This is a genomic window from Streptomyces beijiangensis, from assembly GCF_017315755.1.
Lineage (GTDB): Bacteria > Actinomycetota > Actinomycetes > Streptomycetales > Streptomycetaceae > Streptomyces > Streptomyces beijiangensis.
This window is the reverse complement of sequence record NZ_JAFLRJ010000140.1, coordinates 1-42,666: the sequence shown is the minus strand read 5'-3', so window position 1 is coordinate 42,666 and position 42,666 is coordinate 1. Positions and strand designations below refer to the sequence as shown.

The following is a 42,666-nucleotide window of genomic DNA, read 5'->3' as shown; positions in this document are numbered from 1 at the left end:
CGTCAAAGCGGATCAAGCCCAAACATCACCCCACCCGGGACGAAGCCGCCTCCCGCACCGAGCAACAAACGCCTCCCCTACTCACTGATGTAGCCAGTCGCGGCGTCACTCACGCCGCGACCTGGGGAGCTGCAAGGCGCCATCCGCTCAGCCCGACCTCGTGTGCCTCTGTCCATATTGGCCGATTCTCTCTCCGATGGTCTGTAGCCGCGCAAATTCGCTCGGGAGCACCGTGGTGGGCCCAATCCAGGCTGTCAGAAGTTGTTCTTCCTCCACGCCTGTGGCTCCGGTAAGTGTGGCGCCTGCCAGATCAGCGTCGTCGAATATGGCTTCGGTGCACACTGTGAGGGTCAGCCACGCGTCCTTGAGGATTGCGTGTTGCAGGCGCGCGCCTCCTAGGTTCGCACCCAGGAACCATGCGCCGGCGAGGTCTGCACCTCTGAAGTTGGCGCCGCTCCAGTCACCGCCAGTGAGGTTGAGCCCACGCAGATGGGCAAATTGCAGGTCGAGCTCCGGATCCCCCGGACGCACCTCTCGCCTTCCGAGGACGGTCAGTGCGGTCTGTACGGATTCCGGTCGAGGGGGCGGCGCGCCTTCATCTGCACGGCTCTCGTTACGAATGAAGGCACTGAGCACTTCAATGACCGTGCCGCGGTCTCGCACGCTGTCCTTCATGATGCGTTCAAGGCTGTAGATGCCGCCGAGGCGTTGAGTCAAGTCTCCTGAGCTGAGGAGCTTGATCGCTTCGACATAACGGCCAGTGACTTGCCCTTCGCGGGTCAGTTCTGCTTGCTCGCGGTCTTTCTGGCGTGCGTGGGCGAACTGCTCTTGGCTGTGCCCATAGAGCCGTTCGGTGTGCTGGTGGCTTTTGTGCGTGTACCAGAGGCCGAGGCCGGTGAAGGCGCCGGCCGCGATGGCGATGAGCGTGGTGCGGAACCCAGTGACGATGATTCCCGCGGACGAGACGAGGTCACCGTTCTTGTCTTTCAGGTGGTGGCCTTCGATCCACCACGGCCCCCAGATGAGGGCGACGATGAAGAGTGCCGTGCCCGCTGCACCGGCGCCCCATGCCCACCATGGCAGTTTGCGCTTGGGCCTGGGTGCGGTGCTGTCCTCCGTCGTCATGGCGGCATGATGTCCGTCTTCGGCGAGCAGCATGCGGTGAACGCCGCTGTCCAGAGCGAGAGTTGAGGTTTCGCATGCCGGGGTTGATCGCGGGCGCGGTGGTGGCGCATCAGGGGCGGATGTTGTTGGTCCGGCGTGCGATCCCGGCCGACGGGCTCGTGTGGACGTTCCCGTCGGGCAAGGTCGAGCCGGGCGAGATCCCCCGCCCAGGAAGTACATCTCCATCTCGGCGATGCCCCCGTCCGGCTGCCCGAGCCCGTCGCCGCACTGGCCCGCGTGGTCGCCGCGGACCGCAAGCGTCACGCGACCATCGGGGCCTTGGCTCCGTCTCCATGGCTCTTCCCCGGCGGCCAGCCCGGACGGCCGATCAGCACCACACAGTTGACCCAGCGGCTGAACCAGCTCGGGATCCGGCCCCATCAGGCCCGCAGCACCGCGCTCTTCCAACTCGCCACCGAGATCCCGACCGGGATCTTCGCTCGAACCCTCGGTATCCACACCGACGTCGCCGTCGCCTGGCAACATCTCTTCGCGGGCGACTGGGCCACCTACGCTGCCGAGGTCAGCGAGCGTCCGGTGAGGACAGATCAGTCCCCAGCATCGAATACATGATCATGTCCCGACGCTCCTCACCCACCTGCTGCCAACTGCGGAGCAGGCCCTCACACTGGAAGCCCGCACGCTCAGCCGTCTGCTGCGACGCGGAATTCCATGGCTCGACATACAGCTGAAGACGAGGAATCTGCAGGTCACTGAGGGCCCAGGCGGCGACCGCTCGAAGGGCTTCCGCAGCCACCCCTTGGCCACGAGCCGACCCGACCACCCAATAGCCCAGCGACGCGCGGCCCTCGTTGAGCTCTCTCAGCCACAGGCCGACCATCCCGAGTGGCCGGCCGTCCGCAACCCGCACGATGACAAACGGATACCCACTGCCAGTGGACGCCCGCTCCCACTGCCGCCGGACGAAGGCTTCGCCAGCTCTCTGTGAGTACACCGACGGAACGGTCGTGATCAACGGAATGTAATCGTCGCTCGACGCTTCCCGGACCAGAGGCAGATCGCCGAGCTCCCAGGAGCGGAGTTCGAAACCTTCACCTGCAGCCAAGCGCGGGACGTCCAAGGGGGCAACCATGATCGCATCCTGCCGGGATCCCCACCGGGACGCACTCCCATTTCACCGCTGTGACCAAGGCATTCAGACAGTTCCGATACCCGACGTCACCATTACGCATGATGCCGGAGACCGACGGCCGCGGGCGAGCGACGATACAGGCCTGGTTCGAAGATCAATCAGAAAAGATCTCCCCAGATTCTCCCCAGGCATAGGCGATGACCACCCAAGGGGCACCGAGTACGTACACGGTGCCCCTTTCTCCATTCCTCCCAAGCCGCGATTAGTGGCCGCCCACCTGCGATGATTCGCCATTCTGCCACTGGCGCCCACGGCCGATCCTGCTCGGTGCGCGGTCAGCTGGCGGGCTCGTCGGCACCCACCAGCCACATCGAGAAGAACTGCGCACCGCCCCCGTAGGCGTGGCCCAGCGCCTTTCGGGCGCCGTCCACCTGGTGTTCGCCCGCCTGGCCGCGGACCTGCAGGGCCGCTTCCGCGAAGCGGATCATGCCCGAGGCGCCGATGGGGTTGGTGGAGAGCACCCCTCCCGAGGCGTTCACCGGGAGGTCGCCGGTGAGTTCCGTGACGCCGGATTCCGTGAGTTTCCAGCCCTCGCCCTCCTCGGCGAAGCCGAGGTTCTCCAGCCACATGGGTTCGTACCAGGAGAACGGCACGTACATCTCGACGGTGTCGATCTCCCTGCGCGGGTCGGTGATGCCCGCCTGCCGGTAGACGTCGGCCGCGCAGTCCTTGCCCGCCTGCGGGGAGACGAAATCCTTCCCTGCGAACATGGTCGGCTCGCTGCGCATCGCGCCACCGTGCACCCAGGCGGGCGGGTGGGGCGAACGGGCCGCGCCCGCGCGGTCGGTGAGGATCATCGCGCAGGCCCCGTCGGAGGAGGGGCAGGTCTCGGAGTAGCGGACCGGGTCCCAGAGCATCGGGGACGCCTGGACTTTCTCCAGGGTGATGTCCTTCTCGTGGAGGTGCGCGTAGGGGTTCTTCAGGGCATTGCGCCGGTCCTTGTACGCGACGAGCGAGCCGACCGTGTCGGGGGCTCCCGTGCGGCGCATGTACGCCCGGATGTGCGGGGCGAAGAATCCGCCCGCGCCCGCGAGCAGCGGCTGCTGGAAGGGGACAGGGAGGGAGAGGCCCCACATGGCGTTGGACTCGGACTGTTTCTCGAATGCGAGGGTGAGGACGGTCGAGTGGACCCGGGACGAGATCAGGTTGGAGGCGACCAGAGCGGTGGAGCCTCCCACCGAGCCGGCCGTGTGGACGCGCAGCATGGGCTTGCCGACCGCGCCGAGCGCGTCGGCCAGGTACAGCTCCGGCATCATCAGGCCCTCGAAGAAGTCGGGGGCCTTGCCGATCACGACGGCGTCGATGTCCGCCCAGGTCAACTGGGCGTCGGCCAGTGCTCGTTGGGCGGCTTCGCGGACCAGGCCCGCGATCGAGACGTCGTGGCGGGCGGCGACGTGGTGCGTCTGGCCTATGCCGACGACGGCTACGGGTTCCTTGCTCACTGGGCCTCTCCTTCGAGTACGGCAACCAGGTTCTGTTGCAGGCACGGGCCCGATGTGGCGTGGGCGAGGGCACGGTCCGATGTGCCGTTGTGGATACGGGCCGCCGCCTCGCCGATGCGGATGAGGCCTGTCGCCATGACCGGGTTGGCGGCCAGCGCGCCGCCGGACGGGTTGACGCTGACGGAGTCGTCGAGCTTCAGTGCCTTGCGCAGCACGACCTCCTGGGAGGTGAACGGCGCGTGCAGTTCCGCCGTGTCGACGGGGCGGTCGAAGACTCCCGCGTGCTCGGCGGCGAGGCGGGTGGACGGGGAATCGGTGAGGTCGCGTACGCCCAGGCTGTGCGCGTCGATGCGGTGGTCCATGCCGCGGATCCAGGCGGGGCGTTCGCACAGTTCGCGCGCCCGGTCCCCGGCCGCGAGGATCACGGCGGCCGCGCCGTCCCCGATGGGCGGGCAGTCGCCGGTGCGCAGCGGTCGGACCAGGTACTCGCCCTGCGGGCGGGCACCGGCCAGTTGCGCGTGCGGGTTGTCCGAGGCAGAGGTACGGCTGCGGGCCGCGATCCCGGCGAGCGCGGGCTCGTCGGTGTCCCCCGCGTCGATCAGCGCCTGCGCCTGGAGGGCCGCGAGGGATACCGAGTCGGGCCAGAGCGGGGCGAGGTAGTAGGGGTCGAGCTGGCGGGTGAGGACGTCCCGTACCTGACCGGAGGAGGATTTTCCGTACGCGTAGACGAGTGCGGTGTCCGCCTCGCCGGTCAGGATCTTGACCCAGGCCTCGTAGAGCGCCCAGGCGCCGTCCATCTCGACATGGGACTCCGAGATCGGCGGCCAGGCGCCCACGCCGTCCAGGGCCATGGTGAAGGAGAAGGCCCGGCCCGCCAGGTAGTCGGTGGAGCCCGAGCAGGTGAAGCCGATGTCGCTGGTCTTGAGTCCCGTCTGAGAGAGGACCTGGTGGAGGATCGGCATCACCATCTCGACTTCGGAGAGTTCGTCGGTGTGCCGCAGATGGTCGGTCTGTGCGAAGGCGACGATCGCCACGTCCCGTGCGGGCGGCATCAGATCAGCTCCTTGTAGGCGTCGTAGTCGGCGTCGGGCTCGCCGGTGGGCCGGTAGTGGTCGGGGTAGCGGCCGCCCTCGGTCCAGACGGGCTCGACACGCAGGCCCATGCGCACCTGGTCGTAGGGGATGCCGCCGATCCGGCCGTGGAGGGCGAGGTCCGCGCCGTCGAGGGCGATGTGCCCGTAGACGTACGGCACTTCGATGTCGAGGTTCCTGGCCTTGATGTTGACGATGCAGTACGTGGTGACCGTGCCTGCGGGGCCGACCTCGACCTGGTCGGTCGTGGCGACTCCGCAGGTGGGGCAGGCGCCGCGTGGCGGGACGTACACCTTGTGGCAGGAGGGGCAGCGCTCGCCGACGGTCTTCCGTTCGGAGAGGGCGTTGATGTAGCGGGTCTGGGCGCGGCCGGGACTGTAGGTGTAGTCGAGGCGGGCGGGGGCGATGATGCCGGTGACCATGTCGGCGAAGCGGCCTTCGTGGGGGCCGGCCGCTTCGCCCGTCTTACCTTCGTACGGCTCGAAGCAGGCGATGTCGGTGATCGCTCCGGTGCGGTCCCCCGCCCAGCGGATACGGACCCGCAGGCCCGTGTGCACGGACTCGGGGCCCGGCGCGTCGAGGGCATGGAGGATCGCGGTGTCGGCGCCGTCGAGCTTCACCAGGACCCAGGCGAAGGGGGTTTTGAGGGGCTGGTCACGGCGCGGGGACGGGTTCCAGGCCCAGGTGGTGACGGTGCCGGTGGGGGCGACCTCGACCAGGTCGCGTATCTCCTCGGCGGTGACCGGGTCGTACTCGACGGGCGGGACGAGAACCTTGCCGTCGCCGGTCCTGACGCCGAGCACGGTGCGCTCGCGCAGACCGGTGAGGAAGGCGCTCTGGACGGGGCCCAGCGATCGGGTGAAGGGGAACTCGACGACCAGGGGTGCGCGAAGCACCTCCGGTGGGGACGCGGCTGTCATGAGCGGGCTCCAATTCTGCCTGGCGGTACGCGGTCTGGCGGTGTGCGCGGTCAGGCGCGGCGGTAGACGGCGGGGCGTTTCTCGGCGAAGGCGCGGGCGCCTTCCTTGGCGTCCGCGGTGTCGAACACCGGCCAGCCGCGGGCGAGTTCGGACTTGAGGCCCTCGGTCTCGGTGAGTTCGGCCGTCTCGTACACCGAGGCCTTGACGGCTTCCACGGCGAGCGGGCCGCAGGCATTGATCTGCCCGGCGATCTCCAGGGCCTTCTCCAGGGCCGTCCCGTCGGGGACGACATGGCCGATCAGCCCGATGCCCGCGGCCTCGGCCGCCGTGTACGGGCGTCCCGTGAGCAGCATCTCCAGTGCGTGGGTGCGCGGGATCTGCCGCTGGAGGCGGACCGTCGAGCCGCCGATCGGGAAGAGTCCGCGCTTGACCTCGAAGAGGCCGAAGGTGGCCGACGTGCCCGCGACGCGGATGTCGGTGCCCTGCAGGATCTCCGTACCGCCCGCGACGCAGTAGCCCTCGACGGCGGCGATCACCGGTTTACGGGGGCGGTGGTGGCGGAGCATCGCCTTCCAGTGCAGGTCCGGGTCGGCTTTCATGCGGTCCCGGTACTGATCGCCCTCCATCCCCTTGCCCGCCAGGGCCTTGAGGTCCATGCCCGCGCAGAACGCCCCGCCGGCGCCGGTGAGCACCACCGATCGGATCGTTTCGTCCTCGTCGGCTTCCAGCCAGCCGTCGTACAGCCCCACCAGCATCGGCAGCGAGAGCGCGTTCTTCGCCTCGGGCCTGTTCAGCGTGAGCACCAGCGTGGCGCCTTCGCGCTGCACGGTGAGGTGTTCTGTTCCACCCATTGCCGTTCTCCCGTCTCAAGACCTAGAACAGGTTGCAGTAGGTGGGGATCCAGTTCAATAGTTTTCTGACAGTCAGTCAGATTTCTTGGCGGAGGCCCTTCCCAGTTGCCGCAGGCGGCGCTGTAATGACCGCCGGGTCAGTGATTGTCTGGGTCAGGAGGAATGGTGGAGTACAACCTTGCCGACCTGTTCGAGTCGGTCGTCGACGTGGTCCCCGACCGCGAGGCACTTGTGTACATCGACCATCCCGGTACGGGCGCGGAGCGCCGGCTCACCTACGCGGAACTCGACGCGGCGGCCAACCGCATCGCCCATCACCTGATCGACAGCGGGATCGGGCCTGGCGAGCACCTGGGGCTGCATCTCTTCAACGGCATCGAGTACCTCCAGACCGTCCTCGCCTGCCTCAAGGCACGCGTGGTCCCGGTCAACGTCAACTACCGCTATGTCGAAGAGGAGTTGGTCTACCTCTACAACGACGCGGATCTGGTGGCCCTGGTGTTCGACGCCGAGTTCACCGAGCGGGTCGCGGCCGCGCTGCCGCAGACCCCGAAGCTCCGTCATCTGCTGCGGGTGGGGGGAGCGGCGCCCGAGGGTGTCACCGAGCCCGCGATCGCACCGGTCGCGTACGCCCGGGCCGAGGCCTCGGGGTCGGCTGCACGCGGCTTCGCACCGCGCTCCGCCGACGACCAGTTCATCATCTACACCGGCGGTACGACGGGGATGCCGAAGGGCGTGATGTGGCGCCAGGAGGACCTGTTCTTCGCGGGGCTCTTCGGCGGCGAGCCGTCCGGCGAGCCGGTCAAGCGCCCCGAGGAGCTGGCCGAGCGCGTCGCCAAGGGGGGCGCCGGGATCACCTTCTTCCCCGCTCCCCCGCTGATGCACGGCACCTCGACGCTGACCTCGTTCATCGCGTTCAACTACGGCCAGCGGGTCGTCATCCACCGCAAGTACGCGCCCGAGGAGCTGCTCCGCACCATCGAGGCGGAGAAGGTGTCGAGCGTCTCGCTGGTGGGCGACGCGATGCTCAGGCCCCTCATCGACGCACTGCACGGCCCGCTCAAGGGAACGGACCTGTCGTCGCTGTTCAGCGTCTCCTCGTCCGGCGCGATCATGTCCGAGACCGTACGCGCCCAGTTCCAGGCGCTCGCCCCCAATGTGCTTCTCCTGAACAACTTCGGGTCGTCGGAGTCCGGTTCCAACGGCCGGGCCACAGACGACTCGGGGCCGGAGAAGGGCTTCCGGCTCCAGGTCAACGAGCGCACCCAGGTGGTGGACGTGGTGACGCACGAACCCGTACCGGTCGGCGTCACCGGGCGCCTCGCGCAGCGCGGCCATGTGCCCCTCGGCTACTACAACGACCCCGGGAAGACCGCGGAGACCTTCTTCCAGAAGGGCGACGAGCGCTGGGTGCTGCTCGGCGACATGGCCACCGTCGACGAGGACGGCATCGTCACCGTGCTCGGCCGCGGGTCGCAGTGCATCAACACCGGCGGCGAGAAGGTGTACCCGGAAGAGGTCGAGCAGGCGCTGAAGTCCCATCCCGATGTGTACGACGCGCTCGTCGCCGGGGTCCCCGATGCCAAGTGGGGCAATCATGTGGCGGCCGTCGTGCAGATCCGCGCGGGTGCCGCTCAGTTGTCACTCGACGAGATCCAGACACACTGCCGTAACCGGCTCGCGGGTTACAAGATCCCGCGCCAGCTGGTGATCGCCCAGGAGATCCAGCGCTCGCCGAGCGGCAAGGCGGACTACCGCTGGGCGCGGGGCGTCGCGTCGGACGCCGCCCAGGGCTGAGAACCGCGCGCGGTCAGCGCAGCAGAAGGGTGCGCAGCACCCGTTCGAACACGGCGTCGGGGCCATCCGCGGCCCCGGCGCTCCGCCATGCCACGAATCCGTCGGGGCGTACGAGGAGTGCTCCCTGATCGCCGAGTCCATGGGGCCGGGCCAGGTCCGTATCGAGGTGGTACGTCTCCACCGGGGTGTTCAGAAGCTCTGCCGCCCGGGCCGCCGCCTCGGCCCAGAGGTCGCCGTCGGGGCCGACCAGGAGGACGAGTTCCTTCCCGTAGAGGTCGAGCGTGGAGAGCGGATCGGCATCCTGCGAGACGTAGATGTGGGGGGCGCGGCTGCCAGGGACGGCCGTCAGAGCGGTGACCGGCAGCAGCGGGGCGCCGTCGTCGGGCGCTCCCGGTACGGCTGCGGAGCGGTACTGGTAGCCGTAGGTGAGGGCGTAGAAGTCGAGCAGCGGTTCATCCGTCTCGTGCCCGGGGAACTGCCATCGGGTGCGGCCCCTCGCGAGGGCCTGGCGCATATTGCGCTCGGCGACGGGGCGCCGCTCGGTCTCGTAGGTGGCGAGCAGTTCCGGCCCGGCGCTGCCGCGCAGGACCAGGGCGAGCTTCCACGCCAGGTTGTGCACGTCCTCGACGGCGGTGAGCCCGCCCAGGCCGCCGGTCGGCGGCATCAGATGGGCGGTGTCGCCGGCGAGGAACACCCGGCCGACGGCGTACCGGTCGGCCACGCGCGCCCCGACGGGGAAGGTGAAGACCCGGCCGCCGCTGCCCGGTACCTGCTCAAGGAGCTCGACGTCCAGTCCGGGAAGCCCTGTTGCGGCGCGAACCCATGCGGCGGGGTCGGTCTCGGGATCGGTGCCGGGGCTGCCGGGCGGGCGTGACGTGGCGAAGAACCAGTGCTCTCCGGTGGCGTCGAGGGGTCCGAGCGTGGTGCCCGCGGCCGGTTCGGACAGATACGCCATGCCGACGCTGCGGCCGCGCAGCGCCTCGGAGAGGTCGGCCCGTATGTGCATGGTGGCCATGTGGAAGAACGTGCCGGGCCCGGTCGTACGCACACCGAGGCCGCGCCGTACTCCCCCGGCGGCACCGTCGGCCGCGATCAGGTATTGGGCGCGCACCGTCTCCGTCGTACCGTCAGGGCCGCGCAACTGCGCGGTCACCCCGTCAGGGTCCTGCTCCAGGCCGGTGAGTTCGGTGCCGTACTGGACGAGACCGCCCAGCTTCCGCGCCCGCTCGACGAGGAGGGCCTCCAGCTCGTCCTGGCCGATCGGTGCGAAGGCGCAGGGAGACGCGGTGGCCGCGGCCTCCTCGGCCCTTTCGTCCTCGTCGCCCGCCTCGGTGAGCGGCTCGTGCTCGTCGGCGAGGGTACGGGCACGCACGGAGAGAAGGTCTCCGGCACTCGCGGCTTCGGGGGCGACCGCCCGGATATCGGGCTCCAGGCCCGCCTGCCGGTACAGCTCCATCGCCCTGGGCACCAGGCCCTGCAGTTTGGGGTGCGCGAGGATGGAATCGCGCCGCTCCACCACCAGGCCCGGCACGGCATGCGTACCGAGGAAGACCGCGGCCGACAGACCGGTGAGGGATCCGCCGACGATCAGTACGGGTATCCGCCGCATGGTTCCCCCGGGGTCGAATGTGCCGGGTGCGCCGGCCCGGCGGCTGCCGGTCCGGCGGCTGCCGGTCCGGCGCACCCTGTGCGCTCACGCTCAGTGCTTCTGCATGTACCACGGGGGCCACAGGCGCTGGTCCCTGGACGGGGCGGTGGCCTTCGGCGGGGTGATGTTCTCCGCCCTGGCCAGCCTCTTCTTGAGCTGTTCAGACATAGGGTTCACCTCCTTCTGCACGGCAGGAGGAACCTTCGGCCGGATGGCCGGAGGAGAATGGGGGGTGGCGCGGCTCAGGCGGGCTCTGCGATGAGGATGCCGCGCTCCACGAGATCGGCCAGGCAGTCGCGCGCCTGCGCCAACGCCTCGTCGTGCGGGATCTGTCCGGCCACGGCCTCGGCGTAGTCGGCGGCGATCACCTCGCCGCTCGCGCCTTCGCTCAGCTCGAACAGATACCAGCCGGCCAGGTTGAGCCAGTGCACCTTGGGGCGCGCGGGAGTGAAGACGATCAGCGATCCGGCCGCTTCGACGGGACGGGTCCGCAGGTCGGGTGCCTGGCTGTAGAGGGTGTCAGGCACGGGCGGACTCCTTCACGGCGTGGAGTAGCCAGGTCACGAATTCCCGTCCGTGGTCGGTGAGTGCGGTGGCGCCGCGGTTCAGGATCTCCTCGCCCAGGAAGTGGGCGCGTTCGGCCCCGAAGCGGTGGAGGGACGGGACGTCGTCGGTCTCCGGCGCGCCGAATCGCTGCAGGAGTTCAGGAGTGAGGCGGGTCTTCAGCGCCTCGTGGAACAGCACGAGATGGGCGTACACGTGGTAGGCGCCGAGCGCGCGGTCCAGGGCCCATTCGTTGGGCGCGACCATGGAGGCCCACTTCAGCCACGGGACCTTGATCTTGGGGCCGTCCGGGAGCGTCTCGGGTTCGGTGAAGATGCTGGACGACCGCTGGATGTCGAACAGTTTGAGGTGCAGCCCCTCGTGGAGTGCGGTCTCCGCGAGCCGCCAGGGCCGTGAGATCCGGTTCCCGGAGAAGAACACCACACCGGGAATGCGCCCGACGTTGCCCGCCAGAAACGTTTCGCCCTCGGTGCGTACGTCCACGACACCGACGCCGATGTAGTGCGCGGCCACACTCGGCCCCAACTCGGGCAGCAGCGCGCTCAGCGCCGCGAAGCCCTCGTCGAGCTGGTGCTGCGTCTGTGCGGTGGGTTCGAGAAGCTGTCCCGGTACGCCGCGCAGGAAGTCCCGCTCGAAGGTGTTCAGGAACGTCTGCCCCAGCGGGGAGGCGGAGTTCCGGTCCTTCATCGCGTACAGCCAGGCCTCCCGGCCAGGTGTGATGCGTACGGTGCGGCCCTCGGAAACCTCGGCTCCGGTGGGCGGGACAGCGGTGCCGCGCCGCTCCAGCACGTCGGCCACAAGACGCAGCATCGTGACGACTTCGGTCCAGGCGCTCTCGTCGAGGAAGCCCTGCTCAAGCCGGGAGACCGCCTCGTCCAGGGTGACCCTGACGAGCGGGTCCTCGACCACGGCGGCCGGGATCTCGCCCTGGGGATCGCGGAGCGCTGCCGCGAGTTTCTCCACCGTGGCCGACCGTTCGCAGAGGAGGTCGACTGCGAACCGGTAGAACTCGGTGGCCTTGAGAGTGATCGGTACTGCGTCGCTGAACTCGGGGTGTGCAGCAAGCTCACGTTCTACGGAGACGAGGTCGTCGTCAGAAGTGGACACTGAACCTCCTCGTGGAAAGGCCCGGCCGACGACAGATGAAACCCGGTGTGAACACGAATCGTCAAGCGTGCTATTCAGCCACTTCACTCCCTCTGAACGTCGCACGGTAGGCGCTCGGAGAGACCCCCAGAGCCTCATGCAGGTGCATACGGAATGAAGCGGACGTACCGAATCCGGCGTCCGATGCGATTCTGTCGACGGCCAGATCTGTCTCCTCCAGCAACTGCCGCGCCCGGTCGATGCGTTGGCGGGTGAGCCACTGCACCGGCGTGAGTCCGGTCTCCTCGCAGAAGCGGCGGGAGAGGGTGCGGGTGCTCATCGCGGCCCGGTCGGCGAGATCGCCGAGACTGATACGACGCCCGAGGTGCTCCAGCGCCCAGACGCGAGCCGGCCCGGTGGCCGAGGCGGGATCCGCGGTGACGGGACGCCGGATGAACTGGGCCTGGCCGCCTTCGCGGTGGGGCGGGACGACGGTGGAGCGGGCCACTTCGGCGGCGACCGCCGCACCGTGGTCGCCGCGGATCATGTGCAGGCACAGATCGATGCCGGAGGCCACTCCCGCCGAGGTCAGGACATTGCCGTCCTCGGTGTAGAGCACGTCGGGATCGACATCGACGGAAGGGTGCAGGCGGGCCAGATCGTCGGCCGAGCGCCAGTGGGTGGTGGCCCGTCTGCCGTCGAGGAAACCGGCGGCGGCCAGCACAAAAGATCCGGTGCAGATCGACGCGAGACGGGTGCCGGGCCGCATCCGGCCGAAGGCCTCCGCGAGCACGGCCGGGAGATGAGGTGCGGCACGCGGCTCGTAGTCCTCGTCCGATGCGGGGACCACCACCGTGTCCGCCTCGGCGAGCAGTTCGGGCCCATGGCTGACGTTGACGGTCACATCGGTGTCGGTACGGAGCTCGCCGGGTTGGACGGTGCAGGTCAGGACCTCGTACAGCCGCTTCCCCTGGGCCGATACCGCCTGTCCGAACAGCCGGTGGACGATGCCGAGTTCCATCGGCAGCAGACCGTGGCGGACGAGGACGGCGACCCGGTGGCGCCCGTCGGAAGCGAAAACACTCATGGCGAGATCCTTGCACATCATGTCTTTCTCGCCACTGGTTCGGCGTCCGTCGAGGTCGCAGGGTCGATGACATGGTTCTGACCGATACCCCCGTCACTCCCGCACGCCGTCCGCACGCCGCCTGGACGGTCGCCGCGGTGGCGGCGCTCGCCATCGTCGCCGCCGGCGCCTTCACCACCCTGGCCGGGCTGTTCGTCGATCCGCTGCGCCGCGAGTTCGGCTGGTCGCGCGGCTCCATCGGCTTCGCCTCCGCGGTGAGCATGGTGCTGTACGGACTCGTCGCACCCTTCGCTGCCGCGCTGATGGACCGCTTCGGGATGCGCAGGATCGTGGGCGGGGCACTGGTCGCAGCTGCCACCGGGGCGCTGCTCAGCACCGTCATGACGGCTCCCTGGATGTACGTCCTGACCTGGGGCGTCCTCGTCGGGCTCGGCTCCGGGGCGATGGCGCTGACCTTCGCCGCCACGGTGACCGCCCGCTGGTTCGTCGCCCGGCGGGGGCTCGTCAGCGGCGCCCTCACCGCCGCCGGGGTGTTCGGCCAGTTCGTCTTCCTGCCGCTGCTGTCCCGCGTGGTCGACGGGCACGGGTGGCGTACGGGGGCCGTGGTGCCCGCGCTGATGGCGCTCGCGGTGCTCCCGCTGGTGCTCGTACTGCTGCGGGACCATCCGGCCGATGCGGGTGTACGGGCCTATGGCGCACGGGAGTTCACCGCCCGGCCGCCGGCGGTGGCGGGCGCGGCGACCCGTACCGCACGCGTCCTCGCCAACGCCGTGCGGACCGCGCCCTTCTGGCTGCTCGCCGGGACCTTCGCCATCTGCGGCGCCTCGACCAACGGCGTCATGTGGACCCACTTCACCCCGGCCGCGCACGACCACGGGATGCCCGCCACCGTCGCGTCCTCACTGCTCGCGCTGATCGGCGTCTTCAATGTGGCGGGCACGGTCTTCTCCGGCTGGCTCACCGACCGCATCGACCCGCGCCGCCTGCTGGCCGTCTACTACGCGCTGCGGGGCGTGACGCTGCTGAGCCTTCCGATGCTGATGACGGCAAGCGTCAGCCCGCCGTTGGTGGCGTTCGTGGTGCTGTTCGGCCTGCTGGACGTGGCAACCGTCCCGCCGACGCTCGCGCTGTGCCGGGAGTTCTACGGCGAGGACAGTCCGGTCGTCTTCGGCTGGGTGTCGGCCGCGCACCAACTGGGCGCGGGACTGGCCGCGTTCGCGGGTGGTGCGACGCGGGACGCGTTCGGTTCGTACGACCTGGTGTGGGTGGCGATCGGGGCGGCGTGCGGGGCGGGCGCGCTGCTGTCGCTGGTGATCACCCGCCCCTGACCTCGGGGTCGAGGAAGGCGGCGACCGTACGGACGAACGCGCCCGCGCCGTCCATCCAGGGGAAGTGCGCCGCGCCCCGCTGGACGGCCGCTTCGCCGTGCGGGAAGAGCGCGGCAAGCTCTCGCGCGCGAGCGGCGCCCGGCTCGGAGTCCAGCTCGCCGGCCAGCACCAGAACCGGAACGTCCACGGCCGCGAGGGCGGCCACAGTGGCCGGCGGATCGAACGCGCCCTCGGCCCAGTACTGCGCACGGGCCTCCGCCCCGGCCCGTTCGGTGGCCGATCGCGCGGCCAGCTCCTGCGCCGCCGCGTCCCACGTTCCGTACGCCAAGGGTCTGATCGCGGCCCAGAGCTCCGGCGCGTCGCCGCCGTCCAGGAGCTTGTCGAGTGCGGTCCGTGCCGCGTCGTACCAGGGTTCGCCGCTGCGCAGCTCTGCCGCCGCGCGCCGCTCATCGTCGGTGATCACGATTCCGGCCGCCTGTGCGACGGGGGTGACGAGCGTGAGCGAACTCAGCCGCCCCGGGTGGCGGGCCGCGTACAGCAGGGAGAGGTCACCGGCCGCCGAATGGGCCAGCAGGTCGATCCGATCGAGGCCGAGATGCTCGCGCAGCGCCTCGACGTCGTGGACGAGACGGTCGCAGCGGTACGCAGACGGGTCGGCCGGGGCCGCGGAGTCGCCCGAGCCGCGCAGATCCAGGAGCACCAGCTGCCGGTGCGCGGTGAGGCCGCCCAGGTCGCCGAAGTAGGCGGAGGCACGCAGCGGGCCGCCGGGCAGGCACACCAGCGGGGGCCCCTCGCCTTTGAGGTGGTAGGCGAGCTCGGTCCCGTCGTGCGCGCTGAACTTCGGCATGCACACGATCCTCACCGTTTGCCGCCGTTCCCGGCAATCCGTTCCGCGCCTGGTGAACACCGGTCCTGCCACATCTCTTGACCCGTCCGCGCTCCCCTGGATTACTGATCTAGAGCACAACGACCGAATGATCGGTCGTCCGATTGAGGCGGGAGTCACCCCAATGTCACCTTTGCTGGACGCGGTGGAACGGCTGAGCCGCGAGGAGCTCGAGTCGCTCCAGATCGAGCGCCTGCGCACCTCGTTGCAGCACGCGTACGACCATGTCGCCTTCTACCGGGACGCCTTCGACAAGGCGGGGGTGGGACCCGGCGACTGCCGGACGCTCGCGGATCTCGCGCGCTTCCCGTTCACCGTGAAGGCGGATCTGCGCGACAACTACCCCTTCGGGATGTTCGCCGTACCGCAGCAGGACGTACGCCGTATCCACGCCTCCAGCGGGACCACCGGCCGCCCGACCGTCGTCGGGTACACCGAGCGCGACATCGACACCTGGGCGGACGTCGTGGCCCGTTCCATCCGCGCGGCGGGCGGGCGGCCGGGCCACAAGGTCCATGTGGCGTACGGGTACGGGCTGTTCACCGGCGGGCTCGGGGCGCACTACGGCGCGGAGCGGCTCGGGTGCACGGTGATCCCCGCCTCCGGCGGCATGACAGTGCGCCAGGTGCAGCTGATCCAGGACTGCAAGCCCGACATCATCATGGTCACGCCGACGTACATGCTCACGCTCCTCGACGAGTTCGAGCGGCAGGGCATCGATCCCCGTACGACCTCGCTCAAGGTGGGAATCTTCGGCGCGGAGCCGTGGACCGAGGCGATGCGCACCGAGATCGAGGAGCGCTTCGCCATCGACGCCGTGGACATCTACGGGCTTTCGGAGGTCATGGGTCCGGGTGTCGCCCAGGAGTGCGTGGAGACGAAGGACGGGCTCCACATCTGGGAGGACCACTTCTACCCGGAGATCGTCGACCCGCTCACCGGCGAAGTGCTGCCGGACGGGGAGCGCGGCGAGCTGGTGTTCACCTCGCTCACCAAGGAGGCGATGCCCGTGATCCGTTACCGGACAAGGGACTTGACGCGGCTGCTGCCGGGTACGGCGCGGGCGTTCCGGCGGATGGAGAAGGTGACCGGGCGCAGTGACGACCTGGTGATCGTGCGCGGGGTGAACCTCTTCCCCACCCAGGTCGAGGAGATCGTGCTGCGTACGCCGGCGCTCTCCGCGCACTTCCAGCTGCACCTGACGCGCGAGGGCCGGATGGACGAGCTGACCGTACGGGCGGAGGCGCGCCCGGACGCCACCGCGGAGGACCGGGCTGCTGCGGCCCGCTCGGTCGCGGCGGCCGTCAAGGAGTCGATCGGGGTGACGGCCGCGGTCGAGGTGGTCGACCCCGAGTCGCTGGAGCGCTCGGTGGGCAAGTTCAGGCGGATCGTGGATCTGCGAAACGGTCCCGCAGCTCGCGCTTGAGGATCTTCCCGCTGGCGTTGCGCGGCAGCTCGTCCACGAACAGGATCCTCTTGGGGGCCTTGAAGTGGGCGAGCTTCTCGCGTGCGTGCTCCAGGAGTTGCTGCTCGGTGACCGCCTCGCCGGCAACCACGACCGCGGTGACGGCCTCGATCCACCGTGCGTCGGGCAGACCGATCACCGCGGCCTCGGCGACCGCGGGATGGGTGTAGAGCGCGTCCTCGACCTGGCGGGAGGCGACCAGGACGCCACCGGAGTTGATGACGTCCTTCACCCGGTCGACGACGGTGAAGTACCCCTCGGTGTCGCGTACCGCGAGGTCGCCCGAGTGGAACCAGCCGTCCCGGAACGCCTCCGCCGTCTCCTGCGGCTTGTCCCAGTAGCCCTCGCACAACTGCGGTGAGCGGTAGACCACTTCGCCCGCCGTCCCGTCCGGGGCGTCCTGGCCGTTCTCGTCGACGACCTTCGCCTCGACGAAGAGGACGGGCCGCCCGCAGGAGTCCATGCGCCCGGCGTGCTCGTCGGGCCCGAGCACGGTGGCGAGCGGCCCGATCTCGCTCTGCCCGAAACAGTTGTAGAAGGCGAGCGCGGGCAGGCGCTCGCGCAGCCGCTCCAGGACAGGTACGGGCATGATCGACGCCCCGTAGTACGCCTTGCGCAGCCCGGTCAGGTCACGGCTCGCGAAGTCGGGGCGGTTCGACAGGCCGATCCAGACGGTGGGCGGTGCGAAGAGGCTGTCGGCGCGGCCCGTCTCGACGAGGTCGAAGATCTGCGCGGCGTCGGGCGCGTCGAGGAGGGTGTTCTCCGCGCCGACCGCGAGGTAGGGCAGCAGGAAGACATGCATCTGGGCGGAGTGGTAGAGCGGCAGGGAGTGGACGGGCCGGTCGCTCTCGCGCAGGTCGAGGGCCGTGATGGCGCTGACGTACTCGTGGACGAGCGCCCGGTTGGTCATCATGGCGCCCTTCGGCAGCGCCGTGGTGCCCGAGGTGTAGAGCAGCTGGACCAGGTCCTCCGCCCCCGGCTCGACGGCCGCGGTGAAGTCCCGGGGCGTCGCCAGCTCCGTCAGCAGCGAGCCCTCGCCGTCGCGCAGCAGCCGTACGGCGAACTCCCCGGGGATGCGGTCCGCGAGGTCAGGGTCGGTCAGGACCAGGGTGCTGCCCGACTGGCCGAGGATGTACGCGAGGTCCTCGCCGGTGAGGTTCTGGTTCACGGGTACATGGACGAGTCCGGCCCGTGCGCAGGCGAGGAAGCCGATCAGATACGCGTCCGAGTTGTGGCCGTAGGAGGCGACGCGGTCACCGGGGCGCAGGGCGTGCTCCGAGGTGAGCACGGCCGCCGCGGTGGTGACGGCCTCGTCGAGGCCGGCGTACGTCCAGGAGCGGTCCGCGTACCGCAGGGCGGTGCGCCCGGGGGCGCGGCGCGCGCTGCGGCGCAGGACGGAGTCGACGGTACTGCTGCGTACACCGGTCATGGCGTGATCCTGCGGTCCGGCGGATGGCAGGTCAAGGGACGGATACCGGCCGGGATGTTGACAGGCCCGCGCCTCTGGTGGATGAGTGACGGACGGCATCCCGTGTGCCGAACGCAATCACCTTGTGCACCAGCCCAGTTGGGAGCAACGTTGCCCCTCCGTAGCCGTCTGAGACATCTCGCCGTCGCCGGAATCGCGCTGCTGACCGCCACCGCGTCGCTGCCGCCCGCAGCGGCCGCGCAGTCGCACGGTGACCACCGTCCGCACGACGGCAAACTGTCGGCCGTCATCCGCTACACCGAGTACGGCATCCCGCACATCGTCGCCAAGGACTACGCGAACCTCGGCTTCGGCAACGGCTGGGCGCAGGCCGCCGACCAGGTCTGCACGCTCGCGAGCGGGTATGCGACCGTACGCGGCGAGCGCTCGCGCTGGTTCGGCGCCGACGGGGTGCCGGACGGCTCGCTGTCGTCCGCCACCAAGAACATCACCAGCGATCTGTACTTCCGCGGAGTACGCGACAGCGGCACGGTGGAAAGACTCCTCAAGACGCCCGCACCGGCGGGACCGAGCCGCGACGTCAAGGAGACGATGCGCGGTTTCGCGGCCGGGTACAACGCCTGGCTGAAGCAGAACCGCATCACCGACCCCGCCTGCGCGGGAGCGCCCTGGGTGCGCCCGGTGACCGAACTGGACGTCGCTTCACAGGGGTTCGCGCTCTCGGTGCTCGGCGGCCAGGGGCGCGGCGTGGACGGCATCACGGCCGCACAGCCCCCGACGGCGGCCTCCCCCGGGGCGAAGACCGCCACCGATCCGGCGGAGGCGGCCCGCGAGCTGTTCCGTACGGACAACGGGGCCATGGGCTCCAACGCGGTCGCCTTCAGCGGGGCCACCACCGCGAACGGGCGCGGGCTGCTCCTCGGCAACCCGCACTACCCGTGGCAGGGCGGGCGCCGCTTCTGGCAGTCGCAGCAGACCATCCCGGGTGAACTGAACGTCATGGGCGGCTCGCTGCTGGGCTCGACGACCGTCTCCATCGGACACACCTCCTCCGTGGCGTGGAGCCATACGGTCGCCACCGGCACCACGCTCAATCTGCACCAGCTGACCGTCGACCCGGCCGATCCGACCGCGTACCTCGTGGACGGGAAGGCGGAGAAGATGACGCGGCGCACGGTCACCGTCCCCGTGAAGGACGGGCAGCCCGTGACGCGGACGCAGTGGTGGACCCGGTACGGTCCGATCGTCACCTCGCTCGGCGCGGGGCTGCCGCTGCCCTGGACGAAGACGACGGCGTACGCGCTGAACGACCCGAACGCGGTCAACCTCCGTGCCTCGGACACCGCGCTCGGCTTCAGCAAGGCGCGCTCGACCGCCGAGATGACGGCCGTACTGCGCCGTACACAGGGTCTGCCATGGATCAACACGATCGCCGCGGACTCCTCGGGGCACTCGCTCTACACGCAGTCGCAGGTGCTGCCGCGCATCACCGACGACCTCGCCCAGCGCTGCTCGACGCCGCTCGGCAGGGCGACCTACCCGTCTTCGGGGCTCGCCGTGCTGGACGGTTCGCGGAGCGACTGCGCTCTCGGCTCGGACCCGGACGCGGTGCAGCCGGGGATCTTCGGACCGTCCAGGATGCCGGCGCTGAAGGACGCTCCGTACGCGGAGAACTCCAACGACAGCGCCTGGCTCACCAATGCGGACCGCCCGCTGACCGGTTACGAGCGGGTCTTCGGCACCATCGGGACTCCGCGCTCGATGCGTACGCGCGGTGCGATCCAGGACGTGTCGGCGATGGCTGCGCAGGGCGGTCTGAAGGTGGCCGATCTGCAGAAGCAGCAGTTCGCCGACCGGGTGCCCGCCGCGGATCTGGCGGCCGCCGATACGGCGAAGGCCTGTGCCGCTCTGCCCGTGGGCGGCGCGGCCGACCTGTCCGAGGCCTGCGGGGTGCTGGCGCGCTGGGACCGGAAGGTGAACACCGACAGTCGTGGGGCGCTGCTCTTCGACCGCTTCTGGCGCAAGCTCCTGGCGAGCGCCACGCCGGCCGATCTGTGGAAGGTGCCGTTCGATCCGGCGGATCCGGTGCGTACCCCGAACACGCTCAACACGGCCGCGCCCGCGTTCGCCAAGGCGCTCACCGATGCGGTGTCCGAGCTGAGGGCGGCCGGGATCGCGCTGGACTCGCCGCTGGGCGAGCACCAGTTCGTCGTACGGAACGGACAGCGCATCCCCGTCCCCGGCGGCACCGAATCGCTGGGCATCTGGAACAAGGTCGAGGGCGTGTGGGACGCGGCCGCCGGCGGCTATGCCGAAGTCTCGACCGGTTCGAGCTACATCCAGGCGGTCGGCTGGGACGGCAGCCGCTGCCCGGTGGCGCGCACCCTCCTCACGTACAGCCAGTCGTCGAACCCGAACTCGTCCCACTTCAGCGACCAGACCGAGCTCTTCTCTGGCAGCCGCTGGGTGACCGAGCGGTTCTGCGAGAAGGACATCCTCACCTCGCCGAAGCTGCGGGTGGTGTTCGTCAGGGGCTGACGGCGAAGAACACGAAGGCGGCGAAGATCGCCAGGTGCACGCCGCCCTGCACGAGAGTGGCCCGGCCGGGCACGACGGTCAGGACGCCGACCATCACGGTGAGCGCGAGCAGCACCATGTGGGTGGCGTCCAGACCCATCGTGAGGGGCCCGGAGAGCCAGATGGTCGCCAGGGCGATGGCGGGGATCGTGAGTCCGATGCTCGCCATCGCCGAGCCGAAACCGAGGTTGATGCTGGTCTGCACGCGTTCGCGGCGGGCCGCCCGTACGGCGGCCAGAGTCTCGGGCGCCAGGACGAGCAGGGCGATGATGACGCCGACGACCGCATGGGGCAGTCCGGCCGACTCGACGCCCCGCTCAATGGTCGGCGAGACCGCCTTGGCGTTGCCGACGACGGCGATGAGCGCGATCAGGAGCAGGCCCAGACTGGCCAGGGCCGCGTTCTTGGTGGGCGGCTCGGCGTGCTCGTCGGGGTCCTGGATCTCGCCTTCCTGGGTGACGGGGAGGAAGTAGTCGCGGTGGCGGATGGTCTGTACGGCGACGAAGAGCCCGTAGACACAGAGCGAGGCGACCGCGGCGAAAGCGAGCTGGGGGCCGGTGAACTCCGGGCCCGGCTTGGTGGTCGTGAACGTCGGCAGGACAAGGGTGAGCGTCGCGAGGGTGGCGACGCAGGCGAGCAGCGTGCCGGACCCCTCGGGATTGAAAACCGCCACACCGCTGCGCACCGCGCCCACCAGGAGCGAGAGGCCGACGATGCCGTTGCAGGTGATCATGACGGCGGCGAAGACGGTGTCGCGGGCGAGTGAGGAGTACTTGGAGCCGCCGTCGGCCATCAGAGTGACGATGAGCGCCACTTCGATGACGGTGACGGCGACGGCCAGGACCAGCGATCCGAAGGGCTCACCGACCTTGTGGGCAATCACCTCGGCGTGATGCACGGCGGCCATGACCGCGCCCGCCAGGCAGAGGGAGACCACGACGACGGCGAAGGCGGGCAGGTCGCGGCCCCATGCGAAGACAAGGGCGATCACCGCGACGACCGGCACCCAGGTGGTCCACTGCCGTGTGAGCGATGCCATGCCGGTGCCCGTACTCATGCGGCTCACGCTGCCAGAGCGGGCGGCGGGGCGCGCGCGCTGGTGCGCCAACGGTGTCCCTTCAAGCCCGTCCGGCAATTGAGGACAAGTTGAAGCCCGTCGAGGGGGTCCCCCTGCTCCTTAAGAGCTTGGGGGCGATCGAGGACAAGCGACCGGAGGTCGCGTACGGTCCCGCCCGAGCAGCCCCGGGCTACAGCGCCCTCTCGTGTCCCTCCCAGTACGGGTCGCGCAGCCGCCGCTTATAGAGCTTGCCGTTGGGGTCGCGGGGCATCGTCTCGATGAAGTCGACGCTCTTGGGACGCTTGTAGCCGGCCAACTGCTGCTCGCAGTGGGCCAGGATCGCGGCGGCGAGCGCGTCCCCGGGCAGCTGTCCCTCGGCGGGTTCGATGACCGCCTTCACCTCCTCGCCCCACTCGGCGTGCGGGATGCCGAAGGCGGCGGCGTCGGCCACGGCGGGGTGGGTGAGCAGCGCGGACTCTATCTCGGCGGGGTAGATGTTGACCCCGCCCGAGATGATCATGTCGATCTTGCGGTCGCGGAGGAAGAGATAGCCGTCCTCGTCGAGCAGTCCCAGGTCGCCGACGGTGAAGAAGTCGCCGATCCGGTTCTTCTGCGTCTTGGACTCGTCCTTGTGGTAGCTGAAGCCGCCGGTCGACATCTTCATGTAGACGGTGCCCAGCTCACCCGGCGGCAGCCGGTTTCCGTCGTCGTCGAAGACGGCGAGCTCGCTGATGGGCCAGGCCTTGCCGACGGTGCCCGGCTTCTTCAGCCAGTCCTCGGCGGTGGCGAAGGCCCCGCCGCCCTCGCTGGCCGCGTAGTACTCCTCGACGCAGGTGCCCCACCAGTCGATCATCCGTCGTTTGACGTGGTCGGGGCAGGGCGCTGCGCCGTGGATGGCGTGGCGCATCGACGACACGTCGTACCGCCCCTTCGTCTCGTCGGGCAGCGCGAGGAGGCGGTGGAACTGGGTCGGGACCATGTGGGTGTGCGTGCAGCGGTGGGCGTCGATGACGCGCAGCATCTCCTCGGGCGACCACTTGTCCATCAGGACGACGGGGTGCCCGATGTGCAGGGCGGCGCCCGCGAACTGGAGGACGGCCGTGTGGTAGAGCGGCGAGCAGACCAGATGCACGTTGTCGTCGAAGGGCTTGACGCCGAAGATCGCGAGGAAGCCGCCGAGGTAGGACTCCTCGGGGAGCTTGCCGGACAGCGGGCGGCGGATGCCGCGCGGGCGCCCGGTCGTACCCGAGGTGTAGTTCATGACCCAGCCGAGGGTCCGGTCCTCGGGCACGGACTCCGGCTGTCCGTCGAGGAGTTGGCCGTACGGAAGGAACCCGGGCAGCGTCCCCACGGCATAGCGGTGGCTCGCGGGGAGTTTCGCCTCGTCGGCCGCGTGCGTGGCGGCTTCGGCGAAGCGCTCGTGGGCGATGATGACCTTGGCGCCGGAGTCGGCGACGATCCAGGCGATCTCGGGGCCGACGAAGTGGTGGTTGACCGGGACCAGATAGAAGCCCGCCTGGGACGCGGCGAGGTAGGCGGTGAAGAACTCGACGCTGTTGGGCAGGACGACGGCAAAGGCGTCACCGCGCTCCAGGCCCGCGGCGCGCAGTCCGTGGACGAGCTGGTTGACGGCTCCGTGGAGACGTCCGGCCGTCCACTCCTCCCCGTCGGGGGCGATGAGTACCGTGCGGTCGGGGTCTGCGGTGGCCTGGGCCCAGAATCCGTTGGGGGGCTGGTTCACGGTCACTGGCTCCTTCCGGCGATGCGGTTGATGCGGTCCACTGCGCGCTCGAATCCGCGCGTCAGGTCGTCGAAGACCGCCTGGACGCTGCGTTCGGAGTTCATCCGGCCGACGATCTGGCCGACGGGGGTGCCGAGCAGCGGCTCGACTTCGTGCTTCTGGATGCGGGACACCGCTTCGGCGACGAGGAGACCCTGCAGCGGCATGGGCAGGGTGCCGGGGCCGCTGGGGTCGTCCCAGGCGTCCGTCCACTCGGTGCGCAGCTGGCGGGCGGGTTTGCCGGTGAGGGCGCGCGAGCGCACGGTGTCGCCGGAGCCTGCCGCGAGGAGTTTGGCGGTGAGCGCGCGGGAGTGCATCTCGGCCTCGGTGGTGGTGAGCCAGAGCGAGCCGAGCCAGACGCCCTGGGCGCCGAGCGCGATCCCGGCGGCGATCTGCTCGCCGCTGCCGATGCCGCCTGCGGCCAGGACCGGCAACGGGCCCACCGCGTCGACGACTTCGGGGGTGAGGACCATGGAGGCGATCTCGCCGGTGTGGCCGCCGGCTTCGTACCCCTGGGCGACGACGATGTCGATGCCCGCCTCGGCGTGCCGCTTCGCGTGCTTGGCGCTGCCCGCGAGGGCGGCGACAAGGACGTTCTGCGCGTGGGCTCGTTCGACGACGTCGGCGGGCGGTGAGCCGAGCGCGTTGGCGAGCAGTTTGATGGGGTAGTCGAACGCGACGTCGAGCTGGTTGCGGGCGACCTGCTCCATCCATCCGGTGATGCGCCAGCCGGAGGCCTCGCCCTCGGCGAGGTGTGGGACGCCGTACTTGGCGAGGGTCTCCTGGACGAACTGGCGGTGCCCTTCCGGGATCATCGCCTCGACCTCGGCCTCGGTCACCCCCTCGACCTTCTTGGCGGGCATGACGACATCGAGGCCGTACGGCAGTCCGCCGGTGTTCTCCTGCATCCAGTCCAGGTCGCGTTTGAGGTCGTCGGGGGCGGTGTAGCGGACCGCTCCGAGTACGCCGAATCCCCCGGCTCTGGTGATGGCCGCGGCCACCGCCGGGAAGGGCGTGAAGCCGAAGATGGCGTGCTCGATCCCCAGTTTCTTGCTCAGCTCCGTCTCCATGGCCCGCAGGATGCCGCAGCGGGACGGACGAGGGAAGAGATTTTCTGATGCAGTGTCAGATTCTTTGCCCTGGTTGACACCGCACGCCCCCTGCAAGAAAGTTTCACCCGTGGCCCATGTTGCAGGAAGTTACTTTCAGCGGTGTTGGCCTCACAAGGTGGTCCGGACGGCCGCACCGGCCTGCTCGATCGGCCGGGGGTCCGGGGGTCGTCCCCCGGGAAGGCACAGCAGAGAGGGTGGCTCATGGACGAGAGCGGCGCGGCGGACAGAGGCATCAGCCGGCGCGGTCTTGGCAGGACGGTGCTGGCACTGGGCGGGGCGCTCACCTTCACCTCGCTCCCGGCAGGCCCCGCGATGGCACGGTCCGGGGCGGGCGGCCGTACGACACTGCGGCACGGGAGCGCCGAACAGGCGGGGCTGCTGCCGGAGCATCTTGAGCAACTCGTCGCGGACGCGGAGCGCTATCTCGGCCCCTCCCCCAAGCACCCCTGGTACGCGGGCGCGGTGCTGCTGGCCGGGCGGGGTGGAACCGTGGCACTGCACCACCCGATCGGCAAGGCGGTGCGCTACGCGGCGTACGACGAGAAGACCGACACCGGGGTGGAGTTCCCCGCGGAGCAGCAGATCGCGGCGGAGCGGGACACGGTCTACGACCTGGCGTCCGTCTCCAAGCTCTTCACCTCGCTGCTCGCGGTGCAGCAGATCGAGCGGGGCGCGCTGGAGCTGGAGGCAAAGGTGGCCTCGTATCTGCCGGAGTTCGCGGGCGGCGGGAAGCAGGACGTGACCGTACGGCACCTGCTCACGCACACCTCGGGGTTCGTCGCCTGGATCCCGCTGTACAAGGCGACGACCCACCAGGGGCAGCTCCAACTCCTCTGGGACCAGCCGCTGCTGAACCCGGCGGGGACCAAGTACCTCTACTCCGACCTCAATCTGATCTCCCTGCAGCTGGTCCTGGAGAAGATCACCGGTCGCACCTTGGATGCCCTGCTCCACGACGAGATCACTGCTCCGCTCGGGATGCACCGCACTCGCTACAACCCGCCCGCCTCCTGGAAGCCGAATATCGCCGCCACCGAGGACGCCCGGCTGCCCTGGTCGGGTCTTGAGCGCGGTCTGGTGTGGGGCGAGGTGCACGACGAGAACGCGTACGGCTTCGGCGGGATCGCGGGCCACGCCGGGGTGTTCTCCTGCGCCTGGGACCTGGCGGTGCTGGCAAGGACGCTGCTCAACGGCGGCGCGTACGGCAGGGCCAGGATCCTGCGCCCCGAGTCGGTGGAGCTGATGTTCACCGACTTCAACACCGCCTTCCCCGGCGACGAGCACGGTCTGGGCTTCGAGCTCTACCAGCACTGGTACATGGGGGCGATGGCCACTCCGCACACCGCGGGCCACACCGGATTCACCGGGACCAGCCTGGTGCTCGATCCGACGACCGACACGTTCCTGATCGTGCTGGGCAACTCGGTCCACCCCGTGCGCACCTGGCGCTCGGGCAGCGCCCCGCGGGTGGCCACGGCCACCGACCTGGCGCGCGCGGTTCCGGTACGACCCGCCCACGGCCGCACGGCGTGGTTCTCCGGAATGGCGAGTGCGACGACGGCCACGCTCACCCTGCCCTCGTTCACCCTGCCCGCACCGACCGGCGCCTCGGAGATTCCGCGGCTGCGGTGTTCCGTGTGGTGGGACACCGAGCCGGGCTCCGACTTCCTCTTCCTGGAGGCGTCGGCAGACGGCGGGAGCAGCTGGCAGCCCGCGCCCTTCAGCACGGTGACCGGCAAGCAGGATGCGCAGACGCACCCGGCCGGTTCGGCGAGCGGTTGGTCGGGGCGCGTCTGGCACCGGCTCGACGCGGATCTGACGGCCTGGCGCGGCAAGGAGGTCCGGCTGCGCTGGCGGTACGCGACCGATCAGCTGTACGTCGGGCGCGGGGCGTACGTCGACGGGATCCGGGTCACGGACGGCCGCCGTACGGTCTTCGACGAGTCCCGGTCGGCCGACGCTGCCCGTATCGAGGCATCGGGCTGGGCCCCGTCGGCCGACTGAGCTCCTCAGCCCGGAAGCTGAAGAGGCGCGGTCGACGCGCGCACGACCAGCCGCGGCCGGATCAGCAGTGACCGTCCGGCCGCGGGCGCCGATTCGATACGGGCCCTCAGCTGCTGGAAAGTCTCGGCGGCCATCTCCGGCAGCGGCTGACGCACGGTGGTCAGCGGCGGCTCGAACATGTCGGCCAGCAGAATGTCGTCGAAGCCGACCACCGAGACGTCCCGGCCCGCGACGAGTCCCGCGTCCCTGACGCCACGGCAGATGCCGATGGCGCACATGTCGTTGATCGCGACGAACGCCGTGGGCGGTTCCGGCAGGGCGAGGAGCTCGCGCGCCGCGCTGCGGCCGAGCTCCGCGGACTCCTTGTCGCCGAACTCGCTGGCCGCAGCGCCGGGCCAGACGATCCCCTCGGCCGGGTCGATCCCCGCCTCCTCCAGCGCGGCCCGGAAGCCGCGCAACCGCTCCCTGCGGTTGACGCTGTTGACCGACCCGGAGACGAACGCCAGCCTGCGGTGGCCCAGTTCGAGGAGATGGCGGGTCGCGAGCTCCGCGCCCATCGCGTTGTCCACGCTGATGCTGGAAAGCGAGGCCGGATCGCCGGCCTGGGCGGTCCGGTCGAAGGCGACCATCTTCAGCCCCCGCTTGAGCAGCGGTGCGACATGGTCGAGCGAGGGCAGCGAGGAGCAGAGCACGACGCCGCTGACGCCGTCCGCGAGGAGCTCCTCCCCGTACTTCAGCTCCCTGGCCGGATCGCGCTCGCTGTTGCACAGCAGTACGTGATATCCCTCGGCCAGCGCGATGGCCTCCAGCTCCCGCGCCAGAGCCCCCCAGAAGGGGTTGGCCACGGACGGCACGATGAGACCGATGACCTTGATGCGGCCGGTGCGGAGCATCCGGGCGGCACGGTTGGGCCGGTAGCTGAGGGTCTCTATCGCCTGCTCGACGCGGGCGAGCGTGGCCGGCTGCATCCGTTCGACGCGTCCGTTGAGGACGTTGGAGACCGTGCTCGCGGACACCCCCGCGGCCTCCGCGACCTGATGGATCGTTGCCCCGCTCATGCCACCTCCGGTTCGACCTGCTCGTATGACGATCAGTGTACCGATTTACTGAACCCGCTGTACCCGTACACCAGTTAACTTCCCTGAAAAATTCATGTGCACCAGCTGTTGACGCCTGTTCCGGGGCTCGCCTAGCTTCAGTGCATCGATTTACCAGCACTTCCCATCCATGGCCGGGACTTCATCGCTGGATCGATCCACCAGCCCACCATCCCCAAGGGGTGTCCCATGGAACTCAAACGACGATCGGTGCTCGCCGCCCTCGGCGCGGGTACGGCCGCCGCCCTCACCGGCTGCGGCAGCGGCGCCTCCGCCGACGGCGGTTCGGCCGACGGACCCGCGAAGGGTGAGATCACGCTGCTCACCCCCATCTACGAAAAGGCGGACGGGAAGAAGCTCCTCGAACAGGACATCATCGGCGGCTTCCACAAGAAGTATCCGGATGTGAAGGTGACCGTCGACTACACGACGTACACCCAGCTCAACGAGAAGATCACCACCGCGATGGCGGGCGGGCTGCTGCCCGACGTGATGATGATGGGCGTCGGCTGGATCCCTCCGTTCGCCGCCAAGAAGGCGATCGCCGAGCTGCCGGAGTCACTGGCCGCGGCGCACGACTACGAGAAGCGGGTCCTCGAACCGTCCCGGTACGACGGCAGGCTCTACGCGCTGCCGGTCGTCCTGGACACCCGGATCGTCGTGTACCGCAAGGACCACTTTGCCGAGGCGGGCATCAAGAAGACCCCGGCGAACTGGACCGAACTGCGGGCCATGGCCAAGCAGTTGACCACGAAGGGACGGATCGGTTTCGACCCGTTCTCCGCCGAACTGCGGCAGGTCTGGGAGACCTTCCTCTTCGCCAACGGCGGCTCTCTGTTCAGCGACGACGGCAAGAAGGTCCTGTTCAACGACACACGCGGGGTCGAGGCGCTGCAGTTCTTCAAGGACCTGATCGCCGACGGCAGCGCCGACTACACGAAGAAGACCGAGCTCGGCGCCCCCACGAACGTCCAGACGGGCAAGGCCTCGATGATGGTGACGACGAGCGCACTCTGGAAGCAACTGCAGGACCAGAAGCCCGAGTTGCTGGAAGGCGACACGCTGGGCGCCTTCGTCCTCGCGAACCGCAGGCCGGCCATGCTGCAGGGCGGCACCCTGGTCACCCAGTCCGCACGCAGCAAGCATCCCGCCGCGGCCCGTGCGTTCGTCGAGTATCTGGCGAGCCCTGAGTCCATCCTGGGCGCGGCCAAGCAGCGCGGTTCGGTGCCCGGTATGCGCGATCTGGGTGCGGCAGGGACCGCGTACACCAAGGAGAACGAGTTCGTCGATCTCTCCCTGAAGAACCTGGGCAACGCCTGCTCCGAGGGCGGAACCGCCGCCTGGATGGAGATCCGCGAGAAGATCAAGCCCACGCTGGAGCCTGCGATCGTGGGCGGCCAGTCCGCGGCGAAGGCCATAGCCGAGCTCGGCAAGCTCGCCGAGGCCGCCATCGCGCGGATGTGAGGGCACGTCATCGTGGGAACCGTATCCGCACTGAAATCGCGGCCGATCGCGCCGCCCTCCACCCCTGGTTCCGCTCCCCCGCGGCGTGCTCCGCGGGCCGGTGGCCCCGGCCGCAAGCGGCGCAGGGCCGGCTGGCTGATGGTGGCGCCCGCGCTGCTGCACGCGGCGCTCTGGATCGGGCTGCCGGTCGTCGCATCGGTCGCGCTCGCCTTCACCAAGTACGACGTGCTCAGCGCCCCGCAGTTCATCGGCCTCGACAACTTCCGGGAGATGCTCGACGACGCGGTCTTCCGCAAGTCGATCTGGAACACCGTCGTCTACACCTTCTTCACCGTGCCTGTCGGAATGCTGCTCGGCCTGCTCCTTGCCATGGCCCTGCACACCGGGCTCAAGGCGCGCGGCATCTTCCGCACCGCGGTCTTCCTGCCACAGGTGACGGCGACCGTGGCGATCGCCCTGGTCTGGCTCTGGATCTACAACCCGGGCAACGGCCTCTTCAACTCCGTGCTCAGCATCTTCGGGATCCACGGCCCGGCCTGGCTGCTCTCCACGTCCTGGTCGATGCCGTCGGTGATCCTGGTCGGTATCTGGCAGGGCATCGGCATGAAGATGCTCATATACCTCGCCGCCCTGCAGTCGCTGCCGAAGGAGCTGTACGAGGCGGCATCCGTGGACGGCGCCTCGCGGGTGCGCCAGTTCTTCTCCCTCACGCTGCCACTGCTGAAGCCGGCCACCTTCTTCGTCCTGATCACCTCGATGATCAATGCCTTCCAGTCCTTCGACCAGATCTACGTCCTCACCGACGGGGGTCCGGCGAACAGCACCACGATGATGACGTTCGAGATCTACAAGTCCGCCTTCCGGGAGTTCCGCGTCGGCTACGCCTGCGCCCAGTCGCTGGTGCTCTTCGCGCTGCTGCTGGCCTTCACCCTGGTCAACCGGCGGATGATGGGAGGCACCCGTGGCCACAGCTGAGCTCAACAAAGGCGAGCTGCTGAGGGGCACGCACAAGCCGGTGAACTGGGGACGGATCGCGCTCTACGCCGTCCTGACGCTGGTCTCGCTGCTGATGGTCGTGCCGTTCGTCTGGATGATCCTCACCTCGCTGAAAACGCCGGCCGAGATCGCCTCGCCGGACGCCGGACTGCTGCCCGCCCACTGGGAGTTCAGCAACTACGTGGAGGCCTTCAAGGCCGCACCGTTCGCCACGTACGCCCGCAACAGTTTCATCATCGCGATGAGCCACACGCTGATCAACGTCGTCGTGGCGTCGATGGCGGGTTACGCACTGGCCCGGATCAAGTTCCGCGGCAGCGACCTCATCTTCTACTGCTTCGTCGGCGCGCTGATGATCCCCACGTACACCAAGGTGCTCCCCGAGTTCCTGATCGTCCGCTTCATGCCGCTGGCCGGCGGCAACGACCTGTTCGGGCAGGGCGGCAGCGGCTGGCTCGACACCTGGTGGGCACTGATCGTGCCGGGGGCGGTGACGCCCTTCGCCGTCTTCCTCTTCCGTCAGTTCTATCTGGACCTCCCGGTGGAGCTGGAGGAGGCCGCCCGGCTCGACGGGCTCGGCGAGTTCCGTATCTACGCACAGATCATGACTCCCCAGGTGAAGCCGGCGCTGACCACGGTCGCGCTGCTGACCTTCGAGTCCTCGTGGAACAACTTCCTGTGGCCACTGCTGGTCACGCACACCGACAGCCTCCGGGTGATCCAGGTCGGGCTCTCCGTCTTCAAGACCGAGAACGGCACCCAGTGGCACTACCTGATGGCGGGCACCACGCTCGCCACCCTCCCCATGGTCGTCCTCTTCCTCATCGGCCAGCGCTATTTCGTGCAGGGCTTCGCCACCGCGGGTCTCAAGTGACCCGTTCATGAAAGGGCTTCACCCCATGTCTGCTGATCTCAACGGTTCCCGCGCACTGGTGACGGGTGCGGCCCACGGCATAGGCCGGGCCATCGCGATCGCGCTCGCCGCCGCGGGAGCCGATGTCGCCGTGCACTTCAACAGCTCGGCCGAGGAGGCCGGGGAGACGGTATCCGCGATCGAGACGCTCGGCGGGCGCGCGAAGGCGTTCCGCGCCGACGTCACCGTGACCGGCGAGGTCGACCGCCTGGTCGAGGAGGCGACCGGATTCCTCGGCGGGCTCGACGTCCTGGTCTGCAACGCCGGGCACCTCATCGGCCGGGCCACGGTCGAGGAGATGACGGACGACCACTTCGGCCGGGTGCTCGATGTCAATCTCACCGCCACGTTCCGCACCTGCCGCGCCGCGCTCCCCCATCTGCGCGAGTCCGCTGCCGGGCGCATCATCACCATGTCCTCGCTGGCCGCCCACAACGGCGGCGGCCCGGGATCGGTCGCGTACGCGGCGGCCAAGGCCGGTGTCCGGGGCTTCACCAAGGGGCTCGCGAAGGAGGTCGGCGGGGCGGGGATCACGGTGAACGCGGTCGCGCCCGGCTTCATCCGGGGCACCGCCTTCCACAACACGTTCACCGCCCCCGAGGCCCAGACGGCGATGGCCGCGGGCATCCCGGTCGGCCGGGCCGGCACGCCCGAGGACGTGGCGGCCGCGGTCGTCCACCTGGCCTCGCCCGCCGCCGGTTTCCTCAACGGGACCACCGTGGACATCGACGGTGGCGTATGGCCGCGCTGAGGACGATCCCGCGCGAGCGGGGCGGCTGGTGGCACGCGTACGTGTGCCCGGCCCACGGAGTCGAACTCGACCACGGCGACCCGCTCGGCGGGGTCTTCCCGGAAGGCGGCGCGCGCTGCTCGTACGGCTGCCGGGTCGAAACCGAGGCGGTGCGCGGCGCCTGGCTCGTCCTGTCCCACCAGGCCTGGGCACGGCACATCAGGCTGCTCGCCCACCGGGGCGAGAGCGCCGAGGCGCTGGTCGCGCTCGTGGAGTACGCGGGTCTGTACGCGGAGCTGGCGGGCGGGCGGCACGACGAGGCCCAGCCCTGGATGCTGCGCGGATGCCTCTTCCATCAGGCGCTGACCGACGCCATCTGGGCGGTGAACATCGGGCACGCGGTGTGGACGCTCGCCGACCGGGGCACGGAGGGCCTGGCCGCGGTGCTGCCGCTCCTCGACGACCTGGAGCGGGCCGCGCTGGACGCCCGCGAGGTGCTCGTGGGCCGCGGCGACCTGGCCTCGAACTACACGGCGTGGCTGAATGCCGCGGGCACCGCGGCGAGCCGGGCCGCGGCGGCGGTGCGCGGGACCCCCTGGGAGGGGGCCAAGCAGTGGCGGGACGGCGAGGGCGGGCTGTACGCGCATCTGCGGGCGGCCGTCGCCGGTGACGGCTGGGAGTGGGAGGGCTCCACGTACTACCACGGCTTCGTGCTGCGGGCGGCGCTGCTCGCCCTGCGCGGGACGGACCCCGCGTCGGTCCCGGCCGACGTCACCGCCGTACTGGCCGGGATGACCGGCGTACTGGCGTCGATCGCGACGGACGGCGGGTTGCTGCCCGCCCTGCACGACGGGCCGTATCTGCGTGCGCCGCTGGCGCTGGAGTGGCTCGAACTCGTAGCACTGACAGGACAGTTCACCCCGTCGCCGCGGCTGGAGGCGGTGGCCGCGCAGGCCCGCTCGGAGCTCGGGTCCGCCGATGACGGCCTGGACCGGGAACTGGACGGCTGGTTCGCCGGTACACCCCTGGGCGAGCTGCCCACGGCCGGCCCGGTCGATGTCTTCGCCGACACGGGATACGCGGTGCTGCGCGCAGGCGGCGTACAGGCGCTGCTCGACTTCGGGCCGCACGGCGGATCGCACGGGCACCGCGACAAGCTGGCGCTCTACCTCTATGGGCCGAGCACCCCGTGGCAACCGGACTACGGTCAAGTGCCGTACGCACACCGCGAATTCCGGGATCTGTACGTCTCGACCGCCGCACATCCCGCCTTCCGGGTGGACGGCGCCGAGCAGGCCGAGTGCGCGGGCCGGCTGCGCTCCGCGAATGCCGCATCGGTGACGGCCGAGGTCACCACCGCCTACCCGGGGGTGCGCGCGGTCCGCCGTATCGAGGCCGGGTCCTGCTACCTCGTCGATCTGCTCACGGTCTCCGCTCAGGACGCCCGCACCTTCACCGCCCAGCTGCGCCCCGGCACGTCGCTCGACGTCCAGGTCCGGCCGGACGGCCCGGTGCGGACCGTCTGGTACGGCGAGGAGAACCTGCACGGCTGGCACACCGCCACGGTTCCGGCGCATCCCTTCACCCGCCCGGGTCCTGGCCCTGCGGACGACCCCGGGCGCACCCGCAGCTGGGTGGACTTCACCGCGCGGGCCGAGCGCGTCACGTTCGCCTCGGTCTACCAGGCCGGTGACGCCGGTCCCGCCGTCGTCGACGTCACGCTCACCGAGCAGGGCGAGCTGACCGTCGAACTCGCCGACGGCACCAGGACCGTGCACCGGCCGGAGGCCTGAGATGCTGCTCTCCGCGACCCCGCCCGCAGGGCCCAGGCCTGCCCAGGAGCAACGGCTCCTGGACGAGGCCGTCCGCAATGCGGCGCTCACCCCGCCCGTCTTCCATCCACAGGCCAGCATCACCTGGCTGGGCCCGGCCGCCGCCAATCCGGCGCTCGCGTACCGGCTCACCGGCGACCCCGCCCACCTCGCGGAGAGCCGGCGCTGGCTGGAGGCCGCGGTCCGGCTGCCGCACTGGGGCAGCGCCCATATGCCCGACCATGACCTGGACGCGGGCTGGCTGCTGCACGGGATCGCCCTGGCCCACCACTGGCTGGGGGACGCGCTCCCGGAGGAGGTCAGGGCGCTGGTGCGCTACAAACTCCTGCTCCAGGGGCGGCGGTTGTACGAGTTCGCGGTCGCGTCGGAGGGCCGCTGGTGGTCCTCCTCGTACTGGCAGAACCACAACTGGATCTGTTACGCGGGCCTGGCCACCGCCGGGTACGTACTGGGCCGCGAGGAGTGGACCGAGCGCGCCAAGGACAATCTCGGCCGGGTGCTCGACGCCCTTCCCGAGGATGGTTCGCACGCCGAAGGGGTCGTCTACTGGCGCTATGGGGTGCCCTGGCTGGCCATGCACCTCGACATGCTCCAGGAGGCCGAGGGGATCGACTGGCGGGAGCGCGGCGGTTTCATGGCCAACACCTTCCGCTACCGGCTCCATCAGTCCGCGCCCGGCTTCGCCCGCACCGTGGACCACGGGGACTGCCACGACCGGCACAGCGGCCACAGCGCCGCTCTGTACTACCGGCTGGCGTCGCAGTACGGCATCGGCGAGGCGCAGTGGCTCGGCGACCGGGCGAGCGGTGAACTGCTCGCGCAGGAAGCGGCATTGAGCGGGGTGCGGCCCGGAATCCTGCCCGAGGCGTACTTGGAGCACCTCTGGTACGACCCGGCGGTGCCGGCCGTCGCACCGTCGGCGACGCAGGCGTACTTCCCCGACCTCGGGCTGCTCGCCTCCCGTACGGGATGGGACGAGGACGCCACCCTGGTCTCCTTCAAGGCGAGCCCCGGCGGCGGGCACAAGGCGTGGGAGACGTCGGCCAAGCACCGTGCCGAACTGGGCTGGGAGACCCTCAACACCGGTCACCACCATCCCGATTCGGGCTCCTTCGTGCTCATCTCGCAGGGCGCCCATCTCGCCGTGGACGAGGGCTACAGCAACCGCAAGCGGGCCGCCCACCACAATCTGCTCCTCGTGGACGGGCAGGGGTACGCGGACGAGGACCGTTACCACGTGTACCGGGACATCCCCTACGAGCGTCAGGCCCGCCAGCGCGATGTGCTCGCCGACGGCGGCTGGGCGCACGCGACGGCGGAGATCGCCGCGATGTACGACCCCGCGCTCGGGGTCCGCCGGCTGGACCGCACGCTGGTGTTCACCCCGTCGGGCCGCCTCGTGCTGCTGGACATCGCGGAGGCCGACGCCGCACGGGAGTGGTCGTTCCTGCTGCAGACCGACGCACCCACGGAGAGGTCCGCCGACGACCTCCATCTGATCCGGTCCGGGGCGGCCGCCGCTGTCGTACGCCGCTTCGCCCCGGCCCGTGCCCGTACGGAATCCACCGCGGTGGAGGTCGAGGCGAACCCCACGTCGAGCACCCCGGAACTGCGGATCACGCGGACGCTGCACACCCTCCGTACGACAACGCCTCCGGCATCAACTGCCGTGTTCCTGACGGTGATCGAGCCGGGCGATGTGACCGTCGCCGACGCGGTGGCGTGCGAGGAGGGATACGGGATCGCCTTCGGCACGGAGACCGTGCTCCTCTCCCCCGGGCTCCGCCGCATCCGCACCGCCGAGGTCACCGCGGACGCGGCGGCCGTACTGACCGACGGCGACACGCTCAGTGTGGTCGCCGCCCGGCGCGTGGAGGTGCGGGGACACCTGGTCCTCGATGTCCGGGAACCATACACAGGAAAGGTCGGCTGAGATGCGGTCGTTCGCGCTGCTGAGGCGGCTTGAGTTCCTCGCGTACCCGGCGGCGGCCGGGGCCGCGTTCACCGTGCTGGCACTGGGGGTGGTGACCTGGCTGCCGGCGCTCGCGGCGATGGCCTGTGCGCTGCAGCGGTGGCGCGCGGAGGACGACAGCCGGTGCTTCACCGGGGTCTTCGAGGCCTTCCCCCGGTACTGGCGGGCGCTGTGGAAGCACAGCCTGCTGTCCACGGCGGCCGCCGCGGTGCTCGTCGCCAACATCGTTTATCTGCTGGGCAGTTCGCATCCGATCGCCTTCGTCGCACTCGCCGCCCAGGCGGGGATCGCCGCCGCGCTGGTCATCCACCATGTGGCCCTCGCGGCCCAGGCGGGGCAGTCGCCGAACGGCTCGGTCGCCTCGTGGACGCGTGGTGCGCTCGCCCTCGGCTTCGGTTCGCCCGCCCGGGGCACCGCGCTGCTGGGCGCGGTCGTCTCGGCGGTACTGCTCTCCGCCGTCGTACCGCTCGGCCCTCTGCTGCTGGGCCCGAGCATTCCCGTAGTCCTCGCTCTGTCGTTCGCCGACCCCAGGAGGAACACCGTATGAGCCGCTCACTGACCGCCGCTCTCCTCGCCGCCCTGGCCGTGGGAGCACCCCTCGCTCTTCCCACGCCCGCCACCGCGGCAGCCGATGCGTACTACGTCAGCCCGTCGGGCAGCGACGCCAACTCCGGTACGTCGTCGGGGAGTCCGCTGGCGACGGTCCAGCGCGCACTCGACCTGGCGCCGTCCGGTGCCGTCGTGCATCTGGCGTCGGGCACGTACCTCCAGGACGTCGTGACGCGGCGCCCCGACGTGACCGTCACCGGGCCTTCGACTGCCGTGCTGAAGGGGGCGGGGAACGCCCGGATCGTCCAGGTGCAGCACGACGGGACCGTGCTCGACGGGTTCACCGTCGACGGTCTTTTCGGCTCCTCGTCGGACGTGTCGGGCTATCGCCTCAAGCTTATTTATGTCATGAGCACGACTCCCGGCAACGGTGTCGGCGGGCTCCGGATCACCGGAATGACCCTCAAGAACGCCGCCGACGAATGCCTGCGGCTGCGCTATCTCGTGACGAGCGCGGACGTGTCCGGCAACACCATCAGCGACTGCGGGGTCGCGGACTTCCGCTTCGGCGGCGGGGGCAAGAACGGCGAAGGCATCTACCTCGGTACGGCACCCGAGCAGCAGGGCGCCAACGGCGCGCCGGACGCGGCGGCCGACATCAGCCGCGGCAACCGTATCCACCACAACACCATCGCCACACACGGCAACGAGTGCGTCGACGTGAAGGAGAACTCGACGGCGAACTACGTCGAGTACAACGACTGCAGCGCCCAGCGCGACCCCAGCTCGGCCGGACTCGACGCGCGCGGCAGCGGCAACACCTTCCGCTACAACACCGTCCACGACAACCTCGGCTCCGGCATCCGGCTCGGCGGCGACACCGAGACCGACGGCATCAACACGGGGATCTACGGCAACACCATCACCGGCAACGCGGGCGGCGGGATCAAGTTCATGCGCACCCCGCAGGGCCCGGTCTGCACCAACACCATGAGCGGCAACACCGGCGGCAACGCGGTGGGCACCTACGGCAGCCAGTACGCGCCGACCGGGCCGTGCCCCCAGTGAGCGGGCCCACCCGCAGAGGGGTGCTCGGCGTGGCCGCCGCGGGGATCGCGGCCGTCGCCGCCACCGCCCCGGACGCGCAGGCGGCCACGGACCACGGCACCCGGTGGACCGCCTCCTGGACGACGGCCCAGACAGCGCCGACCGCCGCGGATCCCCTGGCGTCGGCGGGTCTCACCGGTGCGACATTCCGGGCCACGGTCCGCCTTTCGGCCGGAGGCCGGGTGCGCCTGCGGTACGGGCACGCCTTCGGTACGCGGCCCGTACTGATCGGCCCCGTCACCGCGGGCGGCCACCCGGTGACCTTCGGCGGCGAACCGCAGGCCTGGCTGGCGGCAGGCGCCTCGCTGACGAGCGACCCGGTCGCCGGACTGCGCACGGAGCGCGGTTCCGACCTCACCGTCGAGACTCAACTCCCAGGCCCCACGGGGCCATTGTCGTTCCACCGCAATACGCACGCCACGCACTGGGTCGACAGCGTCCGCACCACCTCCGTGTTCCTGCTCACCGGCGTCGATGTGACGGACGCGCACGGCCCCTCGGTCGCCGTGCTCGGCGACTCGATCGCCGAGGGCGTCGGCACCCCCGACGACGCCAACCTCCGCTGGCCCGACCAGCTGGCCCGCCGGCTGCCCGGCGGGGCTGTCGCCAACCTCGGGATCAGCGGCAACAGGCTGCTCCTGGACGACGCACGGTTCGGCCCCGGCGCCCAGGCGCGCTTCGACCGTGACGTGCTCGCGCTGCCCGGACTGCGCACCCTCCTGGTCCACCTCGGCGTCAACGACCTTCAGCAGCCGCCGAGTCAGACCGATCCGGCGCTGATCCTCGCGGGCTTCCGCCAGCTGGTGGTACGCGCCCACGACGCGGGGCTGCGGGTGGTCGGCGCGACGATCACCCCGTTCGATGGCTGGGTGCGCTGGACTCCGGAGCTCGACGCCGTACGCGAGGAGACCAACCGCGTGCTGCGGGGCGGGAAGGTCTTCGACCGCCTCGCCGACTTCGACGCCGCCCTGCGCGATCCCGTACATCCCTCGCGTCTGCTGCCCGCGTACGACAGCGGCGACCATCTGCACCCCAACCCCGCCGGTCACACCGCGCTCGCCGCGGCCGTGGACCGCCGACACCTTCTGTGAGGCCCGGATCATGACATCAGGCACCACCAGACGCACCGTCCTCGTCGGAGCGGCCGCCCTCGGCACGGCCCTCGCCCTGCCCCCACTGCCGGCGATCGCCGCCGCTGCCGGCGACGCCGCAGCTCTCCGCGCCCGCTGGCACACGCTGCTCACCGGCGGCCCCGGACTCGACCTCACGGATCCCCGGATCAAGGCCGCGGTCGACCGCATCGGCCGGACGGCCACGACCACCGTGCAGGGACTCGACCCGACGCGCACCGACGGGCTGTGGCCCGACCTCACCAGCACGACGCTCTCCAACCACGTCACCACCTCCTTCAAGCGAATCGCCACGATCGCCACCGCGTGGGCCGTGCCCGGCACCCCGCAGCACGGCGACGCGGCGACCGCACAGCTGTTGCTCGCCTCGCTGGACTGGATGCTGACGCACCGTTACGGGCCGGGGACGACGCGGTTCGACAACGACTGGGACTGGGAGATCGGCTCGCCGCTCGGCCTCAACGACGCCGCGGTCCTGCTGTACGACGCACTCGGTACGGAGCGGCTGACCCGCATCACCGACGCCGTGCGCTCGTACACGCCCGACCCCAACCTCTGGCGCGTGGACCGCCAGATCGCGACCGGCGCCAACCGCGTCTGGGTCTCCACGGTCGTCGCCGTGACCGCCGTCCTGAGCGATGACGGCGCCTCCCTGACCCGGGTCCGCGACGCCCTGTCGGACGTGGAGGGCGGCGGCGCCAACAGCGTGCTCGCCTTCAACGACCGTACGGGAGGCGCCGACGGCACCGGCGAGGGCTTCTACTCCGACGGTTCCTTCCTCCAGCACTACAAGCACCCCTACAACGGCGGTTACGGCAAGGAACTCCTCAACAACCTCTCCCGGCTGCTGAACCTCCTCGCCGCATCGGAGTGGACCGTCACCGACCCGGACCTCGACAACGTCCGCCGCTGGGTGGACGAGGGCTTCGACCCGCTGATCGCGCGCGGCGACGTGATGGCCTCGGTGTGCGGCCGCGAGATCGCCCGCCCCAGCAAGCAGGGCCATGTCTCCGCACAGACCGTCATCGAGGCGGTGCTGCGCCTGATACCCGGCTTCCCCGGGGAGACCGCGGACCGCTTCACCGCGCTCGTCAAGCAGTGGATCACCGAGGACACCTACCGGGACTTCCTCGCCGCGACCGACCTCGCCTCGCTGGTCGCCGCGCAGCAGGTGCTCGCGGGTCCCGTCCCGGCACGCGGCCCGCTGGTGGCCCACAAGCAGCATCCGCTGATGGACAAGGCGGCGCACCACCGGCCGGGCTTCGCGCTCGGGATCTCCGCGTACTCGACGCGCATCTACAACTACGAGTCGATCCAGAACGAGAACCTCCATGCCTGGCACCTCTCCGACGGCATGGTGCTGCTCTACACCGACGACCTCGGCCACTACAGCGAGGACTACTGGCCGACCGTCGACCCGACGCGGCTGCCTGGCACCACGGTGGTGGCCGGGCGTCCCGCCGACGCCGCCGGGCAGCGCACCACGTCCACCGCGGACTGGGCGGGCGGCGCCGTACTGCCCGGGACGACGCTCGGTGCGTACGGCATGGAGCTGCGGGCGTACGGGAGTTCGCTGCGGGCGCTCAAGAGCTGGTTCTGTCTGGACGACGTGATCGCCTGCGCCGGTTCGGGGATCACGGCGGACGCGGGCACGGTCGAGACGGTCGTGGAGAACCGCAAGCTGCGCGATCCGGCCGCCGCTCTCCTCGTCAACGGCTCCCCCGCGGCCACCGCTCAGGGCCCCGCGGACCTCGACGCGGTGCGCTGGCTGCACCTGGAGGGCACGGGCGGATACGTCTTCCCGCAGCCGGCCCGGGTCCGCGCGCTGCGCGAGGAACGGACCGCGACCTGGCGGGAGATCAACCTCAAGTACGGCACCGACACCTCCGTCACCCGCCCCTATCTGACGCTCTGGCACGACCACGGCCAGGCCCCGTCCGACGCGGGCTACTTCTGGCTCCAGGCGCCCGCCGCATCCGCCGCGCGCACCCAGTCGCTGTCCGCGTCCCCGCCGGTGCGGGCCGTCGCGACGACAACAGCCGTGCACGCGGTACGCCGCTGCGCCGACGGAGTGCTCGCGGCGAACTTCTGGGCGGCCGGCCAGGCACAGGAACTGACCGCCGACGGCCCGGCGTCGGTCCTCGTCCTGCCCCAGGGCAAGACCGTCACCGTCGCCCTCTCCGACCCCACCCAGCTGCGCGAGCACGTGGTCGTCGACCTGGCGCTGCGCGGCCTGAAGGTCGTCTCGGCCGATCCGGGTGTACGGACCGAATCGACCCCGGCCGGCATCCGCATCACCGCCGACACGGCGGGGCTGCACGGCGCGACACTCACCCTCACCCTCACAAGGAGCTGACCTTGCTGTTCGACATGCCCCTGGAGCGGCTGCGCGACTACCGGCCGCAGCCGGAGGAGCCGGCGGACTTCGACGCCTTCTGGGAGAAGACCCTCGCCGACACCTCGCGCCATCCGCTGGACGCCGCATTCGTGCCGTACGAGAGCGGGCTGGCGACGGTCGACGTGTTCGACGTGACGTTCCGCGGGTGGGACGGGCAGCCGGTGAAGGCATGGCTGCTGCTGCCGCGCGTCCGCAGCGGGCCGCTGCCCGCCGTCGTCCAGTACATCGGGTACAACGGGGGCCGGGGCATCCCGTACTCCTGGCTGACCTGGAGTGCGCTCGGTTACGCGCATCTGGTCATGGACAACCGGGGCCAGGGCGGCGGCGGCAAGAACACCGCCGACACGCCGGACATCGCCCCCGAGGGCCACGGCTCCTCCTCGCCCGGCTTCCTCACCAGCGGCATCGAGGACCCCTACCGGCACTACTACCGGCGGCTGATCACCGACGCCGTACGCGCGGTGGACGCGGCGAAGGCGCACCCGGAGGTGGACGCCTCGCGCGTCGCGGTGCTCGGCGGCAGCCAGGGCGGCGGGCTCGCCCTGGCCGTCGCCGGGCTGCGGGACGACGTGGCGACCGCCGTCGCCGACGTGCCGTTCCTCTGCCACTACCGGCGCGCCTCGCAGATCACCGACACCGGTCCTTACGCTGAGATCGCCCGCTGGCTCTCCGGCCACCGCTTCTCCGTGGAGCGGGCCATGGAGACCCTGTCCTACTTCGACGGGGTCAACTTCGCGGCCCGCGCCACCTGCCCCGCGTGGTTCTCGGTGGGGCTGATGGACAAGGTCTGCCCGTCGTCGACGGTCTTCGCCGCCTACCACCGCTATGCGGGCCCCGCGGAGATCGAGGTCTTTCCGTACAACGGGCACGAGGGCGGCGCGGAGTACGATCTGCCGCGCAAGCTGGCCGCACTGCGCGGGGTCATCGGCTAGGGCTTGCTCTCCAGTACGGCCATGGCGGCGTTGTGGCCGGGGATGCCACTGACGCCGCCGCCCCTGACCGCGCCCGCACCGCAGAGCAGGACGTTCGCGTGCGCGGTCTCGACGCCCCAGCGGCCGGTCGACTCGTCCTCGTACGGGAAGGCCAGTGCCCGGTGGAAGATGTTTCCGCCGGGCAGCCGCAGGTCGCGCTCCAGGTCGAGCGGGGTCTTCGCCTCGATGCAGGGGCGGCCGTTCTCGTCGAGGGCCAGGCAGTCGGCGATCGGCTCGTCCAGGTGGGCGTCGAGCTGGGCGAGGGTGGACTTCAGCAGGTCGTCGCGGGCGGTGTCGTTGTCCTGGGCGAAGAGCCGCGCGGGAGTGTGCAGTCCGAAGAGGGTGAGGGTCTGGTAGCCCTGGGCGGCGAGTTCGGGGCCCAGGATCGAGGGGTCGGTCAGGGAGTGGCAGTAGATCTCTGACGGCGGTGCGCCGGGGAACCGGCCCGAGGCGGCTTCCTCGTACGCGGTCGCCAACTGCCCGTATCCCTCGGCGATGTGGAACGTCCCGGCGAAGGCTTCGCGCGGGTCGACGGAGGTGTCGCGGAGCCTCGGCAGCCGGCGCAGGAGCATGTTGACCTTCAGCTGGGCGCCTTCGGCGGGCTCGGGCTGCTGCTCACCGAGGAGCGTGGCGAGGGCTTCGGGAGAGGCGTTGACGAGCACGTGTCCGGCAGCGACGGTGGACTCGGAGCTGTCGGTGCGGAAGGTGACCTCGGACCGGGTGCCGTCCGTCTCGATACGGGTGGCCTCGTGGCCGGTGACGATCTCGGCGCCCGCGTCGCGGGCTGCTGCCGCGAGGGCGTCGGTGAGGGCGCCCATGCCGCCGACGGGGACGTTCCAGTCGCCGGTGCTGTTGCCGATGACGTGGTAGAGGAAGCAGCGGTTCTGGGCGAGTGACGGGTCGTGGGCGTCGGCGAAGGTGCCGATCAGGGCGTCGGTGAGAACGACACCGCGGACCAGGTCGTCGGCGAACTCCCGCTCGACGGCGACTCCCACAGGCTCCTCGAAGAGCATCCGCCAGGCGTGGTCGTGGCCGATCCGCTCGCGCAGGGCGCCGCGGGTGGGGA

The 42,666-nt window shown here is 70.2% G+C and carries 34 protein-coding genes and 2 pseudogenes; 18 read left to right on the top strand and 18 right to left on the bottom strand.

From position 1 onward, the window contains the following. Positions 1-147 precede the first annotated feature (147 nt). Positions 148-1,158: a pentapeptide repeat-containing protein gene (locus tag J0695_RS15465; RefSeq protein WP_206962613.1), complete on the bottom strand. Its 1,011-nt coding sequence runs from the start codon at positions 1,156-1,158 to the stop codon at positions 148-150. Here J0695_RS15465 and J0695_RS45410 point away from each other — a divergent pair. Both J0695_RS45410 and J0695_RS15455 read left to right on the top strand, forming a co-directional pair. After that, a pseudogene (locus J0695_RS45410) lies at positions 1,068-1,316 on the top strand (NUDIX hydrolase); the annotation flags it as partial. The gene J0695_RS15465 and the pseudogene J0695_RS45410 overlap by 91 nt on opposite strands. 127 nt (positions 1,317-1,443) lie before the next feature. After that, positions 1,444-1,737 (top strand): hypothetical protein, encoded by a 294-nt coding sequence (locus J0695_RS15455; protein ID WP_206962612.1) that lies wholly within the window; start codon positions 1,444-1,446, stop codon positions 1,735-1,737. Here the strand turns inward: J0695_RS15455 and J0695_RS15450 are convergent. The 5 genes from J0695_RS15450 to J0695_RS15430 all read right to left on the bottom strand — a co-directional run bounded on the left by J0695_RS15450 (position 1,688) and on the right by J0695_RS15430 (position 6,621). After that, positions 1,688-2,257, bottom strand: a complete 570-nt coding sequence (locus J0695_RS15450; protein WP_206962611.1) for a GNAT family N-acetyltransferase — start codon at positions 2,255-2,257, stop codon at positions 1,688-1,690. The two genes, J0695_RS15455 and J0695_RS15450, sit on opposite strands and share 50 nt — an antisense overlap. A gap of 335 nt (positions 2,258-2,592) precedes the next feature. Beyond that, complete coding sequence (locus tag J0695_RS15445) at positions 2,593-3,759, bottom strand: thiolase family protein (RefSeq protein WP_206962610.1); 1,167 nt, start codon at positions 3,757-3,759, stop codon at positions 2,593-2,595. Next, positions 3,756-4,811 (bottom strand): thiolase family protein, encoded by a 1,056-nt coding sequence (locus J0695_RS15440; RefSeq protein WP_206962609.1) that lies wholly within the window; start codon positions 4,809-4,811, stop codon positions 3,756-3,758. Before J0695_RS15440 ends, J0695_RS15445 begins: the two co-directional genes overlap by 4 nt. Further along, a complete protein-coding gene (locus tag J0695_RS15435) occupies positions 4,811-5,770 on the bottom strand; it encodes a Zn-ribbon domain-containing OB-fold protein (protein ID WP_206962608.1) in 960 nt (319 codons plus the stop codon). The genes J0695_RS15440 and J0695_RS15435 overlap by 1 nt, the downstream gene beginning before the upstream one ends. A gap of 50 nt (positions 5,771-5,820) precedes the next feature. Then, complete coding sequence (locus J0695_RS15430) at positions 5,821-6,621, bottom strand: crotonase/enoyl-CoA hydratase family protein (RefSeq protein WP_206962607.1); 801 nt, start codon at positions 6,619-6,621, stop codon at positions 5,821-5,823. 165 nt (positions 6,622-6,786) lie between these two features. Between J0695_RS15430 and J0695_RS15425 the strand changes: the two genes are divergently transcribed. Continuing rightward, positions 6,787-8,418, top strand: coding sequence for an acyl-CoA synthetase (locus J0695_RS15425; RefSeq protein ID WP_206962616.1), 1,632 nt, complete (start codon positions 6,787-6,789; stop codon positions 8,416-8,418). A 13-nt stretch (positions 8,419-8,431) separates the two neighbouring features. Here J0695_RS15425 and J0695_RS15420 read toward each other — a convergent pair whose 3' ends face one another. From J0695_RS15420 to J0695_RS15405, 5 genes are all read right to left on the bottom strand, one after another. Further along, positions 8,432-10,027: an FAD-dependent monooxygenase gene (locus tag J0695_RS15420; RefSeq protein ID WP_206962606.1), complete on the bottom strand. Its 1,596-nt coding sequence runs from the start codon at positions 10,025-10,027 to the stop codon at positions 8,432-8,434. 90 nt (positions 10,028-10,117) lie between these two features. Continuing rightward, entirely contained in the window at positions 10,118-10,234 is a 117-nt protein-coding gene (locus J0695_RS46355) for an LWPPW motif RiPP peptide (protein ID WP_465269120.1), read from the bottom strand. A 74-nt stretch (positions 10,235-10,308) separates the two neighbouring features. Next, a complete protein-coding gene (locus J0695_RS15415) occupies positions 10,309-10,593 on the bottom strand; it encodes a hypothetical protein (RefSeq protein ID WP_206962605.1) in 285 nt (94 codons plus the stop codon). Continuing rightward, complete coding sequence (locus J0695_RS45405; protein WP_206962604.1) at positions 10,586-11,737, bottom strand: aKG-HExxH-type peptide beta-hydroxylase; 1,152 nt, start codon at positions 11,735-11,737, stop codon at positions 10,586-10,588. The genes J0695_RS15415 and J0695_RS45405 overlap by 8 nt, the downstream gene beginning before the upstream one ends. 70 nt (positions 11,738-11,807) lie before the next feature. Then, a complete protein-coding gene (locus tag J0695_RS15405) occupies positions 11,808-12,803 on the bottom strand; it encodes a GlxA family transcriptional regulator (RefSeq protein ID WP_206962603.1) in 996 nt (331 codons plus the stop codon). Positions 12,804-12,874: 71 nt separating this feature from the next. Between J0695_RS15405 and J0695_RS15400 the strand changes: the two genes are divergently transcribed. Continuing rightward, on the top strand, positions 12,875-14,131 hold the full coding sequence (locus J0695_RS15400; protein WP_206962602.1) for an MFS transporter: 1,257 nt from the start codon (positions 12,875-12,877) through the stop codon (positions 14,129-14,131). Here the strand turns inward: J0695_RS15400 and J0695_RS15395 are convergent. After that, positions 14,127-14,978: pseudogene (locus J0695_RS15395) on the bottom strand (alpha/beta fold hydrolase); the annotation flags it as partial. The gene J0695_RS15400 and the pseudogene J0695_RS15395 overlap by 5 nt on opposite strands. Positions 14,979-15,141: 163 nt before the next feature. On the opposite strand from J0695_RS15395, the gene paaK reads away from it, so the two are divergent. After that, positions 15,142-16,443 (top strand): phenylacetate--CoA ligase PaaK, encoded by a 1,302-nt coding sequence (gene paaK, locus J0695_RS15390; protein ID WP_206962600.1) that lies wholly within the window; start codon positions 15,142-15,144, stop codon positions 16,441-16,443. On the opposite strand, the gene J0695_RS15385 is transcribed toward paaK, so the two are convergent. Beyond that, positions 16,397-17,911, bottom strand: a complete 1,515-nt coding sequence (locus J0695_RS15385) for an acyl-CoA synthetase (protein WP_206962599.1) — start codon at positions 17,909-17,911, stop codon at positions 16,397-16,399. The genes paaK and J0695_RS15385 overlap by 47 nt on opposite strands. A gap of 150 nt (positions 17,912-18,061) precedes the next feature. Here J0695_RS15385 and J0695_RS15380 point away from each other — a divergent pair, with 150 nt between their 5' ends. Further along, positions 18,062-20,449 carry a penicillin acylase family protein gene (locus J0695_RS15380; protein ID WP_206962598.1) on the top strand — a complete coding sequence of 796 codons (2,388 nt, stop codon included), beginning with the start codon at positions 18,062-18,064 and terminating at the stop codon, positions 20,447-20,449. Here J0695_RS15380 and J0695_RS15375 read toward each other — a convergent pair. The 3 genes from J0695_RS15375 to J0695_RS15365 form a co-directional block, all read right to left on the bottom strand. Then, positions 20,439-21,545 (bottom strand): calcium:cation antiporter, encoded by a 1,107-nt coding sequence (locus tag J0695_RS15375; RefSeq protein WP_206962597.1) that lies wholly within the window; start codon positions 21,543-21,545, stop codon positions 20,439-20,441. The genes J0695_RS15380 and J0695_RS15375 overlap by 11 nt on opposite strands. 190 nt (positions 21,546-21,735) lie before the next feature. Next, a complete protein-coding gene (locus J0695_RS15370; protein ID WP_206962596.1) occupies positions 21,736-23,286 on the bottom strand; it encodes an acyl-CoA synthetase in 1,551 nt (516 codons plus the stop codon). Positions 23,287-23,288: 2 nt separating this feature from the next. Continuing rightward, positions 23,289-24,395: an NAD(P)H-dependent flavin oxidoreductase gene (locus tag J0695_RS15365; protein ID WP_206962595.1), complete on the bottom strand. Its 1,107-nt coding sequence runs from the start codon at positions 24,393-24,395 to the stop codon at positions 23,289-23,291. A 243-nt stretch (positions 24,396-24,638) separates the two neighbouring features. Between J0695_RS15365 and J0695_RS15360 the strand changes: the two genes are divergently transcribed. Further along, positions 24,639-26,441, top strand: a complete 1,803-nt coding sequence (locus J0695_RS15360) for a serine hydrolase domain-containing protein (protein WP_206962594.1) — start codon at positions 24,639-24,641, stop codon at positions 26,439-26,441. 5 nt (positions 26,442-26,446) lie between these two features. On the opposite strand, the gene J0695_RS15355 is transcribed toward J0695_RS15360, so the two are convergent. After that, positions 26,447-27,499 carry a LacI family DNA-binding transcriptional regulator gene (locus J0695_RS15355; RefSeq protein ID WP_206962593.1) on the bottom strand — a complete coding sequence of 351 codons (1,053 nt, stop codon included), beginning with the start codon at positions 27,497-27,499 and terminating at the stop codon, positions 26,447-26,449. Between the two features lie 228 nt (positions 27,500-27,727). On the opposite strand from J0695_RS15355, the gene J0695_RS15350 reads away from it, so the two are divergent. Genes J0695_RS15350 through J0695_RS15300 form a run of 11 tightly spaced genes read left to right on the top strand, consistent with a single transcriptional unit; the run spans position 27,728 to position 41,561 of the window. Next, complete coding sequence (locus J0695_RS15350; RefSeq protein ID WP_206962592.1) at positions 27,728-29,002, top strand: ABC transporter substrate-binding protein; 1,275 nt, start codon at positions 27,728-27,730, stop codon at positions 29,000-29,002. A gap of 12 nt (positions 29,003-29,014) precedes the next feature. Beyond that, positions 29,015-29,977 (top strand): carbohydrate ABC transporter permease, encoded by a 963-nt coding sequence (locus tag J0695_RS15345; RefSeq protein WP_206962591.1) that lies wholly within the window; start codon positions 29,015-29,017, stop codon positions 29,975-29,977. Beyond that, positions 29,964-30,872 carry a carbohydrate ABC transporter permease gene (locus J0695_RS15340; protein ID WP_307798638.1) on the top strand — a complete coding sequence of 303 codons (909 nt, stop codon included), beginning with the start codon at positions 29,964-29,966 and terminating at the stop codon, positions 30,870-30,872. Before J0695_RS15345 ends, J0695_RS15340 begins: the two co-directional genes overlap by 14 nt. Before the next feature lie 25 nt (positions 30,873-30,897). Continuing rightward, entirely contained in the window at positions 30,898-31,662 is a 765-nt protein-coding gene (locus J0695_RS15335; RefSeq protein WP_206962590.1) for an SDR family NAD(P)-dependent oxidoreductase, read from the top strand. After that, entirely contained in the window at positions 31,650-33,434 is a 1,785-nt protein-coding gene (locus J0695_RS15330; RefSeq protein ID WP_206962589.1) for a heparinase II/III domain-containing protein, read from the top strand. Before J0695_RS15335 ends, J0695_RS15330 begins: the two co-directional genes overlap by 13 nt. Position 33,435: 1 nt before the next feature. Beyond that, positions 33,436-35,406, top strand: coding sequence for a DUF4962 domain-containing protein (locus tag J0695_RS15325; RefSeq protein ID WP_206962588.1), 1,971 nt, complete (start codon positions 33,436-33,438; stop codon positions 35,404-35,406). Between the two features lies 1 nt (position 35,407). Then, entirely contained in the window at positions 35,408-35,992 is a 585-nt protein-coding gene (locus tag J0695_RS15320) for a DUF624 domain-containing protein (protein WP_206962587.1), read from the top strand. Then, on the top strand, positions 35,989-37,062 hold the full coding sequence (locus J0695_RS15315) for a DUF1565 domain-containing protein (RefSeq protein ID WP_206962586.1): 1,074 nt from the start codon (positions 35,989-35,991) through the stop codon (positions 37,060-37,062). The genes J0695_RS15320 and J0695_RS15315 overlap by 4 nt, the downstream gene beginning before the upstream one ends. Beyond that, positions 37,059-38,192: an SGNH/GDSL hydrolase family protein gene (locus tag J0695_RS45400; protein ID WP_206962585.1), complete on the top strand. Its 1,134-nt coding sequence runs from the start codon at positions 37,059-37,061 to the stop codon at positions 38,190-38,192. Before J0695_RS15315 ends, J0695_RS45400 begins: the two co-directional genes overlap by 4 nt. A gap of 10 nt (positions 38,193-38,202) precedes the next feature. Then, the gene (locus J0695_RS15305) at positions 38,203-40,587 is read left to right on the top strand and encodes a polysaccharide lyase 8 family protein (RefSeq protein ID WP_206962584.1); all 2,385 of its coding nucleotides are present in this window, start codon (positions 38,203-38,205) and stop codon (positions 40,585-40,587) included. A 2-nt stretch (positions 40,588-40,589) separates the two neighbouring features. After that, positions 40,590-41,561: an acetylxylan esterase gene (locus J0695_RS15300; protein WP_277989990.1), complete on the top strand. Its 972-nt coding sequence runs from the start codon at positions 40,590-40,592 to the stop codon at positions 41,559-41,561. Here the strand turns inward: J0695_RS15300 and J0695_RS15295 are convergent. Next, a partial coding sequence (locus tag J0695_RS15295) for a phytoene desaturase family protein (RefSeq protein ID WP_206962583.1) occupies positions 41,558-42,666 on the bottom strand: 1,109 nt, incomplete at its 5' end. The two genes, J0695_RS15300 and J0695_RS15295, sit on opposite strands and share 4 nt — an antisense overlap.

Coding starts and splice junctions, on each gene's coding strand:
- J0695_RS15465 (WP_206962613.1), bottom strand. CDS start 1,158: ATGCTGCTCGCCGAAGACGGACATCATGCCGCCATGACGACGGAGGAC.
- J0695_RS15405 (WP_206962603.1), bottom strand. CDS start 12,803: ATGAGTGTTTTCGCTTCCGACGGGCGCCACCGGGTCGCCGTCCTCGTC.
- J0695_RS15355 (WP_206962593.1), bottom strand. CDS start 27,499: ATGAGCGGGGCAACGATCCATCAGGTCGCGGAGGCCGCGGGGGTGTCC.
- J0695_RS15440 (WP_206962609.1), bottom strand. CDS start 4,811: ATGCCGCCCGCACGGGACGTGGCGATCGTCGCCTTCGCACAGACCGAC.
- J0695_RS15420 (WP_206962606.1), bottom strand. CDS start 10,027: ATGCGGCGGATACCCGTACTGATCGTCGGCGGATCCCTCACCGGTCTG.
- J0695_RS15385 (WP_206962599.1), bottom strand. CDS start 17,911: ATGACCGGTGTACGCAGCAGTACCGTCGACTCCGTCCTGCGCCGCAGC.
- paaK (WP_206962600.1), top strand. CDS start 15,142: ATGTCACCTTTGCTGGACGCGGTGGAACGGCTGAGCCGCGAGGAGCTC.
- J0695_RS15315 (WP_206962586.1), top strand. CDS start 35,989: ATGAGCCGCTCACTGACCGCCGCTCTCCTCGCCGCCCTGGCCGTGGGA.
- J0695_RS15365 (WP_206962595.1), bottom strand. CDS start 24,395: ATGGAGACGGAGCTGAGCAAGAAACTGGGGATCGAGCACGCCATCTTC.
- J0695_RS15375 (WP_206962597.1), bottom strand. CDS start 21,545: ATGAGTACGGGCACCGGCATGGCATCGCTCACACGGCAGTGGACCACC.
- J0695_RS15450 (WP_206962611.1), bottom strand. CDS start 2,257: ATGGTTGCCCCCTTGGACGTCCCGCGCTTGGCTGCAGGTGAAGGTTTC.
- J0695_RS15360 (WP_206962594.1), top strand. CDS start 24,639: ATGGACGAGAGCGGCGCGGCGGACAGAGGCATCAGCCGGCGCGGTCTT.
- J0695_RS15305 (WP_206962584.1), top strand. CDS start 38,203: ATGACATCAGGCACCACCAGACGCACCGTCCTCGTCGGAGCGGCCGCC.
- J0695_RS15330 (WP_206962589.1), top strand. CDS start 31,650: ATGGCCGCGCTGAGGACGATCCCGCGCGAGCGGGGCGGCTGGTGGCAC.
- J0695_RS46355 (WP_465269120.1), bottom strand. CDS start 10,234: ATGTCTGAACAGCTCAAGAAGAGGCTGGCCAGGGCGGAGAACATCACC.
- J0695_RS15350 (WP_206962592.1), top strand. CDS start 27,728: ATGGAACTCAAACGACGATCGGTGCTCGCCGCCCTCGGCGCGGGTACG.
- J0695_RS15335 (WP_206962590.1), top strand. CDS start 30,898: ATGTCTGCTGATCTCAACGGTTCCCGCGCACTGGTGACGGGTGCGGCC.
- J0695_RS15325 (WP_206962588.1), top strand. CDS start 33,436: ATGCTGCTCTCCGCGACCCCGCCCGCAGGGCCCAGGCCTGCCCAGGAG.
- J0695_RS15320 (WP_206962587.1), top strand. CDS start 35,408: ATGCGGTCGTTCGCGCTGCTGAGGCGGCTTGAGTTCCTCGCGTACCCG.
- J0695_RS15430 (WP_206962607.1), bottom strand. CDS start 6,621: ATGGGTGGAACAGAACACCTCACCGTGCAGCGCGAAGGCGCCACGCTG.
- J0695_RS15400 (WP_206962602.1), top strand. CDS start 12,875: ATGGTTCTGACCGATACCCCCGTCACTCCCGCACGCCGTCCGCACGCC.
- J0695_RS15435 (WP_206962608.1), bottom strand. CDS start 5,770: ATGACAGCCGCGTCCCCACCGGAGGTGCTTCGCGCACCCCTGGTCGTC.